Source organism: Klebsiella quasivariicola (assembly GCF_002269255.1).
Classification (GTDB): domain Bacteria; phylum Pseudomonadota; class Gammaproteobacteria; order Enterobacterales; family Enterobacteriaceae; genus Klebsiella; species Klebsiella quasivariicola.
Window position 1 is genome coordinate 4,269,784 of sequence record NZ_CP022823.1, and the last position, 56,733, is coordinate 4,326,516.

The window sequence follows — 56,733 nt, forward strand, 5'->3', positions numbered from 1 at the left end:
TGAACGGCACGGCCGGCGGACCGACGGGCAAAGATATTTTCGAACTGCCGTTCGTTCTGGTTGAAACCGCACTGCTGCTGTTCAGCTCCATCACCTACGGCATGGCGGCTATCGCCATGTACAAAAACAACAAGAGCCAGGTCGTTTCCTGGCTGGCGTTGACCTGGTTGTTTGGTGCTGGCTTTATCGGGATGGAAATCTATGAATTCCATCACCTGATCATGGAAGGCTTCGGTCCGGATCGTAGCGGTTTCCTGTCAGCGTTCTTCGCGCTGGTCGGCACCCACGGTCTGCACGTGACCTCCGGTCTTATCTGGATGGCGGTGCTGATGTTCCAGGTTTCACGTCGTGGCCTGACCAGCACTAACCGCACCCGTATCCTGTGCCTGAGCCTGTTCTGGCACTTCCTGGACGTCGTGTGGATCTGCGTGTTCTCGGTTGTCTATCTGATGGGGGCGATGTAATGAGTCATTCTACCGATCATAGCGGCGCTTCTCACGGCAGCGTGAAGAGCTACATGACAGGATTTATCCTGTCCATCATCCTGACGGTTATTCCGTTCGCCATGGTGATGAGTGGCTCCGCCTCGCATGCGGTTATCCTTGGCACCATTCTGGTGACTGCTGTGGTGCAGATCGTGGTACACCTCGTGTACTTCCTGCATATGAACAGCAAGTCCGATGAAGGCTGGAACCTGACCGCATTTATCTTCACCGTAATCATCATTGCGATCGTGGTTGTCGGCTCCATCTGGATTATGTGGAACCTGAACTACAACATGATGATGCACTAAGAGCGGCGAGTATGTTTAAGCAATACCTGCAAGTAACGAAACCAGGCATTATTTTTGGCAACCTGATCTCCGTGATCGGCGGTTTCCTGCTGGCCTCCAAAGGCCACATCGACTATCCGCTGTTCGTCTGGACGCTCCTTGGAGTATCCCTGGTGGTCGCCTCGGGTTGTGTATTCAACAACTACATCGACCGGGACATCGATCGTAAGATGGAACGGACGAAAAACCGGGTGCTGGTCAAAGGGCTGATCTCGCCAGAAGCTTCGCTGGTGTACGCCACCTTGCTGGGTATTGCTGGCTTCATGCTGCTGTGGTTCGGCGCTAACCCGCTGGCCTGCTGGCTGGGGGTGATGGGGTTCGTGGTTTATGTTGGCATCTACAGCCTGTACATGAAGCGCCACTCCGTCTACGGCACGCTGATTGGCTCACTCTCCGGCGCAGCGCCGCCGGTGATTGGCTACTGTGCGGTCACCGGTGAATTTGACAGCGGTGCGGCGATCCTGCTGGCTATTTTCAGCCTGTGGCAGATGCCTCACTCCTACGCCATCGCGATTTTCCGCTTTAAGGATTATCAGGCGGCGAACATTCCGGTACTGCCGGTGGTAAAAGGCATTTCGGTTGCCAAAAACCATATTACGCTGTACATCGTCGCCTTTGCCGTAGCGACCCTGATGCTCTCGCTGGGCGGCTACGCCGGGTATAAATACCTGGTCGTGGCGGCAGCGGTCAGCGTCTGGTGGCTGGGAATGGCGCTGCGTGGCTACAAGGTGGCCGATGATAAAGTCTGGGCGCGTAAGCTGTTCGTCTTTTCCATCGTCGCCATCACCGCGCTGTCCGTGATGATGTCCGTTGACTTTATGGTGCCGGATTCACATAGTCTGCTGGCTTACGTGAGATAATCTCCCACTCCAGTATGATCTAAGGCCCCGTTTTTACGGGGCTTTTGCTTTTCCGTTTCATCACCGCTTTCTTTCTCATTTCATACTGCCCTCCCCTTCCCCACCCTATCCGCTATCTTTCCTGCCAAAAAATGAGGAAAAATTGAGCCGATACCCACCGCGCATTACTCGCGCCGCGCGGTCCTGCGATGCTACCTTTCGCCTCGGGCTCATGCCCATTTGGGAAATATTCACTACAAGGAATCGCAATGAAAGAGTTAACACTGAACGAAATGGAGTACATCTCCGGTGGCTTTAGCCTGATCGGCGCGGCGAACGGCTTTGCCAGCTTTGTCGCCAACTCGGCCGTCGGTTTCACCTCGTTTGTTCTCACCTCCGGCACCGCGTTTGCTTCCTTCGTCGGCGACAGCGCGATGGCGTTTGGTTCCTTCCTCACCGGGCAGACAAACTGGGAAACCTTTGTGACCGCCGGTAAGGAAAACTGGGGAAGCTTCGTCAACACTGCTGGCAACAGCTGGAACACCTTTGTCGATAACGCCGCCAGCGACTGGAACAGTTTCCTGAACCAAGCGTCAGCCTAAGCGACGTCTCTCTGAGGGCAGCGCCCTATGCTGCCCTGTTTAACCCACCAGCATCGCCTGTGCGCTGTAGAGCAGATCGAGGTGGTCGCGGCATAATGCTTCCAGCGAAGTACGCGATTGATGGCTGGTCAGACTCAGCGCTCCCCACCAGGTCCCTTCTCTGTCGGTTAACGGTACCGCCAGCACCAGCATACCAATCTCAAACTCCTGTTTGATAGTGGCGTAGCCCTGGCGCCGCACCTGGGCGATCTTCTCCATCAGCGGCGCGATCTCAGTCACCGTGTAGGGCGTGCGTTGTTCCCGGGGTATGCGCTGCAGGACCGCCTCACACTCGGCTTCCGGCAGCGAAGCCAGCCACAATCGCCCCCCGGCGGTACAGAAAATGGGCACCCGCTCCCCCAGCCGCACCGACGTGGAATTAAACGGCGTATGCCGGCTGCGGGCGATATAGACCAGCTCATCTTCGTCCACCACCCCCACCGAGGCATGCTCCTCCGTCCGGCTGGCGATGTATTCGACAATCGGCCGTACCATGCGCGGAAACTGCGCCGAATCGACGTAGGCCTGGCCAAGCCGCAGCGTCTTTGGGGTAAGCCAGTAATAACGCCCGTCGGTTTGCAGATAGCGCTCATGCAGCAACGTCAGCAGAAAACGCCGCGCGGCGCTTTGCGTCAGGCCGCTCATTTTCGCCGCCTGGGCGACGGTGAGCTTTGGGCAGGTTTTGGAAAAAAGCTGGATTAGCGCCAGCCCTTTTTGTAAACCGACGATCAGATCGCGTGGATGAATGGGGTTTTGCATATTCGCTCACATTTTTGCAACATCATTATCGATTTCCTGCGATTATCGCAGCGATCGTGCGATTAACAACCGACATGTCCGAATTCTGCGTTGTCGCTCCCAGCTTCCACTGAAATACTTTCACAACATTCATTTAACAAATGAGGTTTGAAATGGTCAGTGGAACTACCCAGGTCGTCGCCGTGATTGGTCATCCGATCGCCCAGGTGAAATCGCCGGATAACTTCAACCGTTATTTTGCTGAACAGCACATGGACAGCGTCATGATCCCGGTGGATATCGCCCCGGAAGCAGTGGCCGCCTACCTCAACGCCCTGCGCGGCTGGCAGAACATGACTGGCGTGCTGGTAACGGTGCCGCATAAGCAGCGCGCCGCTACGCTGGTCGACGACCTCACGCCGCGCGCGCGTCGTCTCAACGCCGTCAATGTGATCCGTAAGCTGGCGGATGGCCGTTTGCAGGGCGATATGCTGGATGGCGTGGGCTTTCAGCTCGCCGCCGAGGCGCAGGGTTTTCAGCCGACAGGCAAGCTGGCGCTGCTCTCCGGATGCGGTGGCGTCGGCAGCGCTATCGCCTGGGGGCTGTGCGAGGCAGGGATCCGCCAGCTGGCCCTGCACGATCAAAACCCGGCCACCCGGCAACGCCTGCATGACCTTCTTGCCGAAGCCTTTCCAGCAGTGCAACTGAGCGCCCTGCCGGACACCCTTCATGGCGTCGATCTGCTGGTCAACGGTTCGCCGGCCGGCATGGCCGGATTTGATGCCCTCTCCCTGCCACAGACGCTGCTGGAAACCCTCGACAGCGCTACCCACGTGGCGGACGTTGTCACCGCCCCGGTGATGACGCCGTTGCTCACCTTCGCCGCCGCCCGCGGCTGCCGGGTGCAGACCGGGCCGGAAATGGCGCTGGCGCAGATGACGCTGATGGGCCAGTTTATCGGCGCCATCCCGCAGACGCAGGGAGCAGCAGCATGAAGAGCTGGGATGTGATCGTCATCGGCAGCGGCGCGGCCGGTTTTGCCGCCGCGGTCACCGCCAGCTGCAAAGGGCTGTCGGTGCTGATGCTGGAGAAAGCCGGCCAGTTCGGCGGAACCTCGGCGATCTCCGGCGGCGCCGTGTGGCTGCACGATACCGATCAGGCGCGCGCCGCGGGCAAAAGCGGCAGTGCTGAAGCGATAAAAACCTACCTGCAGACCATTATTGGCGAGGGTCAGTACCGCGAAGATCTCGCCGAAGCGTTTGTCAGCGCCGGACGGGAGGCGCTGGCCTTTCTCGAACGTGAAGGCGCGGTGAAATATAGCCTGCGTCCACTTTCACCCGATTACTACCCGGATGAACCCGGCGCCGTCGACGTCGGGCGCGCGCTGGAGGTGGTGGAGTATGACGGCCGTGAACTGGGAGACACCTTTCGCGACCTGCGCTCGCCGCCGCCGGGGATGCTGCTGTTTGGCGGGATGATGGTCAACCGCGTCGATATTCAGCACTTTCTCGATATGCGTCGTTCGCTGCGCTCCCTGGCTCATTGCACCCGACTGCTGCTGCGCTACGCCCGCGACCGGGTGAAGTATCCACGCGGCACCCGTCTGGCGATGGGCAATGCGCTGATAGCGCGCATGGCGGCAACGGCATTGCGCAACGGCATGAGCCTGCGGCTGAATGTCAATGTTCTGGCGCTGTGCGAAACGCAAGGCACGGTTACCGGGGTGGAAATTGAGTATCAGGGACAAAGAGAGACGCTGCACGCCCGTCGCGGGGTGGTCCTGGCCGCAGGCGGCTTTGCCGCGGGCGCGCTGGCGGCGCGCTATCGGCCATACACCCGCGAACACTTCACCATGTCACCGCCCGCCAACGATGGCGCCGCGCTGCGTCTCGCGGCGGCGCTTAACGCTCGTGAGGGAGCCGATCGGCCATCCAACTTTTTCTGGGCGCCGGTATCGGTGTTGACCCGGGCAGATGGCAGCGAGGAGCGTTTCCCCCATCTGGTGACCGACCGGGCCAAGCCGGGCGTGATTGCCGTCAATCAGCGGGCGGTACGCTTCGTCAACGAGTCCAGCTCCTATCACCATTTTGCCAGCGCGATGCAGCGTGCTGCGGAAAATGCCCCCTGCTTTTTACTCTGCGACGCCCAGGCAATGAAGCGTTACGGCCTCGGGCTGGCACGCCCGGCGCCGGTCAATAATGATGCCCTGGTCGCCGCTGGCTATCTGCACAAAGCCGATACCCTGGCCGCGCTGGCGCAGCAGCTTGGTCTGGATGCCCAAACCCTGAGCGAGACGGTTGCCCGCTACAACCGTGACGCCGCACAGGGCGTGGATCGGGAATTTGCTAAAGGCGGCAACAGCTATAACCGGGCGATGGGCGATCCGGGCCATCAGCCTGACGCTTGTAATGCTCCCCTGCTCAGCGCGCCGTTCTATGCCATCAAACTTTATACCGGCGACCTGGGGACATCGCGGGGCCTGGTCACCACCGCCGATGCGCAGGTCGTCAACGCGGAAGGAAACCCCATTCCGGGGCTGTACGCCGTCGGAAATGACATGGATTCGCTGATGGCCGGCACCTACCCCGGCCCCGGTATCACCCTCGGGCCGGGGCTGACGTTTGGTTACCTCGCCGCCTGCCATCTGGCACAACACTCCACCCACTAATCAGGAAAACATCATGATCTACGAAAAACGCACCTACACCATCAATCCGCTGAAAATGGCCGACTGGCTGGCGCTGTATCAAAGCGATGCCCTGGCGGTGCAAACCGAGCATCTCGGCAAGCTGATCGGCTTCTTTTTTACCGAGATCGGCGTGGTCAATCAGGTGGTGCACATCTGGGCTTACGAAAGCCTTGACGATCGCCTGGTACGCCGCGCGCGGATGGCCCAGGACGAACGCTGGCAGACCTTCTCGCGCAAAAATCGCGAACTGGCCGCCGTGGAACGCCTCGAGTCGGTGCTGATGCGCCCCACCGCTTTTTCACCCCTGCAGTAAGGAGTCCATCATGAGCGGGCCTGTGAAGGTGGATGTGCTGGTGGTCGGCTCCGGCGCGGCGGGGCTTTCTGCCGCGGTGACCGCGGCGATGCACGGCGCCAGCGTCATGGTGGCGGAGAAAGCGTCAGTGATCGGCGGAACCAGCGCCTGGTCCGGCGGCTGGCTGTGGATCCCCCGCAACCCGCTGGCGCGGGCGGAGGGCATCGATGAAGCAGCCGACGCGCCGCTGACCTATCTGCAGCATGAGATGGGGGGCGAAGCCGCCGACGTTCGTCTGCAGACCTTCCTGCGCTACGGGCCAGAGATGGTGGAATTTTTCCATCAGCGGACGGCGGTGCAGTTTCTCTCAGGTAGCGCCATGCCGGACTTTCACGCGTCGCCAGGCGCAGCGAACGGCGGGCGGTCGGTTACCGCGCAGCCCTACGATGGCCGCCTGCTCGGTGACTGGCTCCATCGCCTGCGTCCGCCGCTGGAGACCATTAGCCTGGGCGGGATGGGCATTGCCGGCGGCGCGGATATGGCGCATTTTTTCAATGCCACCCGCTCGCCGCGCTCTGCGCTGTATGCCGCCCGTCGCCTGCTGCGCCACGGCTGGCAGCGGCTGCGTACCGGACGGGGACAGCATCTGGTCAATGGCAATGCGCTGGTCGCCCGTCTGCTGCGTTCCGCCCTCGACGCCGGAGTGCGTTTTCAGCTCAATGCCCCGGTGGTCCGGCTGCTGCAGGGGCCGCTGGGCGTGTCCGGCGCGGTGCTGCGCAGCGACGGCGGGGAAATTCACGTCGAAGCAGGCGCCGTGGTGCTGGCCTGCGGCGGTTTTCCCCACGATCGGCAGCGGCTGGCGCAGGTAGTGCCTCATGCTGCAGAGGGTTACGGCCATTTCTCCGCCGCGCCGCCGAACAATCAGGGCGAGGGGATCAGGCTTGGCGAATCCGTCGGCGGCCAGTTCGACACCCGCCTGCGCCACCCGCTGGCCTGGGCGCCAGTGTCCCGCGTCACCCTGGCCAGCGGCCAGCAGCTGATGTTTCCCCATCTGGTGGAGCGCGCCAAGCCCGGCGTGATTGCCGTCCTGCCCAACGGCAAACGCTTTGTTAACGAGGCCGACTCCTATCATGACTTTATCGCCGCCCTGCTGGCGGCCACACCTGCGGGTGACGCGCCGCAGGCCTGGCTGCTGGCCGATCGTCGCGCGCTGCGTCGCTACGGCCTGGGCCACGCCAGACCCTTCCCGTTCTCCCCCACCGCCTGGCTGCGTACCGGTTACCTGCTGCGGGGAAACACCCTGGCGGAGCTGGCAAAGCAGTGCGCCATCGACGCCAATACGCTGGCGGAAACGGTGGAACGCTTTAACCGCTTCGCCAGCGCCGGCGAAGACGTCGACTTTCACCGCGGGGCCTCAGCCTATAACCGTGCCCAGGGTGATCATCAGGTGACGCTCGGACCGCTGCGCGAAGGGCCGTTCTATGCGGTGCGCATTCTGCCCGGCTCGTTAGGTACCTTCAGCGGCTTGCAAACCGACGAACGCGCCCGGGTGCTGGATGAACAGCAGCAGCCGATACCGGGTCTGTTCGCCATCGGCAACGACATGTCGAGCGTGATGCGCGGCTATTACCCCAGCGGAGGGATCACCCTCGGGCCCGCCATGACCTTTGGCTATCTGGTGGGTAAAAATCTGGCCGAAAACACAATAAAAACAAAGTAATAAACAACCAGGGACGGCAATACCCATAACTATCCTCACCTGCAACTGTACCGGAGCCCTTTATGAACATGCGTACCCTATCGCTCGCCGCCCTGACCCTGCTCGATGTCCCTCCCCCCGAACAGGTGCGGATAGCGGCCAGAACCGGTTTTACCCACGTTGGTCTGCGACTGCTTCCCGCCACGCCGACCGACCCGGACTACGACATGCTGGGCGATACCCCCGCCGTGCGCGCGACGCTCGCCGCGCTGATGGAAACCGGCATCCGCGTGTCGGACGTCGAGATCGTCCGCCTGACTCCCGGATTTACGCTCGACGATCGGCTGCAGCGGTTTATGGAGACTGCGGCGCGGCTTGGCGCCAGACAGGTGCTGGTCGCCGGCAATGACAACAACCTTCAGCGCAGCGCTGACAACCTGGCCATCCTCGCCGCGGCCAGTCGCCCCTATGGGCTGACCATGAACCTTGAGCCGATGCCCTGGACCCAGTTGCGCACTATCGCCGATGCGCAGGCGCTGATCGCCGCCTGCGGGCGGGAAGATATCGGCATCCTGGTGGACGCCCTTCATTTCTGGCGCGCGGGAGAATCGCTCGCCGCCCTCTCCAGCCTGCCTGCACATCAGTTGAACTATATGCAGCTCTGCGATGGCGCGGCGCAGAGGCCGGAAAGCGAGCAGGAGCTCATCCGCCAGGCCCGTTCGGCGCGCAATGTGCCAGGGGAAGGCGGTCTGGATCTGCACGGTCTGATGTCGGCCCTGCCGGCGACGCTGCCGGTCTCCCTCGAAGTGCCGCTCGACGGCGAGCAGGGCGCCCTGCCGCCCCTCCAGCGGGCGCAATTACTGTTCAATGCCGCGCAGCCCTACCTGCGCGCCTGCGCATAAGGAATACGCTATGACACAGACTCAACGCCTGGATGTCAGAGAGTTAATTAACCGTAATCCGCTGAGCCGCTTTCAAAAGTTGATTATATTTCTCGGCTTTTGCGTCATCGCTCTCGATGGTTTTGATATCGCGATCATGGGCTTTATCGCCCCGACGCTAAAGCTGGAGTGGGGGGTAAGCAACCACCAGCTGGGCCTGGTGATCAGCGCCGCGCTGATCGGTCTCGCGCTGGGGGCGATTTTCTCCGGCCCGCTCGCCGACTGGCTGGGGCGCAAGAAGATCATTATCAACAGCGTCTTTTTCTTCGGCTTCTGGACCATCGCCACCGCTTTCTCGCACAACGTAGAACAGATGATGTTCTTTCGCTTTATGACCGGGCTCGGGCTGGGCGCCGCGATGCCGAATATCGGGACACTGGTGTCGGAATACGCCCCGGAACGCCAGCGTTCATTTATTATTACCGTCATCTTTTGCGGCTTCACCTTCGGCGCGGCGGCGGGAGGATTTTCGGCATCGTGGCTGATCCCCCAGTTTGGCTGGCACTCGCTGATGGCGCTCGGCGGTATTCTGCCGCTGCTGTTTGCCCCCCTGCTTATCTGGCTGCTGCCGGAGTCGGTTCGTTTTCTGGTGATCAAACAAGCGCCAGCAGCGCGTATCCGGGCCATTCTTAACCGTCTCTATCCCGGACAAATCAGCGACAACGTGACGTTTATCCTGCCGGCGCAGCCAGCGGCCGGCAACGCAATGCGCATTGTGCTCTCCCGCCAGTACGGCTTCGGCTCGCTGATGCTATGGCTGGTCTACTTTATGGGGCTGTTCCTGGTCTATATCCTCGGCAGCTGGCTGCCAACGCTGGTTAAAGCGGTGGGAATGACCGTTAGCCAGGCGGCCATCATGACGGCGATCTACCAGGCGGGGGGTACCCTCGGCTCGCTGTTTGCCGGCTGGCTGATGGACAGGATCAACCCTCACCGTGCGCTGGGAACGATCTACGCCGTCGGCGGCCTGTTCACCATGGCGATGGGCTACGCCGCGGGCAGCTTTGCCCTGCTCTGTATGCTGGCGTTTATCAGCGGCGCCTGCCTGAACGGCGCCAATACGGGCATGAACGCCCTTTCCGCCCGTTACTATCCCACGCAGGCGCGGGCGACGGGCTCCAGCTGGATGCACGGCGTCGGGCGCATCGGCGCCATTCTCAGCGCCTTTGCCGGCGCCGAGATGACGGCGCTCAACCTGCCCTTCGAAAGCGTCTTTTTGCTCCTCGGTATCCCGGCGGCCCTCACCGTCGCAGGTCTGGCGGCGAAAAGCATCTTTGCGGCCGGTCAACCTCCCGCCACTTCATCAGCCCCCGCGTCTGTGCGCGGCGCGTCATAGCGGCATCTGCTCCCCCGGTGCAATCGGCGGATTGCACCGCGCTCGGCGGCTAAAAAGAAAATTTATTTCATATTTTTCAGCAACGAAAAATTCCCCACGACGGCGGGCCCTGCTCCGATAAATCACTCTCCTTTTTTCATCTTTGCCACGGCGGCGATGACAAACTTTCACTTATTCGATCCTCCTCTCAATATGAAAAATAAATTTCATATTTAAATTGAATCAGAACAAACATTTCCTTAACTTTAAATCAGTCTATCCGGATGCGCGTTGCCGCAGGCGTCGGCATTAAGCGCCTCAGAGTGCGAATTATTTCAAAAAGGAGAGCACCATGTTAAACGGCCTGAAACCCTTATCCCGCTCCCTGCGTTGGGGCATGGTCGGCGGCGGGGGAACCAGTCAGATCGGCTACAGCCACCGCTGTGCGGCGCTGCGTGACAATGTTTATACCCTGCTGGCCGGCGCGCTTGACGTCGATGCCGAGCGCGGGCGCGCGTTCGGTGAGCAGCTGGGCATCGCGCCGGAGCGCTGCTACGCCGACTACCAGACCCTGTTTCGTGAAGAGGCGCAGCGCCCTGACGGCATCGAGGTCGTCTCGGTCACTACCCCGAACAATACCCATTTCGCCATCACCAAAGCGGCGCTGGAGGCGGGCCTCCACGTCATCTGTGAAAAGCCCCTCTGCTTTACCGCCGAAGAGGCGCGCGAGCTGGTGGACCTGAGCAAAAAACAGAACAAAATCGTCGGCGTTACCTACGGCTATGCCGGCTATCAGATGATCCAGCAGGCACGGCAGATGATTGCCGATGGGCTGCTCGGCGAGATCCGCATCGTTAACATGCAGTTCGCCCACGGCTTTCATAACCAGGCCGTCGAGCTGCAGGCGGAATCCACCCGCTGGCGCGTGACGCCGAAGTTTGCCGGGCCCAGCTATGTGCTGGGGGATCTGGCCACTCATCCGCTGTTTGTCGCCGAAACCATGGCGCCGCAGCTCAATATCAAACGGCTGATGTGCTCCCGTCAGAGCTTTGTTCCCTCCCGCGCGCCGCTGGAAGATAACGCCTTTGTCCTGATGGAATATGACAACGGCGCGGTCGGCTCGATGTGGACCAGCGCGGTCAACAGCGGCGCCATGCACTCACAAAAAGTGCGTATCGTCGGCGAAAAAGCGAGCATCGAATGGTGGGACGAGCATCCTAACCAGCTCAGCTATGAGGTGCAGGGCGAGCCGGCGCGGATCCTGGAGCGCGGAATGCCCTACCTGTCACCGAACGCGCTGGCGGATGACCGCATCGGCGGCGGCCATCCGGAAGGGCTGTTCGAAGCCTGGGCCAACCTCTATCGCCGCTATGCGCAGGCGATTGACGCCACGGACCGTGACGATCGCGCCTTCCTGCAAGACTTCTGGTATCCGGATGTCGAAGCCGGGCTGCACGGCGTCTATTGGGTCGAGCAGTGCGTGAAATCGGCTGACGCAGGCAGCCAGTGGGTTGACTTTACTTTACCTTAATTTTCCCCCTCGCCAGTGGAGTCCCCCTCCACTGGTGTATTGATTTTTACCAACTTACCTCATCGCGCAACAGCCCCGTAATATCTGTTAAACAAACATTTATTTACGCTTCTTACCCCCCGCCGCTACACTAGGCGCAGTTTTTATATTGAGGTGGTAATGAACGATAACAAAATGACGCCAGGGGAACTGCGCGCGACCTGGGGTTTAGGGACCGTATTCTCCCTGCGCATGCTTGGCATGTTTATGGTCCTGCCGGTTCTGACCACGTATGGCATGGCATTGCAGGGCGCCAGTGAAGCGCTGATTGGCCTGGCGATCGGTATCTACGGCCTGGCGCAGGCAGTTTTTCAGATCCCCTTCGGATTGTTATCTGACCGTATTGGCCGTAAGCCGCTGATCGTCGGCGGCCTGCTTATTTTTGTACTCGGCAGCGTCATCGCCGCGCTCACCGACTCTATCTGGGGCATCATTCTTGGCCGCGCCCTGCAGGGCTCCGGCGCCATCGCCGCCGCGGTCATGGCATTGCTGTCCGATCTCACCCGCGAACAGAACCGCACCAAAGCGATGGCGTTTATCGGCGTCAGTTTCGGTGTGACTTTCGCCATCGCCATGGTGCTGGGGCCAATTGTCACTCACCAGCTGGGGCTGCACGCGCTATTCTGGATGATCGCCATCCTGGCGACCCTCGGCATCCTGCTCACCCTGTGGGTGGTGCCCAACAGCCATAACCACGTGCTCAACCGCGAATCGGGGATGGTGCAGGGCTGCTTTAGCAAGGTACTGGCGGAACCGCGCCTGCTAAAACTCAACTTTGGCATCATGTGTCTGCACATCATGCTGATGTCCACCTTTGTCGCGCTGCCCGGACAGCTCGAGGCCGCCGGCTTTCCGGCCGCCGAGCACTGGAAGATTTATCTGGTGACTATGGTTATCTCGTTCATCTCGGTGGTGCCGTTTATCATCTACGCCGAAGTGAAGCGCAAGATGAAGCGCGTCTTCCTGTTGTGTGTCGCCATCCTGCTGATTGCGGAAATTGTCCTCTGGGGCGCCGGGGGCTACTTCTGGGAGCTGGTGGCGGGCGTCCAGCTCTTCTTCCTGGCGTTTAATCTGCTGGAAGCGCTGCTGCCGTCCTTAATTAGTAAGGAGTCGCCGGCGGGCTACAAAGGCACCGCGATGGGCGTCTACTCCACCAGCCAGTTCCTCGGGGTAGCCATTGGCGGTGCGCTTGGCGGCTGGGTCGATGGGTTCTTTGATTCGCAGACCGTGTTTCTGCTGGGCGCCCTGCTGGCGATGCTGTGGCTGCTGGTGGCGAGTACCATGAGCGAGCCGCCCTACGTCAGCAGCCTGCGGGTGGAGGTACCGGACGGCGTGGTGGTCGATGATGCTCTGCAGGCGCGTCTGCTGAACGCCAGCGGGGTTCATCAGGCGCTGGTGGTGCCTGAGGAGCGCTCGGTGTATATCAAAATCGACAGCAAGGTCACCAACCGCTTCGAGATAGAGCAGCTCATCAAAGGGGTATAAAAAAAGCGGGGAATTCCCCGCTTTTTGCTGTTTGACGCCGCGTTAGTCGCGGAAGTTTTTGAACTGGAACGGCTGTCCCAGATCGCCGCCGCGCACCAGCGCCATCACCGACTGCAGATCGTCGCGGGACTTACCGGTCACGCGGATCTCTTCGCCCTGAATCTGCGCCTGCACTTTCAGCTTGCTGTCTTTGATCAGTTTGACGATCTTCTTCTGCACCGCGCTTTCAATGCCCTGCTTCAGCTTCGCTTCAATAAACCAGGTTTTACCGCTGTGCACGATATCTTCCGGCACGTCGAGGGAGGTGCCTTCAATACCGCGTTTGAGCAGCTTGGCGCGCAGGATATCCAGCAGCTGGTTCACCTGGAAGTCAGACTCACTCAGCACTTTAATGGTTTTGTTGGCGTCGTTTAATTCAAACGTGGCTTCAACGCCACGAAAATCAAAACGCGACTCGACTTCGCGGCTCGCGTTGTCCACCGCGTTACGGGCTTCCTGAAGATCAACTTCAGAGACAATATCGAAAGATGGCATCTTTTCCTCTCCTTCCGTTTCTTTTGCGTTGCATAATACCTGCAACGCGGCATAACTCAACTTGTTATCCCGGAAGCTTAGCTGATTACACAACGCTCGCGCTATTTTCCCCGCTGTGCCCGACGGTGCTGAAGCGCCCCCTGCCGTCCGGCGATGCGAAATGCGATGAGATATACTTGAGCCATCAGCGCCTGGGGTAGTGGCAGATGAGGAGGAAGAATGAAAGTAACCGTACTGGGATGCGGTGCTCTTGGACAATTATGGCTGACCGCGTTGTGCAAACAGGGACATGAAGTCCAGGGCTGGTTGCGCGTACCTCAGCCATTCTGTAGCGTTAATGTCATTGAAACCGATGGCTCGGTGTTCAACGAGTCGCTGACGGCCAACGACCCCGATTTTCTTGCCGGCAGCGAACTGCTGATTGTTACCTTAAAAGCCTGGCAGGTTTCGAACGCGGTGAAGCACCTGGCCGGGATCCTGCCGATCACCACACCGATAGTGCTGATGCATAACGGAATGGGCACCGTCGAAGAACTGCGCAGTGTGAAACAACCCTTGCTGCTGGCCTCTACCACCCAGGCGGCACGGCGCGACGGTAATGTTATCATCCACGTCGCCCAGGGCACGACCCATATCGGACCGGCGAAAAGCTATGGAGAGGACTACAGCTACCTCGCTGAAGTGCTACAGCGCGTGCTGCCGGACGTCGCCTGGCACAATAGCATTCACTCAGCCACCTGGCGCAAGCTGGCGGTTAACTGCGTCATTAACCCCCTGACCGCGCTTAAAGGATGTAAAAACGGCGATCTGCGCAACTATCCGCAGGAAGTTGCCGCGATTTGCCGCGAGGTGGCGGCGGTGATGGAGCGCGAAGGTATTCATACCTCGGCGGAAAACCTGCTATTTTATGTCGAACAGGTGATTGAAAGTACGGCAGAAAATATCTCATCCATGCTGCAGGACATCCGCGCCCAGCGGCACACGGAGATCGACTATATCACCGGTTTTCTGCTCAACCGCGCCCGCGCCCACGGCGTTGCCGTACCGGAAAACGCCCGCTTATTTGAATTGATCAAGCGTAAGGAGAATGAATATGAGCGCGTCGGCACTGATTTGCCTCGCCCCTGGTAGCGAAGAGACCGAAGCGGTCACCACTATCGATCTGCTGGTCCGCGGCGGAGTGAAGGTAAACACCGCCAGCGTCGCCAGCGACGGCGGCCTGACCATCGTCTGCTCGCGCGGCGTCAAACTGCTGGCGGATGCGCCGCTGGTCGAGGTGGCCGATGGTGATTTCGATATCATCGTCCTCCCGGGCGGCATCAAGGGCGCAGAGTGCTTCCGCGACAGCCCCCTATTGGTGGAAACCGTCCGACAGTTCCACCTCTCAGGCCGCATTGTGGCCGCCATCTGCGCCGCCCCGGCGACCGTGCTGGTGCCCCATCAGCTGTTCCCGATCGGTAACATGACCGGTTTTCCGGCGCTGAAGGAACATATCCCCGCCGATCAGTGGCAGGATAAACGGGTGGTCTGGGATCCACGGGTGAATCTGTTAACCAGCCAGGGACCGGGGACATCGATTGATTTCGCCCTGAAAATGATTGACCTGTTGGTGGGTCGCGAGAAAGCGTATGAGGTCGCCTCGCAGCTGGTGATGGCCGCCGGCATCTATAATTACTACGAAGCCTGATAGCCGGTCCGCGCCGCGGACTGGCTCCCCTTTTCCTGAGGAGTCGTAGCATGTCCCGTAGCGCAACCGATTCTCGCGATCTTGTCATCAGCCGTCAGCTCAGCGCGCCCGCCTCTGCCCTGTGGCGCGCGTGGGCCGATCCTGCCTTGCTCAAAATCTGGTGGTGCCCGAAGCCCTGGCAAATCGAGGTACTGGCCTTTGATTTTCGCTCTGGCGGCGCGTTTCACACGGTCATGTGACCTGGCGATGACCCTGCGCTAATGCGCTGGCCCGGGGATGACAAAAAGGCCTTCCATCGGGGAAGGCCTTTTTCAATATGGATGGCAACCCGTTACGGGCGATAAACTTTCACGTTGCTGAAGCCCTGCTCGCGCAGATAGAGCGCCTGCAGACGGCTCATCACCCCGCGCTCGCACCACAGCAGCCAGGTTTTGCTCTGATCGAGATCGCCAAATTTGGTGCTCAGCTTGTAGAACGGCAGCGAAACGACTTCAACGCCCTCGACCTTCAGCGGCTTGTCTTCCTGCTCGTCAATGGAGCGGATGTCGAGGATCGCGTCGTTAGCGCCAAAGCCGGTCACGGTTTCCACTTCAACCACGGCGGCTTCCGTCTGCTGGGCAATATCGCGAATGTCGATATTGCTCGCCTCTTCCACCACTTTATCGAGGATGCTGAAATCGAAGTGTTCTTCTTCCGCTTCAATCTTCGCCTTTACCGCCTTCACGGTCGGGCTCTTCGAGATCACGCCGCAGTATTCCGGCATGGTGCGGGCGAAATCTTCCGTGCCGATCTCACGCGCCAGGTCGATGATGTGCTCTTTATCGTGCGAAATCAGCGGGCGCAGGATCAGAGTATCGGAGACATTGTCGATCAGACGCAGGTTAGTGAGGGTCTGACTGGAAACCTGGCCCAGCGCTTCGCCGGTGACCAGCGCCTGCACGCCGTAGCGTTCCGCGACTTTTGACGCGGCGCGGACCATCATGCGCTTGAGCACGACGCCCATCTGACCGTCGTCCACTTTTTCGAGGATTTCGCCGACCACGGGCTCAAAGTTAATCGCCACAAAGCGAACACGGTGCGAGCTGCCGAAGCGGTTCCACAGGTAATGCGCGACCTGGCGAACGCCAATCTCATGGGCGGCGCCGCCAAGGTTAAAGAAGCAGTAGTGCACGCGGCAGCCGCGGCGCATCAGCATATAGCTGGAAACGCCGGAGTCAAAGCCGCCGGAGATCAGCGACAGCACATCTTCCTGGGTGCCGATCGGGAAGCCGCCGATGCCTTCATAGCGGCCTTTCACCAGCAGCAGGCGATCGTTTTCAATCTCGAGATTGACGGTGACGTCCGGGTCGGTCAGCTTCACGCGCGCCGTTTCAATATGCTGATTCAGACCGCCGCCGACGTAGCGTTCCACCTCAATTGAGGTGAATTCATGTTTGCCGCGACGCTTCACACGCACGCAGAAGGTTTTGCCTTCCAGCGCCTCGCGCCACAGCGGCAGCGTCTTTTCAAAAATATCGTGCAGCGAGGTGAACGGTACGTCTTCGACTTCCAGAATATGGTGGATGCCGGGGATACGGGTCAGCGCATCGCGAATAGCCGGGCGCTGATTTTCATCTTTCGCGCGAACTTCGATATGATCCCAATGACGGACGACGGCCAGCGTCTCGTCATAATTTTTGAGAACGTTACGAATGTTCCCGGTTAAGATTTTAATGAAGCGCAACCGCACAGATTGGCTTTTGATGGTGATTTCCGGGAACAATTTAATGATAAACTTCATGGCGACAATAGTTCGTTGGCAAGCCCGACGGGGCTATAAGCAAAAGTTGTAAAGCAGCGCACACCGGTGCCTGCATCCTGGGCGCGGAGTATATCACCATTGCGCGTTATTTGCTTACACGCGTGACTTCGTTACCATACCCGGTATTGCCGTCGCGACATAACAAGAGTCTACATTCACTATGCCAAAGAAAAATGAGGCCCCGGCCAGCTTTGAAACCGCTCTGGGCGAACTGGAGCAGATCGTTAACCGTCTGGAAAGCGGCGATTTGCCGTTAGAGGAAGCGCTAAGCGAATTTGAGCGCGGCGTACAGCTGGCGCGCCAGGGGCAAAGTCAGCTGCAGAAGGCCGAACAGCGCGTGCAGATCCTGCTGGCGGATAGTGAAGATTCCCCGACCACGCCTTTTACGCCGGACGCTGAATAAAATGGATTTCCCGCAACAATTGCAGGCCTGTGTGGAACAGGCTAATGGGGCATTGCGCCGTTTTATCGCGCCGCAGCCCTTTCAGAACACTCCGCTGGTGGAAGCGATGCATTATGGCGCACTCTTAGGCGGTAAACGCCTGCGCCCCTTCCTTGTCTATGCCACCGGCGCGATGTTCGGCGTCAGCCGCACCACGCTCGATGCCCCCGCCGCGGCGGTCGAATGTATTCATGCTTATTCCCTGATGCATGATGATTTGCCGGCGATGGATGATGACGATCTGCGTCGCGGACTGCCGACTTGTCATATTAAATTTGGCGAAGCCAACGCAATTCTTGCGGGAGATGCCCTGCAAACGCTGGCGTTCTCTATACTGAGTGATGCGCCGATGGCCGACGTCTCTGATCGGGACCGGCTGGCGATGGTCTCCGAACTGGCGCAGGCCAGCGGCGTGGCGGGTATGTGCGGCGGCCAGGCGCTGGATCTGGAGGCGGAAGGACAGCAGGTGGATCTGCAGGCGCTGGAGCGTATCCATCGCCACAAAACGGGGGCGTTGATCCGCGCCGCCGTCCGGATGGGGGCGCTGAGCGCCGGCGAACGCGGCCGCGCTGCCCTGCCCGCGCTGGATCGCTATGCGGAAAATATCGGTCTTGCCTTCCAGGTCCAGGATGACATTCTCGACGTGGTAGGGGATACTGCGACCCTTGGCAAACGTCAGGGTGCCGACCAGCAATTGGGTAAAAGCACCTATCCCGCCCTCCTGGGTCTTGAGCAAGCCCGGAAGAAAGCGCACGACCTGATCGCTGATGCCCGCCGGTCGTTAGATGAGCTGGCCGCACAATCTCTGGATACTTCGGCACTGGAAGCGCTCGCGAATTACATTATTCAGCGCGATAAATAAACAATAAATGAGTCTCTGATGAGTTTTGATATTGCCAAATACCCGACCCTGGCGCTGGTAGATTCCACCCAGGAGTTGCGCCTGTTGCCAAAAGAGAGCCTGCCGAAGCTGTGTGATGAGCTGCGGCGCTATCTGCTGGACAGCGTCAGCCGCTCCAGCGGTCACTTTGCCTCTGGCCTCGGCACGGTGGAACTGACCGTGGCGCTGCACTACGTGTATAACACGCCGTTCGATCGCCTGATCTGGGACGTCGGCCATCAGGCCTACCCGCATAAAATTCTGACCGGCCGCCGGGATAAAATCGGCACCATTCGCCAGAAAGGCGGCCTGCACCCCTTCCCGTGGCGCGGTGAAAGCGAGTATGACGTGCTGAGCGTCGGCCACTCCTCCACCTCCATTTCCGCCGGTATCGGGGTGGCTATCGCCGCCGCGAAAGAGGATAAGCAGCGGCGCGCGGTATGCGTGATTGGCGACGGGGCGATCACCGCCGGCATGGCGTTTGAGGCGATGAACCACGCCGGGGACATCAAACCCGACCTGCTGGTGGTGCTGAATGACAATGAAATGTCGATTTCCGAGAACGTTGGCGCGCTGAACAATCATCTGGCGCAGCTGCTCTCCGGTAAGCTCTACTCCACCCTGCGCGAAGGCGGCAAAAAGGTTTTCTCCGGCGTACCGCCGATTAAAGAACTGCTTAAGCGGACCGAAGAACATATCAAAGGCATGGTGGTGCCGGGAACGCTGTTTGAAGAGCTGGGCTTTAACTACATCGGGCCGGTGGATGGCCATGATGTGCTCGGTCTGGTCAGCACCCTGAAGAACATGCGCGACCTGAAAGGCCCGCAGTTCCTGCATATTATGACCAAAAAAGGCCGCGGCTATGAGCCCGCCGAGAAAGACCCCATCACTTTCCATGCGGTGCCGAAGTTCGACCATACCAGCGGCGTGCTGCCCAAAAGCAGCGGCGGTCTCCCCACCTACTCGAAAATCTTCGGCGACTGGCTGTGCGAAACCGCCGCCAAAGACAGCAAGCTGATGGCGATCACCCCGGCGATGCGCGAAGGCTCCGGGATGGTGGAATTTTCGAAAAAATTCCCCGATCAGTACTTTGACGTCGCCATCGCCGAGCAGCATGCGGTCACCTTCGCCGCCGGACTGGCAATTGGCGACTACAAGCCGGTAGTGGCCATCTACTCCACTTTCCTGCAGCGAGCCTACGATCAGGTGATCCACGATGTGGCTATCCAGAAGCTGCCGGTGCTGTTTGCTATCGACCGCGCCGGGATCGTCGGCGCAGACGGCCAGACGCATCAGGGGGCGTTCGATCTCTCCTTCCTGCGCTGTATTCCGGATATGGTGGTGATGACCCCGAGCGATGAAAATGAATGTCGCCAGATGCTGTACACCGGCTACCACTACAGCGAAGGGCCAAGCGCGGTGCGCTATCCGCGCGGCAGCGGCACTGGCGCGACGCTGGAACCGCTGGCGTCGCTGCCGATCGGCAAAGGGGTGGTGAAACGCCAGGGCGAGAAGATAGCGATCCTTAATTTCGGCACCCTGCTGCCGGAGGCCGCGGCGGTGGCGGACAAACTCAACGCGACCCTGGTGGATATGCGCTTTGTGAAGCCGCTGGATACCGCGCTGATCCTGCAGCTCGCCGGTGAGCATGACGTGCTGGTGACGCTGGAAGAGAACGCCATCATGGGCGGTGCCGGCAGCGGCGTGAACGAAGTGCTGATGGCTCATCGCCGGGCGGTACCGGTGCTCAATATTGGCCTGCCGGATTATTTTATTCCTCAGGGCACTCAGGAAGAGATCCGCGCCGATCTCGGCCTCGATGCCGCCGGTATTGAAGCCAAAATCCTCGACTGGCTGGCATAATTGCCCCACCTGCTCCTGCTATGCTTAAGGGATACCCTTGATGAATAGCAGGAGCGCACTATGCACTACATTCCCCTCGGTGATACGGCCTTACGTGTTTCCCGCCTCTGCCTCGGCTGTATGACCTTCGGCGAGCCGGACCGCGGCAGACACGCCTGGACGCTTCCGGAAGAGAGCAGCCGCCCGCTTATCCAGCACGCCATTGAAGGCGGCATCAACTTCTTCGATACCGCAAACAGCTACTCCGACGGCAGCAGCGAAGAGATCGTCGGTCGCGCCCTGCGCGACTTTGCCCGCCGCGACGAGGTGATTGTCGCCACCAAGGTGTATCACCAGGTCGGCGATCTGGCGGAAGGCCTTTCCCGGGCACAGATCCTGCGCTCTATTGATGACAGCCTGCGCCGTCTTGGCATGGACTATGTCGATCTGCTGCAGATCCATCGCTGGGACTACAGTACGCCAATTGAAGAGACGCTCGAAGCGCTGGACGAGGTGGTGAAAGCGGGCAAAGCCCGCTATATCGGCGCCTCGTCCATGCATGCCCGGCAGTTTGCCCAGGCGCTGGCGCTGCAGCAACAGAACGGTTGGGCGCGCTTCGTCACCATGCAGGATCACTACAATCTGATTTACCGGGAAGAAGAGAATGAAATGCTGCCGCTGTGTCAGCACAACGGCGTGGCGGTGATCCCGTGGAGCCCGCTGGCGCGCGGCAGGCTGACCCGCCCCTGGGGAGAGACCACTGCCCGGCTGGTCTCGGATGAGTTCGGCAAATCGCTTTACAGCACCAGCGAAGAAAACGACGCGCAGATCGCCGAGAATCTGGCGGATGTGGCGGAAGAACTCGACGCCAGCCGCGCCCAGGTCGCCCTCGCCTGGCTGTTAAGCAAACCCGGCGTGGCCGCGCCGATTATCGGCCCGTCGCGTCAGGAGCAGCTCGACGACCTGCTGCAGGCGGTGGATTTGACGCTTTCCCCGGAACAGATCGACAAGCTGGAGGCGCCGTATCAGCCGCATCCGGTGGTAGGATTTAAGTAACCGGTGGGGTTTCCCCGACAGCGTAGCGCTGCCGGGGAGAGGCGGTTAAAGCAGACCGATCGGCCAGTGATGGCCAATGACATACAGCACGCCGGCGGAGATCACGCCGGCGACGATATCGTCGACCATAATCCCCATTCCGCCGTGGATATTGCGGTCAAACCAGCGAATCGGCCACGGCTTCCACATATCGAAGATACGGAAAATCACGAAGCCGGCGGCCACCCACTGCCAGTCCAGCGTCGGCAGCGCCATCAGGGTGATCCACATCCCGACAAACTCGTCCCAGACGATACTGCCGTGGTCATGGGTGCCCATGTCTTTAGCCGTGCGGTGACAAAGATAAACCCCGATACAGATGCTCATCATCACGACCAGCGAGTACAGCTGCCAGGGAAGAAAGGTCATCAGATACCAGAACGGGATCGCCGCCAGGGACCCCATCGTCCCCGGAACCACCGGGCTTAAGCCGCTGCCAAAGCCAGTCGCCAGCAGATGCCACGGATTACGCATACTCAGGCGGCTGAGCGCCTCGTCTCGACTACGCAAAGTGATCGTATCCCTTTAAATCAAGCGCGACCGGCTTACCGTCGCGGATAAACTGCAGCCCTTCGCTCTCCGGCGCAATCTGTCCGATACAGGTAAAACGCGCGCCAAGATGGCCAAGGGCCACGTCCAGCGCCCCGCGGTTCAGCTCGGGGACGGTAAAGCACAGTTCGTAATCTTCCCCGCCGGCGAGCGCCCAGCGCAGCGCCTGCTCAGGCTCAACCTGGCGCAGCATCGCCTCGGAATACGGCATGGCATCGAGATCGATGCGCGCGCCGCAGCCGCTGGCTTTCAGAATATGCCCCAGATCGGAGATCAGGCCGTCGGAAAGATCGATCGCCGAGGTCGCCAGGTCGCGCAGCGCCTGGCCCTGGAGGATGCGCGGCATTGGACGCAGATGACGGGCCAGCAGGTAATCGGCGTCAGACGGTTCATCTACCGTCAGCCGGTTCTGCAACACCGCCAGGCCGGCGGCGCTGTCTCCCGGGGTGCCGGTGACATAGATCCAGTCGCCCGGCTTCGCGCCAGCGCGTTTCATGGCGCGTCCCGGCGGCACAAAGCCGTGGATACCCAGCGTCATCGAGAGCGGGCCACGGGTGGTATCGCCGCCAATCAGCTGCATATCGTAATAGTCCAGCTGGACAAACAGGCTGTCGCTGAAGGCTTCCAGCCAGGCTTCATCCACCGCCGGCAAAGTCAGCGCCAGCGTGAGCCACGCCGGCTCCGCGCCCATTGCCGCGAGGTCGCTCAGATTCACCGCCAGCGCTTTATAGGCGAGGTCGGCCGGGTCGATATCGGGTAAGAAGTGATTGCCCGCCACCAGGGTGTCGGTGCTGATTGCCAGCGTTTTTTTCTCAGGAATATTCAGAAGAGCGCAGTCATCGCCGATGCCGGTTTCAACATCAAGGCGGGCGCTTTTAACGCGATCAAAATAACGGGCAATCAGGGAGAATTCGCCGCATGCCATACGTTATGCCTCAGCAAAATAATAAATAAGGCCGGGTTGCGAGGCGACCCTCGCAAAACCCGGCCTGCAGTTTACTTCTTGTGGGGACGAATTACCGGAGCCGCTTTGTCCAGCACGCCGTTAACGAACTTGTGGCTATCTTCAGCGCCGAAGGTTTTCGCCAGTTCAATAGCTTCATTGATGGCCACTTTATACGGCACGTCATCACGTTTAGACAGCTCAAACAGCGCGATACGCAGCACCGCTTTTTCCACCTGGCCCAGCTCTTCCAGCTGACGGGACAGGTAGGGCTTCATCAGGCCGTCGAGGTACGCGCTGTTAGTCGCCACTCCGGACAGCAGTTCGCGGAAATACAGAACATCAACATCTTTTACGTCCTGTTCCGCCAGGAACTGGTATTCGACATCAGCGATGTCGTTCTGGGACAACTGCCAGGAGTAGAGCGCCTGAACGGCACACTCACGGGCGCGGCGACGAGCAGCAGGTTTCACGGAATTCCCCTTACAAAAATCAGGCCTTGATGGCTTTCAATACGTTAATCATTTCCAGCGCGGTCAGCGCAGCTTCTGCGCCTTTGTTACCGGCTTTGGTGCCAGCGCGCTCGATGGCTTGTTCAATACTTTCAGTGGTCAGAACACCAAAGGCTACCGGGATTTCACTGTCCTGGGCGACATGCGCCAGGCCATTGCTGGCACCGCCAGCCACATATTCAAAGTGGGCGGTACCGCCGCGAATCACCGTACCCAGCGCGATCACCGCGTCATATTTGCCGGTTTTCGCCAGTGCGCCAGCCGCCAGCGGCAGCTCATACGCGCCTGGAACCCAAACAACGGTGATGTTTTCATCTTTTACCTGACCAATGCGTTTCAGGGCGTCAATCGCACCTTCCAGCAGGCTGTCATTGATAAAGTTGTTGAAACGCGCAATGGTGATGGCGACGCGAGCGTCCGGGGTAGCAACGTTAGCTTCAATAATGTTCATACTCTTCCTTCGGGTTCATGTGCCCCGCAAGGGGGGCGGATTTTATCATATTATTCTGAGCGCTGCTTCCTAATAATCAGGAAAGCCTCACGCAGTGGTTAAATGCAGGCAGACATCCGGGCCAACCTGACGTATCTCATTGAATTTAAAATGGGGGACCTGGCTCAGTTTCTCAAGTCCCGGCAGCGCGCATAAACCGCGCGCATCACTGCCTAACAGTTTAGGCGCAATATAGACGATAAGCTCATCCACCAGACCGGCCTGAAGCAACGCCCCGGCCAGGGTGGCCCCCGCCTCCACCCAGACGCTGTTCATCTGCTGTTTGCCGAGCAGCATCATCAGCAGTACCAGATCGAGATGGCCGTTATGCTCCGGCACCAGCAGCGTGCGAACGTTTTCCGGCCACTGGCGCTCATCCGCGCGCAGGCGGGCAAACAGCGTTTCTCCCGCCTGCTGCACAATACGGTGCTCAGGCGTGACGCGGTTCTGGCTGTCGATGACGACGCGCAGCGGCTGGCGTAAATTCTCTTCAGGATAAAGCGCCTGGGTATCGGCGCTCAGCTCCTGCCAGCGCACGGTCAGCGCCGGATCGTCCGCCAGCACGGTGGCGCTGCTGGTGAGGATCGCATGGCTCTGGGCGCGCAGGCGCTGCACGTCGCGTCGCGCCTGCGGGGAGGTGATCCACTGGCTTTCACCGCTGGCCATCGCCGTGCGGCCGTCCAGCGAGGCGCCCATCTTCAGTTGGATCCACGGAAAACCGGTGCGCATCCGCTTCAGGAAGCCCTTATTCAGCGCTTCCGCTTCGTTCATCATCAGCCCATGGCTGACGTCAATACCGGCCTGCTGCAAACGATACAGACCGCGCCCCGCCACCTGCGGGTTCGGATCCTGCATCGCCGCGACCACGCGGCTGACGCCCGCGGCAATCAGCGCGTCACAGCACGGCGGCGTACGTCCGTGGTGGCTGCAGGGTTCAAGGGTGACGTAGGCGGTGGCGCCTCGCGCCTTTTCGCCCGCCATGCGTAGCGCGTGCACTTCGGCGTGCGGCTCACCGGCGCGATAGTGAAAGCCCTCGCCGACGATCTCGCCGTCTTTTACAATGACGCAGCCAACGTTGGGATTAGGATGAGTGGTAAAGCGTCCGCGCGCGGCGAGCTTCAGCGCACGCGCCATGTACATTTCGTCCTGCATGGCTTAGTCCTGTAAGCGGGCGATCTCTTCGCCGAATTCTTTGATGTCTTCGAAACTGCGATAGACTGACGCAAAGCGAATATAGGCGACTTTATCCAGCTTTTTCAGCTGCTCCATCACCAGGTTGCCGATCATTTTGCTGGCCACTTCGCGCTCGCCGGTGCCACGCAGATGGGTCTTGATATGGTTGACCGCCATTTCCACGTCATCGGCGCTGACCGGACGTTTCTCCAGCGCTTTCAGCATCCCGCTGCGCAGCTTGTCTTCATTGAAGGGCTCGCGCACATCGTTACTCTTCACCACCCGCGGCATCACCAGCTCGGCCACTTCGAAAGTGGTAAAGCGTTCATTACAGACCAGACACTGCCGACGGCGACGCACGGAAGAGCCTTCCCCCACCAGACGAGAGTCGATCACTTTGGTATCCACGGCGAAACAGAAAGGGCAATGCATAGCGCGTCCTGACAGGTAGTTAAACTGAAGGGTAGTTTACCGCGAAGTGACCTGACTACAAAGAAAGAGCTTTTGAGACAAAGGATCTATGGGAGATGAGGCTGCTTTGGCTACCATTAAGCATCTTCTGTTAACGGAATCCTGACCATGACAAGACGTTATCTGAAGCTCGCCATCGCGGGTAGTTTGTTCACCCTGACCGCCTGCGCCCAGCAAAGCGAAGTCCGCCAGATGCACCAGAGCGTGACCACGTTGAGCCAGGAGATGACCCAGCTCAATCAGCAAACCATCAAAATCACCCAGCAAAATGCGCTGAACGCCAAATCCACCCGCGGCGTTTATCTGCTGCCGGAGGCCAAAACCCCGGCGCGGCTGGAGAGCCAGATCGGCACCCTGCGCATGTCGGTGGGCAGCATTACGCCGGATGGCGACGGGTCACGCCTGACTTTACGCATTCAGGGTGAATCCAACGATCCGCTGCCGGCCTTTACCGCCACCGTCGCCTCCGGGCAGATCACTGGCACCACCCACAGCTATCAGGAAGTCAATGTTCAGGACCAGCTGATCAGCGCCCCGGCCAGCACCCTCGCCCCCAGCGATGTCGATATCCCGCTGCGCCTGAACGTGACCCCGGACAAAGTCGGTTTTATTCGCGTTCACGATATCCAGCCGGCCGCACAATAACCCTTCCCGCCGGGCACGCCCTGCCCGGCGGCTTTCATCCCCACCGGTTTTATCCACTTACAACTTTTCGCAAGAGTTCATTAGAAATCGTTCTGGACAGCGATTTTCAGTAGCATTTTGTCAAGAAATGCATAGAATCGTGAACGCAATCGATTACGCATGTTCTGGTTATGTGAAACAACACGTATTTTTGTGAGCAATGATTCCTATAATAGACCCCCACAGAAAGACGAAATATTTAGAAACGCTTCGGCACTTCTTTTAACGCCTTCAGGCTCAATTTAAACAGTGGCATTACTATGAAAAAAACATTACTGGCAGCGGGTGCGGTTGTGGCGCTCTCCACTTCTTTTACCGCGGGCGCGGCAGAAAACGACAAACCGCAATATCTGTCTGACTGGTGGCACCAGAGTGTTAACGTGGTAGGCAGCTACCACACCCGTTTTGGACCGCAGATCCGTAACGATACCTACCTGGAATACGAAGCGTTCGCCAAAAAAGACTGGTTTGATTTCTACGGCTACATCGATGCCCCGGTATTCTTCGGCGGCAACAGCACGGCAAAAGGTATCTGGAACAAAGGTTCCCCGCTGTTTATGGAGATCGAACCGCGTTTCTCTATCGATAAGCTGACCAATACCGATCTGAGCTTCGGGCCGTTCAAAGAGTGGTATTTCGCCAACAACTATATCTACGATATGGGCCGCAACGACTCCCAGGAGCAGAGCACCTGGTATATGGGTCTGGGTACCGATATTGATACCGGCCTGCCGATGAGCCTGTCGCTGAACATCTACGCCAAGTACCAGTGGCAGAACTACGGTGCGTCCAACGAAAACGAGTGGGACGGCTACCGTTTCAAAGTGAAATACTTTGTGCCGCTGACCGACCTGTGGGGCGGTTCGCTGAGCTATATCGGCTTCACCAACTTCGACTGGGGCTCTGACCTCGGCGATGACAACTTCTACGATCTGAACGGGAAGCACGCGCGCACCAGCAACTCTATCGCCTCCAGCCACATCCTGGCGCTGAACTACGCGCACTGGCACTACTCTATCGTCGCTCGTTACTTCCATAACGGCGGCCAGTGGGCTGACGATGCCAAGCTGAACTTCGGCGATGGCGATTTCAGCGTCCGCTCGACCGGCTGGGGTGGTTACTTCGTGGTTGGTTACAACTTCTAATTGCTGATACAGCAAGACAGCGCCCGGGCCACCCGGGCGTTTTTATTTCTCCCGCACCTCGCAGCGGACTTTGCGCAAAAAATCGTTTAATGAGCGTTCGGCGCACTCGCTGAATCGACGTTCGGTCGCCCTGACCGCCAGACAGCGGTCGAGGCGAAAGTTACGATAATCATTACGCAGCTCGCACCAGGCCACCAGCAGCCAGCGCTCCCCCCAGAAAAACAGCCCCAGCGGCAGCACGTCGCGCTCGGTCACCCGACCGGACTCATCCTGATAGCGCAGTGCCAGCACCTGCTGGCCGGAGACCGCCTGATGAATGACGTCAAAGAAGGTTTTGGCATAGCGATGGGCGCCGAGATCGGGGGCAAACAGGCGGGTCTGCTCCGCCTGGCGCCGGCGCGCCTCCGGGAGGATCGCCAGCATCTTCTCCTGGGCGGATTCCAGCGATTGCGACAGCGCCTCACCGCCCCAGGTTTTCAGCAGCCGAATCGCGGCGATCAGCGCTTCGGATTCTTTGGTGGTCAGCATCAGCGGCGGCAGATCGTAGCCCGCCAGTAGCCGGTAGCCGCTGCCCGCCTCGCCCTCCACCGGCACGCCGGAGAGGGAGAGATCGCGAATATCGCGATACACGGTGCGCTCCGACACGCCCAGCCGCTCCGCCAGCAGCGCGGCGGTAGTGAGCCGCCTGCCGCGCAGGATCTGCACAATCTGAAATAAACGGTCGGCGCGTCGGGTCATGTCTCACTTCACAAAAAATTCAGGTTAAGCTGGCTGGTGCAGGCCAACGCGGTTGCCCTCGCTGTCGGTAAACAGCGCGATGGTGCCAATATCATTCGGCAGCGTCAGCGGGCCGAAGACACAGGCCCCACCCGCCGAGGCAACGCGATCCAGCGTGGCGGCAAGATGGTCAGTATGCAGGTAAATAATAGCGCCCTGCGCCGAAGGCGCGATACCGTCGAATTTGGCCAGCGCGCCACCGGGGGCCGGATCCTGATGCGGGAACACCGCCAGCTCGGCGCAGTCCATGGTTTCGCGACGCAGCGTCACCTGCATCACCGGCTCATAAAACGCGACGGCGCGATCCATATCGGCGACCGGAATTTCAAACCAGTTAATCACGTTATTCATACTTCCTCCTGCTCGTTAGTGAGTTCAGAAGGAGTGTATGGGAGGGCTCCTGACAGCTTACTGTCAGCAGGTTTTATCGTGGACAAAAAAATCCCGGCCACCAGGGCCGGGATTGCTTTCTCTCAACTGAACCGGATTACGGCAGAATAGACGGCTGATCCGCCCCTTCTTTCTCGACCTTCTGCTGGATCAGATGCTCGCGCTTCATGCCCAGCTTCAACGCCAGCGCGGAGGCGACGTAGATAGAAGAAGCCGTACCGATGGAGACACCGATCAGCATGGTCAGCGAGAAGCCTTCCAGAATCGGGCCGCCGAACAGGAACAGCATCAGGATCACCATCAAAGTGGTACCAGAGGTGATCAAGGTACGGTGCAGCGTCTGGGTCAACGACACGTTAAAGATCTCGTACGGCGTACCGCGGCGGATCTTACGGAAGTTTTCACGGATACGGTCCGATACCACGATACTGTCGTTCAGCGAGTAGCCGATAACCGACATCAACGAGGCCACGATGGTCAGGTCGATCTCGATATGGAACAGCGACAGCACGCCCATAGTGATCACCACGTCGTGCGCCAGGGCGATAACCACCCCGGCCGCCAGACGCCATTCGAAGCGGAAGCCGACGTAGATCAGGATACAGACCAGCGCCGCAATCAGCGCCAGGGCGCCGGTTTGCGCGAGGTCCGCACCGACGCTTGGGCCGACAAACTCAATACGCTTCACCGCCGCGTTCTGACTGGTCGATTCGTTAATCACCGTCACGACCTTGCTGCCCAGCTCCTGGCTGCCGTTGGCGTCATGCACCGGCGGCATACGTACCATGATGTCGCGGCTGCTACCGAAGTTCTGCACCTGCGGCTCTTCAAAACCCGCTTTCTGCAGCGCATCACGCATCTGGTCCAGATCGACCGGTTTCTCAAGGGTAATTTCAATCACCGTACCGCCGGTGAAATCGAGACCCCAGTTAAACCCACGAACGCCGATGATGGCGATCGACACAATCAGCAGAAAACCTGAAATGCCGAAGGCCCAGTAGTCCCAGCGCATAAAGTCCCAGACTTTACGGCCGTGGTTCAATTGTTCAACAGTATATTCCTGTGCCACAACGCACTCCTCAGATAGACAGCTTTTTAACGCGCTTGCCGCCGTACAGCAGGTTCACGATGGCACGGGTGCCGACGATAGCGGTAAACATTGAGGTCGCGATACCGATACCGGTGGTAATCGCAAACCCTTTAATGGCACCGGTACCGACGGCGTACAGGATGATCACTTTGATAAGCGTCGTCACGTTGGCGTCGAAGATCGAACTGAACGCGCCGCGATAACCTTCGTCAATCGCCTGCTGAACGGTACGCCCGTTGCTCAGTTCTTCTTTGATACGCTCGTTGATCAGTACGTTAGCATCGACCGCCACCGCAAGGGTTAACACGATACCCGCGATGCCCGGCATGGTCAGCGTCGCCCCCGGGATCAGGGACATAATGCCGACAATCAGCACCAGGTTGGCAATCAGCGCCGAAGTCGCGATCAGACCGAACTTCTTATAGAAGAGGATCATGAACAGGATAGAGACCACCAGACCGGCCAGACAGGCTTCCAGACCCTGCTTGATGTTCTGCATCCCCAGGGTTGGGCCGATAGTCCGCTCTTCGACGATCTGAATCGGCGCAATCAGCGCGCCGGCACGCAGCAGCAGCGACAGCTGGCGCGCCTCGGTCGGGTTGCTGATACCGGTAATACGGAAGCTGTTACCCAGACGCGACTGGATGTTGGCGATGTTAATCACCTCTTCCTCTTTCGCCAGGATAGCGCGACCGTTGGCATCTTTCTTACCGCTGTCTTTATACTCCACGAACAGGGTCGCCATCGGTTTACCGATGTTGTCCTTGGTGAAGTTAGACATGATGTTCCCGCCCGCACTGTCCAGCGAGATGTTAACCTGCGGCTGGTTGTACTCATCCATGCTGGAGGTGGAGTCGGTGATATGGTCACCGGTCAGGATCACGCGTTTGTACAGCACCACCGGCTGGCCTTCACGCGTCTGCTTCACTTCCGAGTCGCCCGGTACGCGGCCAGAGGCGGCAGCGGACTGGTCCACGTTAGTATTGACCAGACGGAACTCGAGGGTCGCGGTCGCGCCAAGGATCTCCTTCGCCCGCGCGGTATCCTGGATACCCGGCAGCTCAACCACGATGCGGTCAGCGCCCTGACGCTGAACCAGCGGCTCGGCGACGCCCAGCTGGTTAACACGGTTACGCAGGATATTAATGTTCTGCTGAACCGCATACTCACGGGCTTCTTTCAGGCGCTCATCGGTCATCACCGCTTTCAGGCTGTTGTCACCCTGAGAGGAGATAACCAGATCGCGATGGCGAGGGCTGAGATAAGAGATAGCCTGGTCGCGCGCCGCGCTGTCGCGGAAGACGATGCTCAGACCGTAGTTGTCTTCTTTACGCACGGTCGCGTAAGGAATGCCTTTGTCGCGCAGTTCGCTGCGCAGGCTATCGATGTTCTGTTCCTGCAGTTTGCCTAACGCGGTGTCCATATCCACTTCCATCAGGAAGTGCACGCCGCCGCGCAGATCAAGACCCAGCTTCATTGGCTCGGCATAGAGTGCCGCCAGCCAGCGTGGGGTTGCCGGAGCAAGGTTTAGCGCCACGACGTATTTGTCACCCAGCACGGTAAGCAGCGCTTCACGCGCACGCAGCTGGGTATCAGTGGTGTCGAAGCGCGCAAGAATAGCGCCCTCTTCCAGAGCCACAGACTTCGCGGTTATTTTTTCTTCTTGTAAAGTTTTCTGGACCTGGATCAGCGTTTGCTCACTGGCGGCGACGCCGCGCGCGCCAGTGATTTGAACAGCCGGATCCTCACCATACAGGTTGGGAAGCGCATAGATCAGGCCGACGACAATGACGACGACCAGCATGACGTACTTCCACAAAGGATAACGGTTTAACACGGCAGTTCCCTTTGGGAAAAGTTAGATTACAGCGCCTTCATGGTGCCTTTCGGCAGAACGGCAGCAACGAAGTCACGTTTGATAACCACTTCAGTGGTATCGTTCAGCGCGATAGCAATGTAGCCAGTTTCCGCTACTTTGGTCACGCGACCGACCAGACCGCCGTTGGTCAGCACTTCATCGCCTTTGGCGATGGAGTTCATCAGGTTCTTGTGTTCCTTGGTGCGCTTCTGCTGTGGACGCAGGATCATGAAGTAAAAAATCAGACCGAACACCACCAGCATCAGAATCAGAGACATCGGGCTGCCCTGCGCCGGTGCACCCGTTGCCGCTACCGCATCAGAAATAAAAAAGCTCATTGAAATTCCCTCATTATTAAAATTAATCAACGTTCAAAGGAGGCACGGTGCGCCCCTGACGTTGGTAAAAATCGGTCACGAAGCTCTCTAATTTACCCTCTTCGATAGCCTTGCGTAAACCAGCCATTAAACGCTGATAGTAGCGCAGGTTATGAATGGTATTGAGACGCGCGCCCAATATTTCGTTGCAACGATCGAGGTGATGCAAGTAAGCGCGTGAATAATTGCGACATGTATAGCAATCACACTCGGCGTCCAGCGGTGCGGTATCGCTTTTGTGCTTCGCGTTGCGGATTTTCACCACGCCGTCGGTGACGAACAGGTGGCCGTTACGCGCGTTGCGCGTCGGCATGACGCAGTCGAACATATCGATACCGCGACGTACCCCTTCCACCAGATCTTCCGGCTTCCCGACGCCCATCAGGTATCGTGGTTTATCGGCCGGGATCTGCGGGCAGACGTGCTCCAGAATGCGATGCATGTCTTCCTTCGGCTCACCGACCGCCAAACCGCCGACAGCGTAGCCATCAAAGCCAATCTCTACCAGACCTTTCACCGAGATATCGCGTAAATCTTCGTAAACGCTACCCTGAATAATGCCGAACAGCGCGTTTTTATTGCCGAGGCTATCGAAACGGTCGCGGCTGCGCTTCGCCCAGCGCAGAGACATTTCCATCGAACGCTTGGCGTAGTCCCAGTCCGCCGGGTACGGCGTACATTCGTCGAAGATCATCACGATGTCGGAACCGAGATCGTATTGAATCTCCATCGATTTTTCCGGATCGAGGAAAATAGGATCGCCGTTGATCGGGTTGCGGAAATGGACGCCCTGCTCGGTGATCTTACGGATATCGCCAAGGCTGAACACCTGGAAGCCGCCGGAGTCGGTCAGGATCGGTCCTTTCCACTGCATAAAATCGTGCAGATCGCCATGCAGCTTCATGATCTCCTGACCCGGGCGCAGCCACAGGTGGAAGGTGTTGCCGAGAATAATCTGCGCGCCGGTGGCTTCCACCTCTTCCGGCGTCATCCCTTTGACGGTGCCGTAGGTGCCAACGGGCATAAAGGCCGGTGTTTCCACCACGCCGCGCTCAAACACCAGGCGACCGCGGCGGGCGCGACCGTCGGTGGTATCCAGTTCAAATTTCATTCTTGCTCCTGCGTCAGAAAAACAGTCCGACGTTTTCATACTCGCCACGGAATGATTCCGTGGCTAAAAATGCGTCATGGCGTCAACAAGCCGGTATACCGGCCTGTTTAGGGACGCTCAGAAATAGCCTGCGGATTGTACGTGATAAACATCGCATCCCCGTAGCTAAAAAAGCGATATTTTTGCTCAACCGCCACCTTGTAGGCGTTCATGGTGTGCTGATAACCCGCAAACGCCGACACCAGCATAATCAGTGTGGATTCAGGGAGATGGAAGTTGGTCACCAGCGCATCAATCACCTGGTACTGATAACCCGGATAGATGAAAATCTGCGTATCGTCGAAGAATGGCGCGATCAGCGCGTCTTTCGCCGCCTGCGCCGCGCTCTCCAGCGAGCGTACCGACGTTGTGCCTACCGCGATCACGCGGTTGCCACGCGCTTTTGCCGCCAGCACCGCATCGACCACCTCCTGTGGAACTTCGGCATATTCGGAGTGCATGGTGTGCTCTTCAATGCTGTCGACGCGCACCGGCTGGAAGGTGCCGGCGCCCACGTGCAGGGTAACAAACGCCATCTCAACGCCTTTGGCGCGCAGTTTGTCCAGCAGCGGTTCGTCGAAATGCAGACCGGCGGTCGGGGCGGCTACCGCGCCCGGCCTGGTGCCGTAGACAGTTTGATAGAGCTCGCGGTCGGCGTCTTCGTCCGGGCGGTCAATATAGGGCGGCAGCGGCATATGGCCGATCCCGTTGAGGATCTCCAGCACCGGGCGCTCGTCGTTAAATTCCACTTCAAACAGCGCGCCGTGACGCGCCAGCATGGTGGCCTTAATGCTCTCGTCATCCCCCAGCAGCAGCTCGGCGCCCGGCTTAGGCGCTTTCGAGGCGCGAATATGGGCCAGGATGCGCTTATCATCCAGCATCCGCTCCACCAGCACTTCAATCTTGCCGCCGCTGGCCTTACGACCGAACAGACGCGCCGGGATCACCCGGGTGTTGTTAAACACCAGCAGATCGCCTGGATTAAGCTTATCGAGAATGTCGGTGAAGGTGCCATGCGTCAGCGCGCCCGTCGGCCCGTCCAGGGAGAGCAAGCGACAGCTACTGCGCTCAGGCATCGGATAGTGGGCAATCAGGGATTCGGGTAGTTCAAAAGCAAAATCGGTAACGCGCATGACGATAACTCAGACTAAATAAAGAGGCGGGTAGTCTAGTGCCGGGGCGGTCTGCCTGCAACCTTTACCCCTCCGGATGAATGACATAATCTATATTCCGAATCATTCCGAATGCCGCCATGCGGCAACCGAATGCCTTACCGGTGGCAAAGGTGCCGCGCGCGGCCAGACAGCATGCCATTCGGCCACTGAGGCGCCGTTCAGCACAACATCGGTGACGCCACCCGCCCGCTCGTATTTAAAGGATGTCGTTTTATGAATTTTCTCGCCCACCTGCACCTGGCCCATCTCGCCGACAGTTCGTTGCCCGGCAACCTGATGGCCGACTTCGTGCGCGGCAACCCGCAGGGCGACTATCCGGCGGAGATCATCGACGGCATCTATATGCATCGGCGGATTGACGTGATGACTGACAATCTGGCGGAAGTCAAAGAGGCGCGGGAGTGGTTTCGCCCGCAGACCCGCCGCGTCGCTCCCATCACCCTCGACGTCATGTGGGATCATTTCCTGTCGCAGCACTGGGCGCAGCTCTCCCCTGACCTGCCGCTGGACGAGTTTGTCCGCTACGCCGAGCAGCAGATTGCCCCCGTCCTGCCTGATTCGCCGCCCCGCTTCGTCAATCTCAATCAATACCTGTGGTCGGAGCGCTGGCTGGAGCGCTATCGGGAAATGGAGTTTATTCAGCGTGTGCTGAACGGCATGGCCAGCCGCCGCCCGCGTCTCGAGGCGCTACGCGACTCCTGGCAGGATCTGGACACCCACTACCACCAGCTTGAGGAGCAGTTCTGGCGCTTTTATCCGCAGATGATGCGCCAGGCGGCAAACAAACAGCTGTAATCGCTGCGTCATTGATAGGTAAAAGCTGGCTGAACGATTGTCAGCGCCTCTTTGTGTTATTGCCGGACAGACTCTATACTTGCCCGCGTTGCGTTCCAAATAACCTTAGTAATTACAGGAGAATCAAATGGTTCTGGTCACTCGTCAAGCGCCGGATTTTACTGCAGCCGCTGTGCTGGGTAATGGTGAAATCGTTGAGAAATTCAATTTCAAACAACACACCAACGGTAAACCTACCGTTCTGTTCTTCTGGCCGATGGACTTCACCTTCGTCTGCCCGTCTGAGCTGATCGCGTTCGACAAACGTTACGAAGAATTCCAGAAACGCGGCGTGGAAGTGGTTGGCGTTTCCTTCGACTCCGAGTTCGTGCACAACGCATGGCGTAACACCCCGGTAGACCAGGGCGGTATCGGTCCGGTTAAATACGCGATGGTTGCTGACATCAAACGTGAAATCCAGAAAGCGTACGGTATTGAGCATCCGGACGAAGGCGTAGCGCTGCGCGGCTCCTTCCTGATCGACGCTAACGGCATCGTTCGTCACCAGGTGGTTAACGATCTGCCGCTGGGCCGTAACATCGACGAAATGCTGCGTATGGTTGACGCGCTGCAGTTCCACGAAGAGCACGGTGAAGTTTGCCCGGCTCAGTGGGAAAAAGGGAAAGAAGGTATGGCTGCCTCTCCGGAAGGCGTTGCAAAATACCTGACCGAAAACGTCTCCAGCCTGTAATCGGCACACGTTTTTATAAAAGGCTCGCTCAGGCGGGCCTTTTTTGTTAACGGTGTCAAAATTTAGATAAATGACCCGCCGATATTTGTGACCAGCACTGCACTTCCGCCGAAAAAACGCGTTCTGCTTCTCACTTTTTCTCTGTCAAATTTCAGCGTCAAAACACAAAGCCTTCATAACAGACTGAAAAATATATAAATTATTTATATCGTTTTCTGCCGATACTTTGCCGCCGATGTGATCGCCATCAATATTTAAAACCTCGAATGTGATCTCATCCATCATTTTCATCAATGTATTTGGTCATGATTTGACTCAGGAACAGGAATACGTTCAGGAGCCGAGGATGGATATTATTTTTGACCCTACGTTAATCGCCCTTAAGCAGAATATTTCCCGTGCGGAAGAGGCCATCGAACTGGCGGGTTCATTACTCGCCAGACGCCAGATTTGCAGTGCCGAATATGTCAACGAGATGCTGACGGTATACGAAGATTTCGGTGCCGCCATCGTCCTGGACGACGGGATTGCCATGCCGCACGCTCGCCCGGAAAAAGGGGCATTGCAGACTGGATTTTCGCTTGTCACCACCGCCACGCCACTCACCTTCGGCCACGATGAATTCGACCCGGTTACCGTGGTCATCGCGATCGCCGGCGCGGACGCGGACAGTCATATCAAAATGATCCAACTGATAGCCTCGCTGATCGAGTCAGATATTGTGACCTTTCTTCAGCAGGAAAATGACGTCAATTCAGTCTTACATTTCATCCAAAAACAAATGGAGTAGTCATTATGTTAGTTATCAGAACGGTTTGTGGTAACGGTATTGGCAGCTCATTAATGGCTGCAAATAATGTGAAAAAGATCTGTGAAGAGTTGGGAATCAAAGCGGATGTCGCCTCAGTGGATTTTGCCAACGCCGTCGGAGAAAAAGCCGACCTTTACGTCACGATCAAAGAACTGGCAAATCAATTTCCGGCCCACTGTCATGTCGCCATCATTCGCAGCTACGTCCATAAAGCGAAAATTGCCGAGGATATTACCGACGCATTGACCAAAATTGCGGCGACCCACTCTTAACCAGCATAGAGGGAACGACCATGCAGGCTATTCTTAGTTTCTTAGCGGAAATATTCAGTCAACCCGCCTTTTTAATGGGGCTTATCGCCTTTGTTGGTTTAGTGGCACTGCGCTCGCCTGGCAATAAACTGCTTACTGGCACATTAAAGCCGATTTTAGGCTATTTAATGTTGAGTGCCGGGGCAGGCGTTATCGTTGCCAACCTCAACCCGCTGGGCGGAATTATCGAAGCCGGATTTAATATTCGCGGCGTAATTCCAAACAATGAAGCCATTGTCTCCGTCGCCCAGAAGATGCTGGGCGTGGAAACCATGAGTATTTTGCTGTTAGGCTTTATTTTCAACCTGATTATCGCCCGCTGTACCAAGTATAAATATATCTTTCTGACCGGTCATCACTCGTTCTTTCTCGCCTGCCTGTTTTCCGCCGTTCTGCAGGCGGCGGAGTTTCATGGCTGGATGTTGATCCTGATCGGCGGATTTCTGCTGGGATCATGGTCAGCCATCTCCCCCGCCATTGGTCAACGTTATACCAAGCAGGTCACGGAAGACGGTGGGATTGCCATGGGCCATTTCGGCTCTCTCGGCTACTACCTTTCGGCATGGATCGCCAGCCGGACCGGCAATCCGGCAAACTCCTTCGCCGATACCGAGATTTCAGAGAAATGGGGCTTTCTGCGCGATACCACGGTCACTACCGGTATCGTGATGTTTGTTATCTACTTTGTCTGCAGTGCTGTCGCCGGGTCGGCGTACCTGAGCACTATCACCGATCAAAACATGCTGATCTTCTCGGTGCTGACCGGTCTGCAGTTCGCCGTTGGCGTGGCCATTGTCTACAACGGTGTGCGGCTGATCCTCGGCGATCTGGTGCCGGCATTCCAGGGCATTAGCCAGAAGCTGATCCCGGACTCCATCCCGGCCGTTGACTGCGCGGTATTCTTCACCTTTAGCCCCACCGCGGTGGTGGTGGGATTCATTAGCTCTTTCGTCGGCGGTCTGGTCGGGATGCTCTTCCTCGGCGGACTGGGCATGGCGCTGATTATCCCGGGCATGGTGCCGCACTTCTTCTGCGGCGGCACCTCCGGCGTCTTCGCCGATAAACTGGGCGGTAAGCGCGGATGTATTATCGCCTCCTTTATCGGCGGGATCTTCCTCGCCTTCCTGCCGGCGATGCTGCTGCCGGCGCTCGGCAACCTCGGATTTGAAAACAGCACTTTTGCCGATTTCGACTTCGCGGTGTGGGGCATCATTATCGGTAACGCCTTCACCCAGTTTGGCCAGGTCACTATCTATCTGATTTGTCTGGCACTACTCGTCGCGCTGCTGGCGCCTTTCTGTTTCCGTCACGTACGGGTGGTGGGCGATACGCTCAGCTATGAGGAGCTTACGGCGAAGCAGAAAAAGGAATAAGCGGCGTCATTTTTCCCGGCGGGGAGGCCACGCTCCTCGCCGCTGACAAATAATCAGGAGCGGTTATGGCTATTTTGTCCATTGGATTTGCTTGTTTCGATCAGTTTTTCTTTCTCAATGAATGGCCTCAGGAGAATACCAAAAATTTTTGTCATGATTTTATAGAAAGCGGCGGCGGCCCGGCGGCCAATGCGGCCTGGCTGCTGGGATTATGGGGTGAGGAGGTCTATTACATCGGCCATCTGCATCAGGACCTTTACGGCCAGCGCATTATCGATGAGTTTGCCGAGGCGGGGGTGGATACCAGCCAGGTGGTTTTCTCCGATGACATGATCACTCCGCTGGCCTCGGTGCTGGTCAATCGCTTAACGGGTTCGCGGACGATTATTACCCGCAAGATGCATACCCCTCCTTCCCTGACCTACGATCAAAAGCTCAAACTGGACGATCTCGCCGAACGACTGATTGCTGCCGAGGAGCCGGTCACTATTTTAATTGACGGCCACGAAGCGGAAATTAGTGAATATTTAATTAAGAAGCTTCCTGCCGCCAGAGTGGTGATGGACGGCGGGTCACTGCGTGCCAGCAATATTAAACTGGCGGCCTGGACTGACTATTTTGTGGTTAGCGAACATTTCGCTCGCGATTATATGAGCTATCGCTCACTGAGCAGCGAAGCAGAAATTAAAGCAGCGCTAATTGAGCTGAATAAAATTTGCCGCGGTGAGGCATTTATTACGCTTGGCGAAAAAGGCTGCGCCTTTTTAAAAAGCGGCATGCTGCAGATCGTCCCGTCCTGGCTGTGCAATGCCGTTGATACCACCGGTGCCGGGGATGTTTTTCACGGTGCCTTTACCTATGGCGTCCATTATTCGTGGCATATCGATAATATTATTTTATTTGCCAGTCTGACCGCCGCTATTTCTATTGAGAAAAAAGGGGTACGGGAATCAATGCCGGATCTGGCGGTCGTCCACCACTCGCTAAACAGCTATGAGAGAAACTTAAAGCACTATTTTGAAGAATAACTGCATTTAACAAATATCAAGAGGTGAATATGTTAGTGTCGATGAAGGACATGCTTCAGCATGCCCTGCGGGACGGCTACGCCGTCGGTCAGTTCAACATTAATAATCTGGAATGGGTCGGCGCCGTATTAAGCACCGCCCAGCAGTGCCGCTCACCGGTTATTTTGGGCGTGTCCGGCGGCACGGTTAAGCATATGCTCGGGTTAAAATGTATTCATGATATCGTGGTTAACGCCATGGATTATTTACATATTGATATTCCGGTGGCCCTGCATCTGGATCACGGCACCACCCAGGAAGCCTGCGAAGCCGCGATCGCTGCCGGCTTCAGTTCCATTATGTTTGATGGTTCACATCTGCCGTTCAGGGAAAACCTGGCCATCACCCGCCACCTGGTGGAACTGGCGCACAGCAAGGGCATCTCCGTGGAGGCCGAACTGGGCACTATCGCCGGCAGTGAAGACGGTATCGTTAACTCCGAGGTCATCTACGCCGATCCTGAGGAGTGCTATACCCTGGTGACAGAAACGCAGGTGGATTGCCTCGCCGCCGCGCTGGGTTCCACCCATGGCTTGTATAAAGGCAAAGCCAGGCTGGGATTTACCGAGATGAAAGCCATTGCCGAGCGGGTGCAGGTCCCGCTGGTGCTGCACGGCGGCACCGGTATTGCCGATGAGGATATGCGCCGGGCGATCGCCTGCGGCACCGCCAAAATCAACGTTAATACCGAAAACATGTACGCCTGGTGCCAGCAGGTGAAGGCGATCTTTGCCGCCGACACCGGGCACGATGTGAACGATCCGCGGAAAGTCATCACCCAGGGATTACAGCCGGTACGCGAGATGATTGCCCGTCGCATGGCGCTTTTTGGCTCACAGCAACGCTATTGACGCCGGGCCTGTGGCGGAAACCTCCGCCCCGAAGCTGCCGGGGCGGAGACGTCAGTATCAGAAGGCAAAGCAGGAGCAGCCCAGCACGCCCCAGAAAGCTTGCTCATCGGCGACCGGGATCGATGACTTGCGCGCGATGTCATGCTGATGGCCGTGAACGCCGCAGCTGCCGCAGCACTGGTGCATCTGCACCATGGCGCCGATTTTAGCCGCCGCCGGCGGGGCGGAACGGTAATGGCCTGGGACCTTCACCACCGGTGACCACTCCGGCAGCACCGGAATGGGCGGCGGCGCCAGCGGCGAAAAGTGACCGGCAGCGTACACCACTTTGCCGTCAACTACCGTCAGCACCGACTCAATGCCTTTGATCTCCTCTTCCGCGACGCTGAAGTAGTCTTTCGACAGCACCACCAGATCGGCAAGCTGACCGGCGGCCAGGCGGCCTTTCTTGCCCTGCTCGCTGGAGAACCAGGCGCTGCCCGCCGTCCACAGCTCCAGCGCGACATCGCGTGGCAGACGATTATCGTCATCGTACATCGCCATTCCGCCAACGGTGCGCCCGGAGACCAGCCAGTACAGCGCGGTCCACGGGTTATAGCTGGCGACGCGGGTGGCATCGGTACCCAACCCTACCGGCACGTCCAGCGCCAGCATTTTCGCCACCGGCGGGGTATGTTTCACCGCCTCTTTGCCGTAACGATCGACAAAATATTCGCCCTGGAAGGCCATCCGGTGCTGCACCGCAATGCCGCCTCCCAGCGCCTTCACCCGCTCAATGTTACGTTCGGTAATGGTCTCGGCATGATCGAAGAACCAGTGCAGGCCATTGAACGGGATGTCGCGGTTCACCTTCTCAAACACGTCCAGCATCCGGCTAATGGACTCATCATAGGTGGCATGCAGGCGGAACGGCCAGCGATGCTCCACCAGATGGCGCACTACCCGCTCCAGCTCATCTTCCATGCCTTGCGGCAGATCCGGCCGCGGTTGCAGGAAATCTTCAAAATCCGCCGCCGAGAACACCAGCATCTCGCCGGCGCCGTTGGCGCGATAGAAGTCGGTGCCCTGCCCCGGCTTCAGCATATCGGTCCAGCGCTCGAAATCGTCCTGCTCCTGCTTCGGCCGCTGGGTAAACAGGTTGTAGGCGATGCGCACGGTCATCTGATCTTTCGCATGCAGCTGTTCGATAATTTCGTAATCTTCCGGATAGTTCTGGAAGCCGCCCCCGGCGTCGATGGCGCTGGTCAGCCCCAGTCGGTTCAGCTCGCGCATAAACTGGCGGGTGGAGTTCACCTGCAGTTCCAGCGGCAGCTTCGGCCCTTTGGCCAGGGTGGCGTAGAGGATCATGGCGTTCGGTTTAGCGATCAGCATCCCGGTTGGGTTGCCGTGGCTATCGCGGACGATCTCTCCCCCCGCCGGATCCGGTGTCTCTTTGGTATAACCCACAGCTTTCAGCGCCGCGCGGTTCAGCAGCGCGCGATCGTAGAGATGGAGCACAAACACCGGCGTATCAGGCGCCGCCTCGTTCAGCTCTTCCAGCGTCGGCATCCGCCGTTCAGCGAACTGGAATTCGCTCCAGCCGCCGACCACTCGCACCCACTGCGGGGAGGGTGTGCGATCGGCCTGATCCTTCAGCATGCGCAGGGCATCGGCCAGCGAGGGGACGCCCTCCCAGCGGAGTTCAAGGTTGTAGTTCAACCCGCCGCGGATCAGGTGCAGGTGCGAATCGTTGAGGCCCGGGATCACCGTATGCCCTTTGAGATCGACGATTTGCGTCCCCTCGGCGGCAAAGCTCATGATCCGAGCGTGGCTGCCGGTGGCAACAATTTTTCCGTCGGCGATGGCCACGGCTTCCGCCAGCGGGTTCGCGCGATCGAGGGTATGAATCTGACCGTGGGTCAGAATCAGTGTGGCAGTTTGCGACATAACGCACTCCTTGAGGAGGCTGACTCAGTTTTTCTTTAACCAGCCAGCAAACAGGCGGGTCACGATGGGCATCCAGAACCAGACCACCAGCGCAACCACGCAGGCATCATTGATGAGGTGCAGCAGCAGGCTTCCTTTAAGCGACGGTAACAGTGTGCCAGTGACCGCAGGCACCAGGTTGGTGCTGGGAAAAATCACCAGCAGGGTGATCAGAAACTGTTTCCAGCGCCGCGGCTGGCGTACGTTCGCCGCCGGCGGGGTAAACCAGAAGGCCGGTTCGGTCCGCACTTCCGTCCGATCGCCTTCCGTCAGCAGCGGGGCAATCTCAGCCACCAGCTGACGGCGGGTTTCCGACTGCGTCCAGGCGTAGAGGTGCTCCAGCGTGTCGAAGCGGATAATGACGCTCCACAGATTCTGCCCTGCGGCGGGACGGATCACATTCGCCCCGAGATGGCCGGGAAATTCTGCCGCAATGGGCATGATTTTACCCAGCCACTCTTCGTAGCGCTGGCTGTGTTGCGGATCGAGCAGATGGCTGATAACCAGGGTCACCGATTTTTGCTGCGCCATGACGAGTTCCTTGCTTCAGGGAAATGGCAGGATGGTTCCCGCCATTAGCCATAGATGACCATACACAACATCATTCATGCTGCGTCGAGGCGGCAAGTTCGTTCGTCCCGGCGAGCTGACATAAGTCAGTGAGCGGGGCGGACAAACGCAGCCAACAAAGAGGCAGCCTGAAGGATAAAGTGATTTACGCTTTACGCTCCGGCGCGCCATGCACCATGGTATAAGCGTAATCCACGCCCATCCCGTAGGCGCCGCTGTGTTCGCGCACCAGATCCATTACCGCATCGTAGGTCGCTTTGCGTGACCAGTCGCGCTGGTACTCCAGCAGCACCTGCTGCCAGGTCACCGGCACGGCGCCCGCCTGCACCATCCGATCAATGGAACGCTCATGAGCGTCAACGGAGGTGCCGCCGGAAGTATCCGTCACCACGTAAACTTCATAGCCCGCTTCCAGCGCCATCAGCGCCGGGAACGTCAGGCAGACTTCGGTCCACAGGGCGGAGATCACCAGTTTTTTACGGCCGGTCGCTTTCACCGCGGCGACAAACGCGTCGTCTTCCCAGGAGTTCATTGAGGTACGTTCAATCGGCTTCACGTCAGGGTGTACAGCCAATAATTCCGGCCAGATATAACCGCTAAAGCTTTTGGTCTCTACGGAGGTATAAATCATCGGCACATTGAAAATTTTACCGGCTTTCGCCAGCGCCACGGTGTTATTTTTCAGGGTCTGGCGATCGATATTCGCCACGCCAAATGACATCTGCGGCTGGTGGTCAATAAAGATAAGCGCGGAATTAGTGGGATCGAGCAGTTCACGAATAGACATTAAATACCCTATTAATCAATGAGTTAACAAGATGACATGATGGTTAATGTGTCGTGTGGATCCTGAGTGATAAAGCATGTTGAGTATAGCCAGTAATTTCTAACAACTTATTAAGGTTTTTTTATGGTTTATATTTTTTGCCGCGACCGAAATTTATTCACGTCGGTTTTAATCAAATTTTTACGTCAAACTGTTCTGATTTATTCACTGGCTTTGATTATTGCGCTTAGGTACAACAGGGGAAAACAAATTAATGGATAGCTTCACATGCGCGTAAACTTTGATGTATTGATGATCCTTGATGCCCTGGACCGACACGGCTCTTTCGCCACCGCCGCGGAGTCGTTGTATAAAACCCCTGCCGCCCTGAGCTATATGATCCAGAAGCTGGAGAGCGATCTGGACATCGTACTATTGGATCGTTCCGGCCATCGGGCAAAATTTACCGATACCGGCCGGCTGATGCTGGAGAAGGGGCGGCAGCTGTTGAACGCCGCCAGAGATCTGGAAAAGCAGGCCCAGCAGCTGAGCGCGGGCTGGGAGCGAGAGCTAGCCATCGCCCTTGACGCCTCGTTTCCTTTTTCTGCCCTGCTGCCGCTGATCGCCGAGTTTTACGCGCAAAACCCGCAGACGCGACTGAACTTCAGCCATCATACCCTCGCCGGTTCGTGGGAAGAGCTGACCCATCATGGCGCGGATATCATTCTCGGCGCCATCAATGAGCCGCCCACCTCCGCGGAGTGGTCATGGCAAACCCTCGGCACGCTGGATAATCTCTTCGTGGTCGCCCCGGACCACCCGCTGGCTCAGGCGAAGGGGCCGCTGACCAATAAACAGCTCAGCCAGCATCGGGCCATCGTGATCCGCGACAGCGCCCGCTACTGCCATCCGCTGAACAGCAATCTTCTCGACGAGCAGCCGCAAATCGGCGTCGATGATTTCAGCAGTAAAGTCGAACTGCTGTGCGCCGGGCTGGGCTGCGGCTTTCTGCCGCGTCATATCGCCCGCCCGTGGCTGGAAAAAGGCAGTCTGGTGGAAAAAAGCGTCGCCAGCTGGCGGGAAAAGGATATTACCTATATGGCCTGGCGCAGCGGGAATGATGGGCTGGCTCAGCGCTGGTGGCGGGAGGCACTCCTCGACGACGACCTGCTGAGCCAGCTCTACCGTTAACGGCCTGACCAGACGCTGGCGGAGATAGCCGGGAGGGTCAGCACCCCGTCCTGGAAGGCGCCAGCGCCCTCCTGCAGCGTCCACCCGGCCACATTCAGCAGCGGGGAATCCTCGATAACCACTTCGCAGGCTTCCCCGCGGTTAATCGCCACCAGCACCCGCTGCTGTTTGTAGACGCGGACAAACACCACCACGTTATCCTCGGCGTAAATCACCTTACAGCCGCCGTAGCGCAGCGCCTGGTGGGCCTTACGCAGTTTCGCCATTCGCTGATACAGCGCCAGCAGCTGGGTATCCTGCAGCGCCGGGTCCCACGGGAACGGTTTACGGCAGAACGGATCGTTATTGCCATCCACCCCCACCTCGTCGCCGTAGTAAATGCACGGTACCCCCGGCCAGCTGAACAGCCACACCACCGCCAGCGGCAGGCGCGCCACGTCTTTGCCCAGCAGAGATTTAAAGCGCGCCGTATCATGGCTGTCGAGCTGGTTAAACATCCGCAGCTGCTGCTGATGCGACAGTCCGGCGCGATAATTATCCATCCACGCCATACAGGTCTGGGCGTCTATCTTCTGCGGATCGTAGGAGATATCGGTATTGGCAAGGAATCCCCAGATCGGGAAGGTAAAGCCGCGATAGTTCATCGCCGCATCTTCGGCATCCGCCTGCAGCCACTGGCGCGCGTCGCCAAAATGTTCGCCAAAGACAAAGGCTTCCGGCTGCGCTTGCTTCGCCGACTGGGTAATGCCGGCGATATGCTGCAGGTTATTCCGCGCCCCGCCGCCTTCGCCCAGCATATGCACCACGTCCAGGCGCCAGCCGTCCATGCTCCACGGCGCCTTCAGCCAGTGGCGTACAATGCTGTCCTCACCGGCATAGATCTCGTTGACCAGGCTGGTCGACCGATAGTCGAGCTTCGGCAGACTGGCATAGCCCAACCAGTTGTGCGCCTGCCCCTCCTCTGAGAAGGTAAACCAGTCGCGCCACGGCGAATCCGGGGAATGGCCAGCGCCACCGCTGCCCTGCTGGTGGCGGTCGAACCAGGGATGGGAATCGCCGGTATGGTTGAACACGCCGTCGAGGATCATGCGCATCCCCGCCCGCTGGGTGTTGTGGCGCAGCCGGAGCAGCGCCGCGTCGCCGCCAAACTGCGGATCGACGCGCCGATAATCCTCGGTATCGTATTTATGCACGCTGGGGGCGGCGAAAACCGGGTTCAGATAGAGGGCGGTGACGCCGAGCTGCTTCAGATACGGAAGTTTTTCGCTGATGCCGTCGAGATCGCCGCCGTAGAACGTCGACCCGCCCGCTTCGCCGGTTAGCGGTTCGTCCCACGCCTTGCGCACAATCTCCCGTCCCGCCGCATGATGGTAATAGACTGCATCCTGGTCAGCCTCACGTGCGGCGCTGCGGGCAAAGCGATCGGGGAAAATCTGATAGAAAACCTGATCGGCCACCCACTGCGGGCCGGCATCCGGCAGGTCAATGGCGAACTGCTCCAGCCTGGCCGGCGGGAAGCGGGTGAAACCTTGTGGCGTAAACCAGCGCTGATGGTCGGCCCACAGCAGCTTAAAGCTGTAGCGACGGCGCGGCTGACCGCTGGCGAGAGAGATTTCACCGCGCCATGCCACCACGCCAGGCTGCGGCGCCTGACGGAGCCGCTGCATCGGCAGCGACAGCTCTTCGTTATCCTCTTCCGCGCGCAGCGTAACCCGCTGCGGCAGCGCCTCACCGCTTAACCACAGGGTAATAAACAGTCGGTCCTGTTGCACCTTGATAAAGGGTGCAACCGGAAGGTGCCATGCCTTCAACATCGTGAATCCTCATTGTGCAGAATGGGCACACCTTGCCATAGCCATCAGGCGCAGAACTCATCGTCACAGGATTTTTTGGGGGAGGATAACGGGGGAGGACGCCATACCACAAGCCGCCCCGGTCGCGCTGTGCTGACCGGGGCGGTGTTGATTACTGCGCCTGCGCCAGACGGCGCTCACGGCGGGTCTTAAAGACCCAGCCCAACAGCAGCAGGGCGATCCATGCTATACCGACGTACAGCGAGATACGGGTATCAGGATGATAGCCGATCAGGGCGATAATAAAGGCCAGGAACAGCAGACCAATCACCGTGGTCACCACCCCGCCAGGGACTTTGAACTTGAGCGCCTTGACCTCTTCTGGCGACAGACGGCGGCGGAAGGCAATCTGTGACAGCAGGATCATAATCCATACCCATACGGTGGCGAAGGTGGCCAGAGAGGCGATCACCAGGAAGACGTTTTCCGGCATGATGTAATTGAGATACACCGCAAACAGCAGCGCAATGGTCATCACCATCACCGTCACCCACGGAATACCGCGACGCGAGGTTTTGGCGAACACTTTGGGCGCACTGCCCTGCTCAGCCATGCCGTGCAGCATACGGCCCACGCCAAACACGTCAGAGTTAATCGCCGACAGCGAAGCCGTGAGGACCACGAAGTTAAGAATACTGGCCGCGAAGGTAATGCCCAGATGCTGGAAGGTGAGGACAAAGGGACTGCCGTCGGTTCCCACCTGGTTCCACGGATAGATGGACATAATGACGAACAGCGTGCCGACATAGAACACCAGAATGCGCATCGGCACCGAGTTAATGGCGCGCGGAATAGATTTCTCCGGGTCTTTCGCCTCACCGGCGGTAATACCGATGATTTCGATGCCGCCGTAGGCGAACATCACCATCTGCAGCGACATCACCATCCCCAGCCAGCCGTTGCTGAAGAAGCCGCCGTTGCTCCACAGGTTATGAATCCCCGTCGGCTGGCCGCCGTTGCCGATCCCCCAGATAATGATGCCGAAACCGGCGAGGATCATGATGATGATAGTGGCCACTTTGAAGAATGAGAACCAGAACTCCAGCTCGCCAAACACCTTAACGCTCATCAGGTTAACGGCGCAGATGATCAGCACTACGCTGAGCACCCAGATCCAGTGCGGCACCGTCGGAAACCAGACGCCCATATAGATACCAAAGGCGGTAACGTCAGCGATGGCGACGATCAGAATTTCAAAGCAGTAGGTCCAGCCGGTGATATAGCCCGCCAGACCGCCAAGGTTTTCCTGGGCATAGCGGGAGAAGGAGCTGGCGGAAGGGTTATGCACCGACATCTCACCGAGCGCCCGCATAATAATATATGCCGCGACGCCGCCGATAATGTAGGCCAACAGTACGCTGGGTCCGGCCATCTTAATGGCGTCGGCTGAGCCGTAAAAAAGCCCGGTGCCGATGGCGGAACCCAGGGCCATAAAGCGGATATGCCGGGTGCTTAGCCCGCGCTTAAGCTTGTTACTACTTTCCATCGTGGTCTTTTCAATGCCGTTTAACACAAAAAATAAAAAACCACGGAACCCGAAGTCCCGTGGTTAAACGCTTGTCCTCAACGCCAGTTAATGCGCGCTGGAAGTCACCTGACGTCCGGCAGTGCGATCCCAAATCACCGCGAGGATCACCATCACGGCGGTGGGCATCAGCCAGGCCAGGCCCTGCTCCGCCAGCGGCAGACGCGCGGTCCAGCCCGGCAGAATTGCGGCAAACGCCGATGACTTAATCCCGTCAATGATACCAAACATCAGGCTGATAAACATGGCCGGTGCGATAACGCGGGACGAATTATGCCACCAACCGCGGGTAAAGCTTAATACAACCAGTGCGATACACGGTGGATAGATAGCGGTCAGTACCGGAATCGACACCTGAATCAGGTGGCTCAGGCCGAGGTTGGAAACTGCCATCGAGAACAGGCCGAGGATAAACACCAGCGTGCGATAGGAGAACGGCAGATACTGGGCAAAGAACTCAGCGCAGGCACAGGTCAGGCCTACCGCCGTCACCAGACAGGCAATGAAGATCAGCGCCGCCAGCAGGAAGCTGCCCGCCCCGCCGAAGGTATGCTGCACATAGGCGTGGAGGATCGCCGCGCCGTTGGCGGACTGGTCCACGAGGGTGGCGCTGTCAGAGCCCAGACGGAACAGCGCCAGGTACAGCAGGGTCAGACCGACGCCCGCCATCAGGCCAGCCCAGACGGTGTAGCGGGTCAACAGACGCGCTTCGCTGACGCCGCGAGAGCGTGCCGCATTGACAATGACGATCCCGAACACCATCGCGCCGAGGGTGTCCATGGTCAGGTAGCCGTTGACGAAGCCATTGGAGAATGGCGCGGTACGATACGCTTCCAGCGCATCGCTAATCGGGCCCGCCGGCCAGATGATGGCGGCAACCGACAGCACGATCAGGGCAATAATTTTCAGCGGCGCAAGGAAATTGCCGACCGTATCCAGCAGTTTACCCGGATAGAGCGAAACCAGGATCACCAGCGCGAAGTAGATAACGCTGTAGATCAGCAGCGGCAGCGGACCGTCGCCGGTCAGCGGGGCAATCCCAACTTCAAAGGAGACGGTTGCGGTACGCGGGGTCGCGAACAGCGGTCCCACCGCGAGATAACACACCACCGCCAGCAGGATACCCGCCACTTTACCAATCGGGGTGCTCAGGCTTTCAACGCCGCCGCCAACTTTCGCCAGCGCGACCACCGTCAGCACCGGCAGCCCCACCGCAGTGATCAGAAAGCCGATCGCCGCCGTCCAGACGTGCTCGCCCGCCTGTAAGCCCACCATCGGAGGGAAAATAATGTTGCCTGCGCCAACGAACAACGCGAAGGTCATAAAGCCCAACGCTATGATGTCGCGAGATTTTAACTGATGGGTCATAAATTCATTACTGCCTGTGGATGTGGTGTTGTAAATAAATGGAAAAATACCGCGCTCCCCTCTCAGGGACGATACAGCGGCCATTGCCGGTAAACTTAGCGAGATATGCTCCCGAAGCGGCGTGGGAAAGAATTGTTTTTGGTATTACCACGCAAAAGCAGTCTGTCATCGACTGCGCTGGCGCAATTTAAACGCTTATAACGTTTTAAAGCAAGGCACGATCGCAAAAGCAGATGATTATGCTGGTTATGCCTTTCATGCCAGAATCATTTACCATATTGATGGAAAACCTGTGGCTTATCATGCGAACAAAAAAGCAGCACACGTTCATTAAATAGGCGAGCAAAAAACGACTGCCAATGAAAATGACCAGCAGAAGCTGGTCATTGGCAAGATAAGCTGACAGCGCGCCGTTCAGTCGTCGTTTCTGGCAATTAATCGTTCCGGAAGCAGGAAACTAAAACGGGTTCCCTTGCCCACCGTACTGTCGATTTCCAGCCGGCTGTCATGATGGTTAACCGCGTGTTTGACGATCGCCAGACCCAGGCCGCTGCCGCCGGTTTGTCGGGAGCGAGCCTTATCCACCCGATAAAAACGCTCGGTCAGGCGGGGAAGATGCTCCGGTGCAATGCCCGGTCCATTATCCTCAACGCTGAACAGCGCCCCCTGCGGCGTTCGCTGCCAGCTGACGCGAATTTCGGTCCCCGGCGGGGTGTGGTTCACCGCGTTATAAACCAGGTTAGAAATGGCGCTGCGCAGCTGCTCTTCATTGCCCAGCACCTTAAGGTGTTCATCGACAGTAAAAAACAACGTCTGCTTATCCTGACTGAGGGTTTGCGCCTCACGCTCCACCACCCGCAGCATCATCGGTACGTCGATGCGGTCATTCATCGCCAGCGCCGGTGCGGCTTCAATACGCGACAGCGTCAGCAGCTGCTTTACTAAACCTTCCATACGCTGGGTTTGCTCACGCATGGTGTGCAGGGCTTTTTCCCGGGTCGCCCCTTCCAGCACCTGCTCCTGCATCATCTCCAGATAGCCCTGCAGCACCGTCAGCGGGGTGCGCAGTTCATGGCTGACGTTGGCGAAAAAGTTTCGCCGCGCCCCTTCCAGCTGATGCATCTGCGTCACGTCGCGCGCCACCATCAGCCACTGCTTGTCGGTGTAAGGCATCACGCGAATTTCCAGATGGCGAGCGTTATTGAGCACCAGGTTGAGTGGCTTAGAAAAATCACGCTGTTTCAGATAGTTGGCGAACTCGGGATAGCGCAGAAGGTTGAGAATATTTTGACCACTGTCGTCCGGCCAGCGCAGGTTTAAAATCTGCTGCGCGAGGCCATTACACCAGAAAATGGCCCCCTCTTCCGTGGTCAGGACGACCGCATCCGGCAGCGATTCCGCGCCGCTGCGAAAGCGTTTAATCAGGCTTCCCAGCTCACGTCGACGCTTTTTATTACGCATCTGCATCTGATGCAGACCATACAGCAACGGTTCCCAGCTACCGCGGCCAGGCGGGGGAGTCATGCTCCGATCTACCCATAGCCACCACGATAAACGCATCAAATTCCAGAAATGCCAGATCAGCAAACCGGTCACTGCCGCCAGTAAAAACCACGGCAAATGCCCCCAAAATGCCCCCAGAATCAGGGCCGGAATACACGCTAAAAAGAGCTCCAGCGCCAGCCTTTTCCATGACAGCCGTTCCAGCACGGGTCACACTCCTGTCGAAATTCAGAAACGGGCGGAGAAACGATAGCCCGTGCCGCGAACCGTTTGCACCATGCGATCATGGCCACTGTGTTCCAGCGCTTTGCGCAGGCGGCGAATATGGACGTCCACCGTACGGTCTTCCACATAGACGTTGGTTCCCCAGACGTGGTTCAGCAGCTGCTCGCGGCTGTACACTCGCTCCGGGTGGGTCATAAAGAAGTGCAATAATTTAAATTCCGTCGGTCCCATGTCCAGCGGACTTTCGCCAGTCATCACCCGGTGCGACGAGGGATCGAGGCTCAGACCCTGCATTTCAATCACCTCTTCCACCGCCATTGGCGAAATGCGGCGCATCACCGCTTTGATCCGCGCCACCAGCTCTTTCGGAGAGAAAGGCTTGGTAATGTAGTCGTCCGCGCCGGTCTCCAGACCGCGAACGCGATCTTCTTCTTCCCCACGCGCGGTCAGCATCACCACCGGGATATCCCGCGTCATCGCCTCACGCTTGAGCAGCTTAATAAACTGCAGCCCCGAACCACCCGGCAGCATCCAGTCAAGGAGAATCAAATCAGGCCAGGGTTCATTGAGTTGATTCACCGCGCTGTCATAATCTTCCGCCTCAACGGGCTGAAAGCCATTTTGCTCCAGAACAAAGCAGACCATTTCGCGGATTGGAGCTTCATCTTCAACGACCAGAATTCTTCTCGCCATTATTTACCCTGTGTTTTTTAGCCATCAGTATAGGAGTGCGGCGTCATTATGCGTCACTTTTGTGACAGATTTATGAAAAAAATGACGATCTGATGATCGGGTATTTTGAAGCACGGCGCGGACTTACCCCCCGCCGACAAATGGTATACTGCCGCCCATGCTTTTTTCGCTAGGGAAGATTTATGCGCCTCCTTCACACCTCCGACTGGCACCTGGGCCAGAATTTTTACAGCAAAAGCCGCGCCGCCGAACATGATGCCTTCCTGACCTGGCTGCTGGCCCGCGCGCAGGAGTATGAAGTCGACGCCATTATCGTAGCCGGCGATATTTTTGATACCGGCTCACCGCCAAGCTACGCTCGCGAACTGTATAACCGTTTCGTCGTCCAGCTGCAGCAGACCGGCTGTCGCCTGGTGGTGCTGGCGGGCAATCACGATTCAGTGGCGATGCTCAATGAATCGCGCGATATCCTCGCCTTTTTACACACCACCGTGGTGGCGAACGCTGGCCATGCGCCTATTGAGCTGCCGTTGCGCGACGGCACCCCGGGCGCCATCTTCTGCCCGGTGCCGTTTTTACGCCCGCGCGAACTGGTGACCAGCCAGGCCGGCCACTCCGGCCGGGAAAAGCAGCAACAACTGCTGCACGCCATCAGCGACTATTATCAGCAGCAGTATCAGCAGGCCTGCGCGCTGCGCGGCGATCGGCCGCTGCCCATCATTGCCAGCGGCCACCTGACCACCGTCGGCGCCAGTAAAAGCGATGCCGTTCGCGACATTTATATCGGCACACTCGATGCCTTTCCGGCGCAACACTTCCCCCCTGCCGACTACATTGCGCTGGGCCATATCCACCGTGCGCAGGTGGTCGGCGGCTGCGAACACATCCGCTACAGCGGTTCGCCGCTGCCGCTGAGCTTTGATGAAACCGGCAAAGCGAAATCGGTGCACCTGGTGAGCTTTAACGACGGGCGACTCAGCGCCGTAGAGACGCTGGAAGTCCCCGTTACCCAGCCGCTGGCGGTGATCAAAGGCGATCTGGCCGCCATCACCGCCCGACTGGAGCAGTGGCGCGGCGTCGAGCAGGACCCGCCGGTGTGGCTGGATATCGAAATCACCACCGAGGACTACCTGCACGATATTCAGCGTCATATTCAGGCGCTGACGGAGGATCTGCCGGTGGAAGTGCTGCTGGTACGCCGCAGCCGCGAGCAGCGCGAGAAAATTCTGCTTGGCGCCCAGCGGGAGACCCTCAGCGAACTGAAGGTGGAGGAGGTGTTTGAGCGTCGGCTGGCGCTGACCGAGATTGACGATGACAAGCGCGCCCGGCTGCATGAGCTGTTCACCCATACGCTGCATACGCTCACCGCGGAGGACGAAAACGCATGAAAATCCTGAGCCTGCGACTGAAAAACCTCAACTCCCTGAAGGGCGAATGGAAGATAGACTTTACCGCCGAGCCGTTTGCCAGCAACGGCCTGTTTGCTATTACCGGCGCCACCGGCGCCGGCAAAACCACCCTGCTCGATGCCATTTGCCTGGCGCTTTATCACGAGACGCCGCGCCTGAATAAAGTCTCCCAGTCGCAAAACGATCTGATGACCCGCGATACCGCCGAGTGTCTGGCGGAGGTGGAATTTGAAGTCAAAGGCATCGCCTACCGCGCTTTCTGGAGCCAGAATCGGGCGCGTAACCAGCCGGATGGCAATCTGCAGGCACCCCGCGTCGAGCTGGCGCGCTGCGCCGACGGCAAAATCCTCGCCGATAAGGTTTCGGATAAGCTGGAACAAACCGCGACGCTTACCGGCCTCGACTATGGCCGCTTCACCCGCTCGATGCTGCTTTCCCAGGGGCAATTTGCCGCCTTCCTGAACGCGAAGCCGAGCGATCGCGCGGAGCTGCTGGAGGAGCTGACCGGCACGGAAATCTACGGCCAGATTTCAGCCATGGTCTACGAACAGCACAAAGCTGCTCGCCACGCGCTGGAGAAGTTCGAAGCCCAGGCGGCGGGTATCGTTCTGCTGACGGAGGCCCAGCAGCAGGCGCTGCAGGAAAGTTTGCAGGTACTTACTGACGAAGAAAAAGCTCTGCTGGTACAGCAGCAAAGCCAACAGCAGCAGCTCCAGTGGCTGACCCGCCGCGACGAACTGGCGCAACAGCAGCAGGAGGCGGTCACCCGACAGCAGCGGGCCCGCCAGGCGCTGGCCGACGCCGCCCCGACGCTGGCGAAGCTTGAGCTGGCCCAGCCCGCCGCCCAGTTACGTCCCCTGTGGGAGCGTCAGCAGGAACAGGTAGCTGGTCTGGCGAAAACCCGCCAGCGGATCAACGAAGTAAATGCTCGCTTACTTGCCAGCACCGCGCAGCGCGCGCGCATTCGTCAGGGCGCCCTGCGCACCCAGCAGCAGCGTCAGGCTGAACTGACGGAGCTGGCGCAGTGGCTGACGGCCCATGATCGATTCCGCTTATGGGGCCAGGAAATTGCCGGCTGGCGGGCGCAATTTTCGCAACTGATGCGCGATAAACAGCAGCTGGCGGCTCAGACCACCCGCCTGGCCGCGCTGCGCCAGAAGCTGGCCGCTCTGCCGGCCAGCTCCCTGTCATTGTCCGCAGAGGACGTCGCGGCGGCGATGGCGCAGCAAACGCAGTCGCGGCCGCTGCGCCAGCGGCTGGTCTCGCTGCATGAACAGCATCAGCAGTTGCACAAACGCCTGCGGCAGAGCGCCGAGAACATCCAGCAGGCGCAAACGGAGCAGGCAAAACTCAATGCCACCCTCACGCAACGTCGGGAGCAATATAAAGACAAAAACCAGCACTATCTCGACCTGAAGGCGCTCTGCCAGCGGGAAGAAACGATTAAAGATCTGGAAGGCTACCGCGCGCGGCTCGAAGCGGGTAAACCCTGCCCGCTGTGCGGCGCCTGTGAACACCCGGCGATTGAACAATACGCTTCGCTGACGGTCACGGATAACCAGCGTCGCCGCGATGCGCTGGAAAAAGAGGTCGCCGCGCTGAAAGAAGAAGGTCTGCTGGTCCTCGGGCAGGTCAACGCCCTGACGCAACAGCTCCAGCGTGAGACCGAAGCGGCCCGACGGCTCACAGAGGAAGAGCAAGCGCTCACTAAAGCGTGGCAGGAGACCTGCGCCTCGCTGCAGGTCACGCGGGATATTGCGCAAGAGATAAACGACTGGATGCAGGAGCAGGCGCGCTACGAGCAGCAGCTTTATGAGCTCAGCCAGCGCCTGATGCTGCAGAGCCAGCTCAACGATCAGGAGGCGCTGGAGCGCCAGGCTCACCAGCAGCTGGAGACCACGCGCCAGGGGCTGGAGAACGCCCTGCTGACGCTGTCGCTCAGCCTGCCGGAAGAAGGCGCAGAAGCCGCCTGGCTGCACGCTCGTGAAAATGAATTTGCCCGGTGGCAGGCGCAACAGACGCAGCATGGCGTGCTCCAGGAGCAGATCGCCGCCCTGAAACCGCTGCTCGATACGCTGCCCCCCGGCGATGAGGATGACGCGGAGGCTGAGCCGGTTATCCCCGACAACTGGCGTGAAATCCACGAGGAATGCCTGTCGCTGCACAGCCAGCTTGTCGCCCAGCAGCAGCAGGAGATCGAAGAAACGGCGCGTCTGGACCAGTCACAGACGCAATTCACGGCTGCCCTGGCCGCCAGCCGCTTCAGCGATCGGGAGGCGTTCCTCGCCGCGCTACTGGATGACGAGACCGCCCAGCGGCTGACGCAGTTAAAACAGACGCTGGAGCAGCAGCTCCAGCAGGCGACGGTGCTCTGCGAGCAGGCGACCCGGCAGCAACAGGCGCATCTGGCGCTGCGGCCGCAAGGGACGGACACGGACATCCCCACCCTGCAAACGCAGCTGCACGCCCTTGCCCAGCGGCTGCGGGACAACACCACCCGCCAGGGTGAGATCCGCCAGCAGCTCAGGCAGGACGAAGCGAGTCGTCAGCAGCAGCAGGCGCTGGGGCAGCAGATTGCAGAGGCGGCGCAGCTGGCGGACGACTGGAGCTATCTCAACTCACTGATCGGCTCCAGCACCGGCGACCGGTTCCGCAAATTCGCCCAGGGGCTGACCCTCGATAATCTGGTCTGGCTGGCAAACCAGCAGCTCAACCGCCTGCACGGCCGCTATCTGCTGCAACGCAAGGCCAGCGAGGCGCTGGAGCTGGAGGTTGTCGATACCTGGCAGGCCGACGCGGTGCGTGACACCCGCACCCTCTCCGGCGGCGAAAGTTTCCTCGTCAGCCTGGCGCTGGCCCTGGCGCTGTCAGACCTGGTGAGCCATAAGACGCGGATTGACTCCCTGTTTCTTGATGAAGGCTTCGGCACCCTCGACAGCGAAACGCTCGACACGGCGCTGGACGCCCTGGATGCCCTTAACGCCAGCGGTAAAATTATCGGGGTAATCAGCCATGTGGAGGCAATGAAGGAACGTATTCCGGTGCAGATCAAAGTGAAGAAGATAAACGGCCTGGGCTATAGCCGGCTGGACAGAGCGTTTGCGGTGGAATGAGGTCCTAATTATTGCAATGTCCCCTCACCCTAACCCTCTCCCGGAGGGAGAGGGAACCGTCCGGCGCCGGTCTGTAGTTTCGCACGCTATTGCGATTCCCCTCTCCCGGAGGGAGAGGGAACCGTCCGGCGCCGGTCTGTAATTTCGCACGCTATTGCGATTCCCCTCTCCCGAGGGAGAGGGAACCCTCCGGCGCCGGTCTGTAGTTTCGCACGCTATTGCGATTCTCCTCCCCCGGCAAGAGACAAGGGGTTCCCGGCCACCGTCTCAACCACCCGCACCGTACCGCTTTTCTCCCTCTCCCTACTGGGAGAGGGCCGGGGTGAGGGGGTGCAGTTTAGTTCCCCTGGAGCGGCCACAGCCAGGCCGCGCCGCGTACTCCGCTGGAGTCACCGTGCAACGCTTTGCGGATCGGCGTTTCGCACTCGCCGCCGAAGACCCACTGTTTCACCAGGTCCGGCACCGTCTGATACAGGCGCTCGACGTTGCTCATCCCACCGCCCAGCAC

General features: G+C 58.6%; 57 protein-coding genes and 1 pseudogene (2 of these 58 cut by a window edge). 31 read left to right on the plus strand and 27 right to left on the minus strand.

The features are described from left to right. The 4 genes from B8P98_RS21615 to B8P98_RS21630 form a co-directional block, all read left to right on the plus strand. Positions 1-464, plus strand: partial view of a cytochrome o ubiquinol oxidase subunit III gene (locus B8P98_RS21615; protein WP_002891635.1) — the 3' portion only. The gene continues 148 nt to the left of window position 1, outside the view; only the last 464 of its 612 coding nucleotides appear in the window; its start codon lies off the left edge, out of view; the stop codon is at positions 462-464. Beyond that, a complete protein-coding gene (locus B8P98_RS21620; RefSeq protein ID WP_002891634.1) occupies positions 464-793 on the plus strand; it encodes a cytochrome o ubiquinol oxidase subunit IV in 330 nt (109 codons plus the stop codon). Before B8P98_RS21615 ends, B8P98_RS21620 begins: the two co-directional genes overlap by 1 nt. A gap of 11 nt (positions 794-804) precedes the next feature. After that, complete coding sequence (cyoE, locus tag B8P98_RS21625; RefSeq protein WP_025710656.1) at positions 805-1,692, plus strand: heme o synthase; 888 nt, start codon at positions 805-807, stop codon at positions 1,690-1,692. A 248-nt stretch (positions 1,693-1,940) separates the two neighbouring features. Further along, positions 1,941-2,273, plus strand: a complete 333-nt coding sequence (locus B8P98_RS21630) for a hypothetical protein (protein ID WP_025710655.1) — start codon at positions 1,941-1,943, stop codon at positions 2,271-2,273. Positions 2,274-2,312: 39 nt separating this feature from the next. Here the strand turns inward: B8P98_RS21630 and B8P98_RS21635 are convergent, their stop codons facing one another. Beyond that, positions 2,313-3,071 carry an IclR family transcriptional regulator domain-containing protein gene (locus B8P98_RS21635; RefSeq protein ID WP_080897008.1) on the minus strand — a complete coding sequence of 253 codons (759 nt, stop codon included), beginning with the start codon at positions 3,069-3,071 and terminating at the stop codon, positions 2,313-2,315. A 152-nt stretch (positions 3,072-3,223) separates the two neighbouring features. Here B8P98_RS21635 and B8P98_RS21640 point away from each other — a divergent pair, with 152 nt between their 5' ends. From B8P98_RS21640 to B8P98_RS21675, 8 genes are all read left to right on the plus strand, one after another. Beyond that, positions 3,224-4,045 carry a shikimate dehydrogenase family protein gene (locus B8P98_RS21640; protein ID WP_025710653.1) on the plus strand — a complete coding sequence of 274 codons (822 nt, stop codon included), beginning with the start codon at positions 3,224-3,226 and terminating at the stop codon, positions 4,043-4,045. Continuing rightward, on the plus strand, positions 4,042-5,718 hold the full coding sequence (locus B8P98_RS21645) for an FAD-dependent oxidoreductase (RefSeq protein ID WP_025710652.1): 1,677 nt from the start codon (positions 4,042-4,044) through the stop codon (positions 5,716-5,718). Before B8P98_RS21640 ends, B8P98_RS21645 begins: the two co-directional genes overlap by 4 nt. Before the next feature lie 13 nt (positions 5,719-5,731). Next, complete coding sequence (locus B8P98_RS21650) at positions 5,732-6,052, plus strand: NIPSNAP family protein (protein ID WP_025710651.1); 321 nt, start codon at positions 5,732-5,734, stop codon at positions 6,050-6,052. A 10-nt stretch (positions 6,053-6,062) separates the two neighbouring features. Beyond that, positions 6,063-7,751 (plus strand): FAD-dependent oxidoreductase, encoded by a 1,689-nt coding sequence (locus B8P98_RS21655; RefSeq protein ID WP_025710650.1) that lies wholly within the window; start codon positions 6,063-6,065, stop codon positions 7,749-7,751. 62 nt (positions 7,752-7,813) lie between these two features. Continuing rightward, positions 7,814-8,632 carry a sugar phosphate isomerase/epimerase family protein gene (locus tag B8P98_RS21660; protein ID WP_025710649.1) on the plus strand — a complete coding sequence of 273 codons (819 nt, stop codon included), beginning with the start codon at positions 7,814-7,816 and terminating at the stop codon, positions 8,630-8,632. 10 nt (positions 8,633-8,642) lie between these two features. Continuing rightward, positions 8,643-10,007: an MFS transporter gene (locus tag B8P98_RS21665; RefSeq protein WP_025710648.1), complete on the plus strand. Its 1,365-nt coding sequence runs from the start codon at positions 8,643-8,645 to the stop codon at positions 10,005-10,007. A 331-nt stretch (positions 10,008-10,338) separates the two neighbouring features. Further along, a complete protein-coding gene (locus B8P98_RS21670; protein ID WP_004191717.1) occupies positions 10,339-11,517 on the plus strand; it encodes a Gfo/Idh/MocA family protein in 1,179 nt (392 codons plus the stop codon). Positions 11,518-11,676: 159 nt separating this feature from the next. Continuing rightward, positions 11,677-13,041, plus strand: coding sequence for an MFS transporter (locus B8P98_RS21675; RefSeq protein WP_025710647.1), 1,365 nt, complete (start codon positions 11,677-11,679; stop codon positions 13,039-13,041). A gap of 42 nt (positions 13,042-13,083) precedes the next feature. Here B8P98_RS21675 and B8P98_RS21680 read toward each other — a convergent pair whose 3' ends face one another. Further along, on the minus strand, positions 13,084-13,575 hold the full coding sequence (locus B8P98_RS21680) for a YajQ family cyclic di-GMP-binding protein (RefSeq protein WP_025710646.1): 492 nt from the start codon (positions 13,573-13,575) through the stop codon (positions 13,084-13,086). Between the two features lie 219 nt (positions 13,576-13,794). Here B8P98_RS21680 and panE point away from each other — a divergent pair, with 219 nt between their 5' ends. The 3 genes and pseudogenes from panE to B8P98_RS21695 all read left to right on the plus strand — a co-directional run. Beyond that, positions 13,795-14,706: a 2-dehydropantoate 2-reductase gene (gene panE / locus B8P98_RS21685; protein WP_080897009.1), complete on the plus strand. Its 912-nt coding sequence runs from the start codon at positions 13,795-13,797 to the stop codon at positions 14,704-14,706. After that, positions 14,669-15,262 (plus strand): protein deglycase YajL, encoded by a 594-nt coding sequence (yajL, locus tag B8P98_RS21690; RefSeq protein WP_080897010.1) that lies wholly within the window; start codon positions 14,669-14,671, stop codon positions 15,260-15,262. Before panE ends, yajL begins: the two co-directional genes overlap by 38 nt. Before the next feature lie 50 nt (positions 15,263-15,312). Beyond that, a pseudogene (locus B8P98_RS21695) lies at positions 15,313-15,498 on the plus strand (SRPBCC domain-containing protein); the annotation flags it as partial. Positions 15,499-15,593: 95 nt separating this feature from the next. Here B8P98_RS21695 and thiI read toward each other — a convergent pair. Beyond that, positions 15,594-17,042, minus strand: a complete 1,449-nt coding sequence (gene thiI / locus B8P98_RS21700; RefSeq protein ID WP_008805382.1) for a tRNA uracil 4-sulfurtransferase ThiI — start codon at positions 17,040-17,042, stop codon at positions 15,594-15,596. A gap of 181 nt (positions 17,043-17,223) precedes the next feature. Here thiI and xseB point away from each other — a divergent pair, with 181 nt between their 5' ends. From xseB to B8P98_RS21720, 4 genes are read left to right on the plus strand one after another with little or no spacing between them, the layout of a single operon-like run. Further along, the gene (xseB, locus tag B8P98_RS21705) at positions 17,224-17,466 is read left to right on the plus strand and encodes an exodeoxyribonuclease VII small subunit (protein WP_002891398.1); all 243 of its coding nucleotides are present in this window, start codon (positions 17,224-17,226) and stop codon (positions 17,464-17,466) included. Between the two features lies 1 nt (position 17,467). Then, entirely contained in the window at positions 17,468-18,367 is a 900-nt protein-coding gene (ispA, locus tag B8P98_RS21710) for a (2E,6E)-farnesyl diphosphate synthase (protein WP_008805381.1), read from the plus strand. 18 nt (positions 18,368-18,385) lie between these two features. Next, positions 18,386-20,248: a 1-deoxy-D-xylulose-5-phosphate synthase gene (gene dxs / locus B8P98_RS21715; protein WP_025710643.1), complete on the plus strand. Its 1,863-nt coding sequence runs from the start codon at positions 18,386-18,388 to the stop codon at positions 20,246-20,248. Between the two features lie 60 nt (positions 20,249-20,308). Continuing rightward, complete coding sequence (locus tag B8P98_RS21720; protein WP_025710642.1) at positions 20,309-21,283, plus strand: aldo/keto reductase; 975 nt, start codon at positions 20,309-20,311, stop codon at positions 21,281-21,283. Positions 21,284-21,328: 45 nt separating this feature from the next. Here the strand turns inward: B8P98_RS21720 and pgpA are convergent, their stop codons facing one another. From pgpA to nrdR, 6 genes are all read right to left on the minus strand, one after another. Further along, complete coding sequence (gene pgpA / locus B8P98_RS21725; protein ID WP_004204830.1) at positions 21,329-21,796, minus strand: phosphatidylglycerophosphatase A; 468 nt, start codon at positions 21,794-21,796, stop codon at positions 21,329-21,331. A 28-nt stretch (positions 21,797-21,824) separates the two neighbouring features. Then, the gene (gene thiL, locus B8P98_RS21730; protein WP_025710641.1) at positions 21,825-22,796 is read right to left on the minus strand and encodes a thiamine-phosphate kinase; all 972 of its coding nucleotides are present in this window, start codon (positions 22,794-22,796) and stop codon (positions 21,825-21,827) included. Between the two features lie 71 nt (positions 22,797-22,867). Beyond that, positions 22,868-23,287 carry a transcription antitermination factor NusB gene (gene nusB / locus B8P98_RS21735; protein ID WP_004204833.1) on the minus strand — a complete coding sequence of 140 codons (420 nt, stop codon included), beginning with the start codon at positions 23,285-23,287 and terminating at the stop codon, positions 22,868-22,870. 19 nt (positions 23,288-23,306) lie between these two features. Beyond that, positions 23,307-23,777, minus strand: a complete 471-nt coding sequence (gene ribH / locus B8P98_RS21740; RefSeq protein WP_001021161.1) for a 6,7-dimethyl-8-ribityllumazine synthase — start codon at positions 23,775-23,777, stop codon at positions 23,307-23,309. Between the two features lie 87 nt (positions 23,778-23,864). Continuing rightward, positions 23,865-24,968: a bifunctional diaminohydroxyphosphoribosylaminopyrimidine deaminase/5-amino-6-(5-phosphoribosylamino)uracil reductase RibD gene (ribD, locus tag B8P98_RS21745; protein ID WP_025710640.1), complete on the minus strand. Its 1,104-nt coding sequence runs from the start codon at positions 24,966-24,968 to the stop codon at positions 23,865-23,867. A gap of 3 nt (positions 24,969-24,971) precedes the next feature. Further along, complete coding sequence (gene nrdR, locus B8P98_RS21750) at positions 24,972-25,421, minus strand: transcriptional regulator NrdR (protein WP_002890417.1); 450 nt, start codon at positions 25,419-25,421, stop codon at positions 24,972-24,974. A gap of 147 nt (positions 25,422-25,568) precedes the next feature. On the opposite strand from nrdR, the gene B8P98_RS21755 reads away from it, so the two are divergent. After that, positions 25,569-26,105, plus strand: a complete 537-nt coding sequence (locus B8P98_RS21755) for a SadB/YajI family lipoprotein (RefSeq protein WP_025710639.1) — start codon at positions 25,569-25,571, stop codon at positions 26,103-26,105. Positions 26,106-26,404: 299 nt separating this feature from the next. Then, on the plus strand, positions 26,405-27,289 hold the full coding sequence (locus tag B8P98_RS21760; protein ID WP_025710638.1) for a nucleoside-specific channel-forming protein Tsx: 885 nt from the start codon (positions 26,405-26,407) through the stop codon (positions 27,287-27,289). A gap of 42 nt (positions 27,290-27,331) precedes the next feature. Here the strand turns inward: B8P98_RS21760 and B8P98_RS21765 are convergent, their stop codons facing one another. The 8 genes from B8P98_RS21765 to B8P98_RS31165 all read right to left on the minus strand — a co-directional run bounded on the left by B8P98_RS21765 (position 27,332) and on the right by B8P98_RS31165 (position 34,245). Continuing rightward, on the minus strand, positions 27,332-28,027 hold the full coding sequence (locus B8P98_RS21765; protein ID WP_025710637.1) for a helix-turn-helix transcriptional regulator: 696 nt from the start codon (positions 28,025-28,027) through the stop codon (positions 27,332-27,334). A 24-nt stretch (positions 28,028-28,051) separates the two neighbouring features. Beyond that, positions 28,052-28,417 (minus strand): VOC family protein, encoded by a 366-nt coding sequence (locus B8P98_RS21770; protein ID WP_025710636.1) that lies wholly within the window; start codon positions 28,415-28,417, stop codon positions 28,052-28,054. Between the two features lie 136 nt (positions 28,418-28,553). Beyond that, complete coding sequence (secF, locus tag B8P98_RS21775) at positions 28,554-29,525, minus strand: protein translocase subunit SecF (protein WP_025710635.1); 972 nt, start codon at positions 29,523-29,525, stop codon at positions 28,554-28,556. Between the two features lie 10 nt (positions 29,526-29,535). Next, positions 29,536-31,383, minus strand: coding sequence for a protein translocase subunit SecD (gene secD / locus B8P98_RS21780; protein WP_042929004.1), 1,848 nt, complete (start codon positions 31,381-31,383; stop codon positions 29,536-29,538). A gap of 26 nt (positions 31,384-31,409) precedes the next feature. Next, positions 31,410-31,742: a preprotein translocase subunit YajC gene (gene yajC / locus B8P98_RS21785; RefSeq protein WP_002890398.1), complete on the minus strand. Its 333-nt coding sequence runs from the start codon at positions 31,740-31,742 to the stop codon at positions 31,410-31,412. Positions 31,743-31,764: 22 nt separating this feature from the next. Then, positions 31,765-32,892, minus strand: a complete 1,128-nt coding sequence (gene tgt / locus B8P98_RS21790; RefSeq protein WP_002890395.1) for a tRNA guanosine(34) transglycosylase Tgt — start codon at positions 32,890-32,892, stop codon at positions 31,765-31,767. A gap of 107 nt (positions 32,893-32,999) precedes the next feature. Further along, a complete protein-coding gene (gene queA, locus B8P98_RS21795; protein ID WP_002890390.1) occupies positions 33,000-34,064 on the minus strand; it encodes a tRNA preQ1(34) S-adenosylmethionine ribosyltransferase-isomerase QueA in 1,065 nt (354 codons plus the stop codon). A gap of 64 nt (positions 34,065-34,128) precedes the next feature. Next, positions 34,129-34,245, minus strand: coding sequence for a hypothetical protein (locus B8P98_RS31165; RefSeq protein WP_165931835.1), 117 nt, complete (start codon positions 34,243-34,245; stop codon positions 34,129-34,131). 74 nt (positions 34,246-34,319) lie between these two features. Here B8P98_RS31165 and acpH point away from each other — a divergent pair, with 74 nt between their 5' ends. Next, positions 34,320-34,901, plus strand: coding sequence for an ACP phosphodiesterase (gene acpH, locus B8P98_RS21800; protein WP_080924515.1), 582 nt, complete (start codon positions 34,320-34,322; stop codon positions 34,899-34,901). Between the two features lie 127 nt (positions 34,902-35,028). After that, complete coding sequence (locus B8P98_RS21805) at positions 35,029-35,631, plus strand: peroxiredoxin (protein ID WP_002890386.1); 603 nt, start codon at positions 35,029-35,031, stop codon at positions 35,629-35,631. A gap of 144 nt (positions 35,632-35,775) precedes the next feature. On the opposite strand, the gene B8P98_RS31170 is transcribed toward B8P98_RS21805, so the two are convergent. Next, the gene (locus B8P98_RS31170) at positions 35,776-35,922 is read right to left on the minus strand and encodes a hypothetical protein (protein ID WP_165931836.1); all 147 of its coding nucleotides are present in this window, start codon (positions 35,920-35,922) and stop codon (positions 35,776-35,778) included. Between the two features lie 55 nt (positions 35,923-35,977). Here B8P98_RS31170 and B8P98_RS21810 point away from each other — a divergent pair, with 55 nt between their 5' ends. The 5 genes from B8P98_RS21810 to fba all read left to right on the plus strand — a co-directional run bounded on the left by B8P98_RS21810 (position 35,978) and on the right by fba (position 40,044). After that, positions 35,978-36,421 carry a PTS sugar transporter subunit IIA gene (locus B8P98_RS21810; protein WP_025710631.1) on the plus strand — a complete coding sequence of 148 codons (444 nt, stop codon included), beginning with the start codon at positions 35,978-35,980 and terminating at the stop codon, positions 36,419-36,421. A gap of 5 nt (positions 36,422-36,426) precedes the next feature. After that, on the plus strand, positions 36,427-36,714 hold the full coding sequence (locus tag B8P98_RS21815; protein WP_061155585.1) for a PTS sugar transporter subunit IIB: 288 nt from the start codon (positions 36,427-36,429) through the stop codon (positions 36,712-36,714). A 20-nt stretch (positions 36,715-36,734) separates the two neighbouring features. Next, the gene (locus B8P98_RS21820) at positions 36,735-38,126 is read left to right on the plus strand and encodes a PTS ascorbate transporter subunit IIC (protein ID WP_025710630.1); all 1,392 of its coding nucleotides are present in this window, start codon (positions 36,735-36,737) and stop codon (positions 38,124-38,126) included. A 65-nt stretch (positions 38,127-38,191) separates the two neighbouring features. Further along, complete coding sequence (locus tag B8P98_RS21825) at positions 38,192-39,154, plus strand: carbohydrate kinase family protein (RefSeq protein WP_025710629.1); 963 nt, start codon at positions 38,192-38,194, stop codon at positions 39,152-39,154. A gap of 35 nt (positions 39,155-39,189) precedes the next feature. Then, positions 39,190-40,044: a class II fructose-1,6-bisphosphate aldolase gene (fba, locus tag B8P98_RS21830; RefSeq protein ID WP_165931885.1), complete on the plus strand. Its 855-nt coding sequence runs from the start codon at positions 39,190-39,192 to the stop codon at positions 40,042-40,044. A 57-nt stretch (positions 40,045-40,101) separates the two neighbouring features. On the opposite strand, the gene B8P98_RS21835 is transcribed toward fba, so the two are convergent. The 3 genes from B8P98_RS21835 to B8P98_RS21845 all read right to left on the minus strand — a co-directional run bounded on the left by B8P98_RS21835 (position 40,102) and on the right by B8P98_RS21845 (position 43,366). Continuing rightward, positions 40,102-41,970: an amidohydrolase gene (locus B8P98_RS21835; RefSeq protein ID WP_025710627.1), complete on the minus strand. Its 1,869-nt coding sequence runs from the start codon at positions 41,968-41,970 to the stop codon at positions 40,102-40,104. Positions 41,971-41,994: 24 nt separating this feature from the next. Continuing rightward, positions 41,995-42,540, minus strand: a complete 546-nt coding sequence (locus B8P98_RS21840) for an antibiotic biosynthesis monooxygenase (RefSeq protein ID WP_025710626.1) — start codon at positions 42,538-42,540, stop codon at positions 41,995-41,997. 184 nt (positions 42,541-42,724) lie between these two features. After that, positions 42,725-43,366: a hydrolase gene (locus B8P98_RS21845; protein WP_025710625.1), complete on the minus strand. Its 642-nt coding sequence runs from the start codon at positions 43,364-43,366 to the stop codon at positions 42,725-42,727. A gap of 267 nt (positions 43,367-43,633) precedes the next feature. Between B8P98_RS21845 and B8P98_RS21850 the strand changes: the two genes are divergently transcribed. Continuing rightward, on the plus strand, positions 43,634-44,536 hold the full coding sequence (locus B8P98_RS21850; protein WP_025710624.1) for a LysR family transcriptional regulator: 903 nt from the start codon (positions 43,634-43,636) through the stop codon (positions 44,534-44,536). On the opposite strand, the gene malZ is transcribed toward B8P98_RS21850, so the two are convergent. The 5 genes from malZ to phoB all read right to left on the minus strand — a co-directional run bounded on the left by malZ (position 44,533) and on the right by phoB (position 51,703). Further along, a complete protein-coding gene (gene malZ / locus B8P98_RS21855) occupies positions 44,533-46,350 on the minus strand; it encodes a maltodextrin glucosidase (RefSeq protein ID WP_087805729.1) in 1,818 nt (605 codons plus the stop codon). The genes B8P98_RS21850 and malZ overlap by 4 nt on opposite strands. 151 nt (positions 46,351-46,501) lie before the next feature. Then, a complete protein-coding gene (gene proY, locus B8P98_RS21860; protein ID WP_025710622.1) occupies positions 46,502-47,875 on the minus strand; it encodes a proline-specific permease ProY in 1,374 nt (457 codons plus the stop codon). 87 nt (positions 47,876-47,962) lie between these two features. Then, on the minus strand, positions 47,963-49,282 hold the full coding sequence (gene brnQ, locus B8P98_RS21865) for a branched-chain amino acid transporter carrier protein BrnQ (RefSeq protein ID WP_025710621.1): 1,320 nt from the start codon (positions 49,280-49,282) through the stop codon (positions 47,963-47,965). Positions 49,283-49,696: 414 nt separating this feature from the next. After that, positions 49,697-50,992 (minus strand): phosphate regulon sensor histidine kinase PhoR, encoded by a 1,296-nt coding sequence (gene phoR / locus B8P98_RS21870; RefSeq protein ID WP_080924517.1) that lies wholly within the window; start codon positions 50,990-50,992, stop codon positions 49,697-49,699. Positions 50,993-51,013: 21 nt separating this feature from the next. Then, the gene (phoB, locus tag B8P98_RS21875) at positions 51,014-51,703 is read right to left on the minus strand and encodes a phosphate response regulator transcription factor PhoB (RefSeq protein ID WP_004204861.1); all 690 of its coding nucleotides are present in this window, start codon (positions 51,701-51,703) and stop codon (positions 51,014-51,016) included. A 182-nt stretch (positions 51,704-51,885) separates the two neighbouring features. On the opposite strand from phoB, the gene sbcD reads away from it, so the two are divergent. Both sbcD and sbcC read left to right on the plus strand, forming a co-directional pair. Beyond that, positions 51,886-53,091: an exonuclease subunit SbcD gene (gene sbcD / locus B8P98_RS21880; RefSeq protein WP_087806141.1), complete on the plus strand. Its 1,206-nt coding sequence runs from the start codon at positions 51,886-51,888 to the stop codon at positions 53,089-53,091. Further along, positions 53,088-56,225: an exonuclease subunit SbcC gene (gene sbcC, locus B8P98_RS21885; RefSeq protein ID WP_087806143.1), complete on the plus strand. Its 3,138-nt coding sequence runs from the start codon at positions 53,088-53,090 to the stop codon at positions 56,223-56,225. The genes sbcD and sbcC overlap by 4 nt, the downstream gene beginning before the upstream one ends. 337 nt (positions 56,226-56,562) lie before the next feature. Here sbcC and mak read toward each other — a convergent pair whose 3' ends face one another. Beyond that, positions 56,563-56,733: the final stretch of a fructokinase gene (gene mak / locus B8P98_RS21890; RefSeq protein WP_087806145.1), read on the minus strand. It continues 744 nt past the right edge of the window; the window shows 171 of its 915 coding nt (coding positions 745-915); its start codon lies beyond the right edge, outside the window; the stop codon is at positions 56,563-56,565.

Coding starts and splice junctions, on each gene's coding strand:
- malZ (WP_087805729.1), bottom strand. CDS start 46,350: ATGTTGAAGGCATGGCACCTTCCGGTTGCACCCTTTATCAAGGTGCAA.
- B8P98_RS21670 (WP_004191717.1), top strand. CDS start 10,339: ATGTTAAACGGCCTGAAACCCTTATCCCGCTCCCTGCGTTGGGGCATG.
- thiL (WP_025710641.1), bottom strand. CDS start 22,796: ATGGCATGCGGCGAATTCTCCCTGATTGCCCGTTATTTTGATCGCGTT.
- B8P98_RS21765 (WP_025710637.1), bottom strand. CDS start 28,027: ATGACCCGACGCGCCGACCGTTTATTTCAGATTGTGCAGATCCTGCGC.
- B8P98_RS21840 (WP_025710626.1), bottom strand. CDS start 42,540: ATGGCGCAGCAAAAATCGGTGACCCTGGTTATCAGCCATCTGCTCGAT.
- B8P98_RS21825 (WP_025710629.1), top strand. CDS start 38,192: ATGGCTATTTTGTCCATTGGATTTGCTTGTTTCGATCAGTTTTTCTTT.
- acpH (WP_080924515.1), top strand. CDS start 34,320: ATGAATTTTCTCGCCCACCTGCACCTGGCCCATCTCGCCGACAGTTCG.
- B8P98_RS21720 (WP_025710642.1), top strand. CDS start 20,309: ATGCACTACATTCCCCTCGGTGATACGGCCTTACGTGTTTCCCGCCTC.
- B8P98_RS21760 (WP_025710638.1), top strand. CDS start 26,405: ATGAAAAAAACATTACTGGCAGCGGGTGCGGTTGTGGCGCTCTCCACT.
- yajC (WP_002890398.1), bottom strand. CDS start 31,742: ATGAGCTTTTTTATTTCTGATGCGGTAGCGGCAACGGGTGCACCGGCG.
- B8P98_RS31165 (WP_165931835.1), bottom strand. CDS start 34,245: ATGGCATGCTGTCTGGCCGCGCGCGGCACCTTTGCCACCGGTAAGGCA.
- B8P98_RS21805 (WP_002890386.1), top strand. CDS start 35,029: ATGGTTCTGGTCACTCGTCAAGCGCCGGATTTTACTGCAGCCGCTGTG.
- B8P98_RS21655 (WP_025710650.1), top strand. CDS start 6,063: ATGAGCGGGCCTGTGAAGGTGGATGTGCTGGTGGTCGGCTCCGGCGCG.
- sbcD (WP_087806141.1), top strand. CDS start 51,886: ATGCGCCTCCTTCACACCTCCGACTGGCACCTGGGCCAGAATTTTTAC.
- B8P98_RS21650 (WP_025710651.1), top strand. CDS start 5,732: ATGATCTACGAAAAACGCACCTACACCATCAATCCGCTGAAAATGGCC.
- yajL (WP_080897010.1), top strand. CDS start 14,669: ATGAGCGCGTCGGCACTGATTTGCCTCGCCCCTGGTAGCGAAGAGACC.
- B8P98_RS21815 (WP_061155585.1), top strand. CDS start 36,427: ATGTTAGTTATCAGAACGGTTTGTGGTAACGGTATTGGCAGCTCATTA.
- proY (WP_025710622.1), bottom strand. CDS start 47,875: ATGGAAAGTAGTAACAAGCTTAAGCGCGGGCTAAGCACCCGGCATATC.
- B8P98_RS21755 (WP_025710639.1), top strand. CDS start 25,569: ATGACAAGACGTTATCTGAAGCTCGCCATCGCGGGTAGTTTGTTCACC.
- B8P98_RS21810 (WP_025710631.1), top strand. CDS start 35,978: ATGGATATTATTTTTGACCCTACGTTAATCGCCCTTAAGCAGAATATT.
- B8P98_RS21635 (WP_080897008.1), bottom strand. CDS start 3,071: ATGCAAAACCCCATTCATCCACGCGATCTGATCGTCGGTTTACAAAAA.
- cyoE (WP_025710656.1), top strand. CDS start 805: ATGTTTAAGCAATACCTGCAAGTAACGAAACCAGGCATTATTTTTGGC.
- B8P98_RS21630 (WP_025710655.1), top strand. CDS start 1,941: ATGAAAGAGTTAACACTGAACGAAATGGAGTACATCTCCGGTGGCTTT.
- ispA (WP_008805381.1), top strand. CDS start 17,468: ATGGATTTCCCGCAACAATTGCAGGCCTGTGTGGAACAGGCTAATGGG.
- B8P98_RS21675 (WP_025710647.1), top strand. CDS start 11,677: ATGAACGATAACAAAATGACGCCAGGGGAACTGCGCGCGACCTGGGGT.
- xseB (WP_002891398.1), top strand. CDS start 17,224: ATGCCAAAGAAAAATGAGGCCCCGGCCAGCTTTGAAACCGCTCTGGGC.
- ribD (WP_025710640.1), bottom strand. CDS start 24,968: ATGCAGGACGAAATGTACATGGCGCGTGCGCTGAAGCTCGCCGCGCGC.
- queA (WP_002890390.1), bottom strand. CDS start 34,064: ATGCGCGTTACCGATTTTGCTTTTGAACTACCCGAATCCCTGATTGCC.
- pgpA (WP_004204830.1), bottom strand. CDS start 21,796: ATGCGTAATCCGTGGCATCTGCTGGCGACTGGCTTTGGCAGCGGCTTA.
- B8P98_RS21845 (WP_025710625.1), bottom strand. CDS start 43,366: ATGTCTATTCGTGAACTGCTCGATCCCACTAATTCCGCGCTTATCTTT.
- phoB (WP_004204861.1), bottom strand. CDS start 51,703: ATGGCGAGAAGAATTCTGGTCGTTGAAGATGAAGCTCCAATCCGCGAA.
- B8P98_RS21820 (WP_025710630.1), top strand. CDS start 36,735: ATGCAGGCTATTCTTAGTTTCTTAGCGGAAATATTCAGTCAACCCGCC.
- B8P98_RS21680 (WP_025710646.1), bottom strand. CDS start 13,575: ATGCCATCTTTCGATATTGTCTCTGAAGTTGATCTTCAGGAAGCCCGT.
- tgt (WP_002890395.1), bottom strand. CDS start 32,892: ATGAAATTTGAACTGGATACCACCGACGGTCGCGCCCGCCGCGGTCGC.
- B8P98_RS31170 (WP_165931836.1), bottom strand. CDS start 35,922: ATGAAAATGATGGATGAGATCACATTCGAGGTTTTAAATATTGATGGC.
- sbcC (WP_087806143.1), top strand. CDS start 53,088: ATGAAAATCCTGAGCCTGCGACTGAAAAACCTCAACTCCCTGAAGGGC.
- B8P98_RS21770 (WP_025710636.1), bottom strand. CDS start 28,417: ATGAATAACGTGATTAACTGGTTTGAAATTCCGGTCGCCGATATGGAT.
- thiI (WP_008805382.1), bottom strand. CDS start 17,042: ATGAAGTTTATCATTAAATTGTTCCCGGAAATCACCATCAAAAGCCAA.
- B8P98_RS21850 (WP_025710624.1), top strand. CDS start 43,634: ATGCGCGTAAACTTTGATGTATTGATGATCCTTGATGCCCTGGACCGA.
- panE (WP_080897009.1), top strand. CDS start 13,795: ATGAAAGTAACCGTACTGGGATGCGGTGCTCTTGGACAATTATGGCTG.
- B8P98_RS21645 (WP_025710652.1), top strand. CDS start 4,042: ATGAAGAGCTGGGATGTGATCGTCATCGGCAGCGGCGCGGCCGGTTTT.
- dxs (WP_025710643.1), top strand. CDS start 18,386: ATGAGTTTTGATATTGCCAAATACCCGACCCTGGCGCTGGTAGATTCC.
- nrdR (WP_002890417.1), bottom strand. CDS start 25,421: ATGCATTGCCCTTTCTGTTTCGCCGTGGATACCAAAGTGATCGACTCT.
- brnQ (WP_025710621.1), bottom strand. CDS start 49,282: ATGACCCATCAGTTAAAATCTCGCGACATCATAGCGTTGGGCTTTATG.
- B8P98_RS21640 (WP_025710653.1), top strand. CDS start 3,224: ATGGTCAGTGGAACTACCCAGGTCGTCGCCGTGATTGGTCATCCGATC.
- B8P98_RS21620 (WP_002891634.1), top strand. CDS start 464: ATGAGTCATTCTACCGATCATAGCGGCGCTTCTCACGGCAGCGTGAAG.
- B8P98_RS21665 (WP_025710648.1), top strand. CDS start 8,643: ATGACACAGACTCAACGCCTGGATGTCAGAGAGTTAATTAACCGTAAT.
- B8P98_RS21835 (WP_025710627.1), bottom strand. CDS start 41,970: ATGTCGCAAACTGCCACACTGATTCTGACCCACGGTCAGATTCATACC.
- ribH (WP_001021161.1), bottom strand. CDS start 23,777: ATGAACATTATTGAAGCTAACGTTGCTACCCCGGACGCTCGCGTCGCC.
- B8P98_RS21660 (WP_025710649.1), top strand. CDS start 7,814: ATGAACATGCGTACCCTATCGCTCGCCGCCCTGACCCTGCTCGATGTC.